The 56,226-nt window shown below is 66.0% G+C and carries 57 protein-coding genes and 1 tRNA gene (1 of these 58 only partly in view); 22 read left to right on the top strand and 36 right to left on the bottom strand.

Features of this window, described 5'->3' with window-relative positions; genetic code table 11:
• Positions 1 to 199: the 5' portion of an anti-sigma factor antagonist gene (locus tag M3N53_15040; GenBank protein MDP9069638.1), read on the bottom strand. 143 nt of this gene lie to the left of the window's left edge; only the first 199 of its 342 coding nucleotides appear in the window; it begins with the start codon at positions 197 to 199; the stop codon falls past the left edge of the window.
• Between the two features lie 178 nt (positions 200 to 377).
• Here M3N53_15040 and M3N53_15035 point away from each other — a divergent pair, with 178 nt between their 5' ends.
• On the top strand, positions 378 to 1,049 hold the full coding sequence (locus M3N53_15035) for a hypothetical protein (GenBank protein ID MDP9069637.1): 672 nt from the start codon (positions 378 to 380) through the stop codon (positions 1,047 to 1,049).
• Positions 1,046 to 1,930: an LCP family protein gene (locus M3N53_15030; GenBank protein MDP9069636.1), complete on the top strand. Its 885-nt coding sequence runs from the start codon at positions 1,046 to 1,048 to the stop codon at positions 1,928 to 1,930. The genes M3N53_15035 and M3N53_15030 overlap by 4 nt, the downstream gene beginning before the upstream one ends.
• 10 nt (positions 1,931 to 1,940) lie before the next feature.
• Here the strand turns inward: M3N53_15030 and M3N53_15025 are convergent, their stop codons facing one another.
• From M3N53_15025 to M3N53_14990, 8 genes are all read right to left on the bottom strand, one after another.
• Positions 1,941 to 3,512, bottom strand: a complete 1,572-nt coding sequence (locus tag M3N53_15025; protein MDP9069635.1) for a M2 family metallopeptidase — start codon at positions 3,510 to 3,512, stop codon at positions 1,941 to 1,943.
• A gap of 43 nt (positions 3,513 to 3,555) precedes the next feature.
• Complete coding sequence (locus M3N53_15020; protein MDP9069634.1) at positions 3,556 to 4,212, bottom strand: D-alanyl-D-alanine carboxypeptidase family protein; 657 nt, start codon at positions 4,210 to 4,212, stop codon at positions 3,556 to 3,558.
• Complete coding sequence (locus M3N53_15015) at positions 4,209 to 4,592, bottom strand: pilus assembly protein (GenBank protein MDP9069633.1); 384 nt, start codon at positions 4,590 to 4,592, stop codon at positions 4,209 to 4,211. Before M3N53_15015 ends, M3N53_15020 begins: the two co-directional genes overlap by 4 nt.
• A 4-nt stretch (positions 4,593 to 4,596) precedes the next feature.
• A complete protein-coding gene (locus M3N53_15010) occupies positions 4,597 to 4,776 on the bottom strand; it encodes a hypothetical protein (GenBank protein ID MDP9069632.1) in 180 nt (59 codons plus the stop codon).
• A gap of 107 nt (positions 4,777 to 4,883) precedes the next feature.
• Positions 4,884 to 5,396, bottom strand: a complete 513-nt coding sequence (locus tag M3N53_15005) for a DUF192 domain-containing protein (GenBank protein ID MDP9069631.1) — start codon at positions 5,394 to 5,396, stop codon at positions 4,884 to 4,886.
• A gap of 30 nt (positions 5,397 to 5,426) precedes the next feature.
• Entirely contained in the window at positions 5,427 to 6,338 is a 912-nt protein-coding gene (locus M3N53_15000) for a type II secretion system F family protein (protein MDP9069630.1), read from the bottom strand.
• On the bottom strand, positions 6,335 to 7,372 hold the full coding sequence (gene tadA, locus M3N53_14995) for a Flp pilus assembly complex ATPase component TadA (GenBank protein MDP9069629.1): 1,038 nt from the start codon (positions 7,370 to 7,372) through the stop codon (positions 6,335 to 6,337). Before tadA ends, M3N53_15000 begins: the two co-directional genes overlap by 4 nt.
• Positions 7,369 to 8,205: a hypothetical protein gene (locus tag M3N53_14990; protein MDP9069628.1), complete on the bottom strand. Its 837-nt coding sequence runs from the start codon at positions 8,203 to 8,205 to the stop codon at positions 7,369 to 7,371. Before M3N53_14990 ends, tadA begins: the two co-directional genes overlap by 4 nt.
• 72 nt (positions 8,206 to 8,277) lie before the next feature.
• On the opposite strand from M3N53_14990, the gene M3N53_14985 reads away from it, so the two are divergent.
• Both M3N53_14985 and M3N53_14980 read left to right on the top strand, forming a co-directional pair.
• Positions 8,278 to 9,078: an HAD-IB family hydrolase gene (locus tag M3N53_14985; protein ID MDP9069627.1), complete on the top strand. Its 801-nt coding sequence runs from the start codon at positions 8,278 to 8,280 to the stop codon at positions 9,076 to 9,078.
• Positions 9,065 to 10,144, top strand: coding sequence for a C40 family peptidase (locus M3N53_14980; GenBank protein ID MDP9069626.1), 1,080 nt, complete (start codon positions 9,065 to 9,067; stop codon positions 10,142 to 10,144). The genes M3N53_14985 and M3N53_14980 overlap by 14 nt, the downstream gene beginning before the upstream one ends.
• On the opposite strand, the gene M3N53_14975 is transcribed toward M3N53_14980, so the two are convergent.
• From M3N53_14975 to M3N53_14965, 3 genes are read right to left on the bottom strand one after another with little or no spacing between them, the layout of a single operon-like run.
• Positions 10,141 to 10,302, bottom strand: a complete 162-nt coding sequence (locus M3N53_14975) for a hypothetical protein (protein MDP9069625.1) — start codon at positions 10,300 to 10,302, stop codon at positions 10,141 to 10,143. The two genes, M3N53_14980 and M3N53_14975, sit on opposite strands and share 4 nt — an antisense overlap.
• A 47-nt stretch (positions 10,303 to 10,349) precedes the next feature.
• Positions 10,350 to 11,279, bottom strand: a complete 930-nt coding sequence (locus M3N53_14970; protein MDP9069624.1) for a transglycosylase SLT domain-containing protein — start codon at positions 11,277 to 11,279, stop codon at positions 10,350 to 10,352.
• 21 nt (positions 11,280 to 11,300) lie between these two features.
• Entirely contained in the window at positions 11,301 to 12,239 is a 939-nt protein-coding gene (locus M3N53_14965; GenBank protein MDP9069623.1) for an EamA family transporter, read from the bottom strand.
• 162 nt (positions 12,240 to 12,401) lie between these two features.
• Between M3N53_14965 and M3N53_14960 the strand changes: the two genes are divergently transcribed.
• On the top strand, positions 12,402 to 13,031 hold the full coding sequence (locus M3N53_14960) for a hypothetical protein (GenBank protein ID MDP9069622.1): 630 nt from the start codon (positions 12,402 to 12,404) through the stop codon (positions 13,029 to 13,031).
• Here M3N53_14960 and M3N53_14955 read toward each other — a convergent pair.
• Both M3N53_14955 and M3N53_14950 read right to left on the bottom strand, forming a co-directional pair.
• A complete protein-coding gene (locus tag M3N53_14955; protein ID MDP9069621.1) occupies positions 13,028 to 14,074 on the bottom strand; it encodes a DUF1611 domain-containing protein in 1,047 nt (348 codons plus the stop codon). The two genes, M3N53_14960 and M3N53_14955, sit on opposite strands and share 4 nt — an antisense overlap.
• The gene (locus tag M3N53_14950; protein ID MDP9069620.1) at positions 14,064 to 15,080 is read right to left on the bottom strand and encodes a dipeptide epimerase; all 1,017 of its coding nucleotides are present in this window, start codon (positions 15,078 to 15,080) and stop codon (positions 14,064 to 14,066) included. Before M3N53_14950 ends, M3N53_14955 begins: the two co-directional genes overlap by 11 nt.
• 17 nt (positions 15,081 to 15,097) lie before the next feature.
• On the opposite strand from M3N53_14950, the gene M3N53_14945 reads away from it, so the two are divergent.
• On the top strand, positions 15,098 to 15,943 hold the full coding sequence (locus M3N53_14945) for a zinc metalloprotease HtpX (GenBank protein MDP9069619.1): 846 nt from the start codon (positions 15,098 to 15,100) through the stop codon (positions 15,941 to 15,943).
• Here the strand turns inward: M3N53_14945 and M3N53_14940 are convergent.
• Positions 15,940 to 17,958, bottom strand: a complete 2,019-nt coding sequence (locus M3N53_14940) for an intein-containing Rv2578c family radical SAM protein (protein ID MDP9069618.1) — start codon at positions 17,956 to 17,958, stop codon at positions 15,940 to 15,942. The two genes, M3N53_14945 and M3N53_14940, sit on opposite strands and share 4 nt — an antisense overlap.
• Before the next feature lie 18 nt (positions 17,959 to 17,976).
• On the opposite strand from M3N53_14940, the gene M3N53_14935 reads away from it, so the two are divergent.
• Positions 17,977 to 18,678, top strand: a complete 702-nt coding sequence (locus tag M3N53_14935) for a hypothetical protein (GenBank protein MDP9069617.1) — start codon at positions 17,977 to 17,979, stop codon at positions 18,676 to 18,678.
• Here M3N53_14935 and M3N53_14930 read toward each other — a convergent pair.
• Both M3N53_14930 and M3N53_14925 read right to left on the bottom strand, forming a co-directional pair.
• Positions 18,623 to 19,516 carry a DMT family transporter gene (locus tag M3N53_14930; protein MDP9069616.1) on the bottom strand — a complete coding sequence of 298 codons (894 nt, stop codon included), beginning with the start codon at positions 19,514 to 19,516 and terminating at the stop codon, positions 18,623 to 18,625. The genes M3N53_14935 and M3N53_14930 overlap by 56 nt on opposite strands.
• Before the next feature lie 9 nt (positions 19,517 to 19,525).
• Positions 19,526 to 20,584 (bottom strand): DNA topoisomerase IB, encoded by a 1,059-nt coding sequence (locus tag M3N53_14925; protein MDP9069615.1) that lies wholly within the window; start codon positions 20,582 to 20,584, stop codon positions 19,526 to 19,528.
• A 147-nt stretch (positions 20,585 to 20,731) separates the two neighbouring features.
• On the opposite strand from M3N53_14925, the gene M3N53_14920 reads away from it, so the two are divergent.
• Entirely contained in the window at positions 20,732 to 21,193 is a 462-nt protein-coding gene (locus tag M3N53_14920; GenBank protein ID MDP9069614.1) for an SRPBCC family protein, read from the top strand.
• Between the two features lie 46 nt (positions 21,194 to 21,239).
• On the opposite strand, the gene M3N53_14915 is transcribed toward M3N53_14920, so the two are convergent.
• From M3N53_14915 to M3N53_14900, 4 genes are all read right to left on the bottom strand, one after another.
• Positions 21,240 to 21,788: a hypothetical protein gene (locus M3N53_14915; protein MDP9069613.1), complete on the bottom strand. Its 549-nt coding sequence runs from the start codon at positions 21,786 to 21,788 to the stop codon at positions 21,240 to 21,242.
• A 56-nt stretch (positions 21,789 to 21,844) separates the two neighbouring features.
• Complete coding sequence (locus tag M3N53_14910) at positions 21,845 to 22,315, bottom strand: response regulator transcription factor (GenBank protein MDP9069612.1); 471 nt, start codon at positions 22,313 to 22,315, stop codon at positions 21,845 to 21,847.
• 139 nt (positions 22,316 to 22,454) lie between these two features.
• Positions 22,455 to 23,981, bottom strand: coding sequence for an ATP-binding protein (locus M3N53_14905; GenBank protein MDP9069611.1), 1,527 nt, complete (start codon positions 23,979 to 23,981; stop codon positions 22,455 to 22,457).
• Positions 23,978 to 26,203, bottom strand: coding sequence for an ATP-binding protein (locus M3N53_14900; protein MDP9069610.1), 2,226 nt, complete (start codon positions 26,201 to 26,203; stop codon positions 23,978 to 23,980). Before M3N53_14900 ends, M3N53_14905 begins: the two co-directional genes overlap by 4 nt.
• Positions 26,204 to 26,358: 155 nt before the next feature.
• Between M3N53_14900 and M3N53_14895 the strand changes: the two genes are divergently transcribed.
• Complete coding sequence (locus tag M3N53_14895) at positions 26,359 to 27,276, top strand: cobalamin-binding protein (protein ID MDP9069609.1); 918 nt, start codon at positions 26,359 to 26,361, stop codon at positions 27,274 to 27,276.
• Here M3N53_14895 and M3N53_14890 read toward each other — a convergent pair.
• Positions 27,273 to 27,701: a DUF2243 domain-containing protein gene (locus M3N53_14890; protein MDP9069608.1), complete on the bottom strand. Its 429-nt coding sequence runs from the start codon at positions 27,699 to 27,701 to the stop codon at positions 27,273 to 27,275. The two genes, M3N53_14895 and M3N53_14890, sit on opposite strands and share 4 nt — an antisense overlap.
• Positions 27,702 to 27,866: 165 nt before the next feature.
• Here M3N53_14890 and M3N53_14885 point away from each other — a divergent pair, with 165 nt between their 5' ends.
• Both M3N53_14885 and M3N53_14880 read left to right on the top strand, forming a co-directional pair.
• Positions 27,867 to 30,275 carry a glycosyltransferase gene (locus tag M3N53_14885; protein ID MDP9069607.1) on the top strand — a complete coding sequence of 803 codons (2,409 nt, stop codon included), beginning with the start codon at positions 27,867 to 27,869 and terminating at the stop codon, positions 30,273 to 30,275.
• Between the two features lie 79 nt (positions 30,276 to 30,354).
• On the top strand, positions 30,355 to 31,386 hold the full coding sequence (locus tag M3N53_14880) for a glycoside hydrolase family 5 protein (protein ID MDP9069606.1): 1,032 nt from the start codon (positions 30,355 to 30,357) through the stop codon (positions 31,384 to 31,386).
• A gap of 30 nt (positions 31,387 to 31,416) precedes the next feature.
• On the opposite strand, the gene M3N53_14875 is transcribed toward M3N53_14880, so the two are convergent.
• The 3 genes from M3N53_14875 to M3N53_14865 all read right to left on the bottom strand — a co-directional run bounded on the left by M3N53_14875 (position 31,417) and on the right by M3N53_14865 (position 33,842).
• Positions 31,417 to 31,848, bottom strand: a complete 432-nt coding sequence (locus M3N53_14875; protein MDP9069605.1) for a transcriptional repressor — start codon at positions 31,846 to 31,848, stop codon at positions 31,417 to 31,419.
• On the bottom strand, positions 31,848 to 32,597 hold the full coding sequence (locus M3N53_14870) for a ZIP family metal transporter (protein MDP9069604.1): 750 nt from the start codon (positions 32,595 to 32,597) through the stop codon (positions 31,848 to 31,850). Before M3N53_14870 ends, M3N53_14875 begins: the two co-directional genes overlap by 1 nt.
• Before the next feature lie 120 nt (positions 32,598 to 32,717).
• The gene (locus M3N53_14865; protein ID MDP9069603.1) at positions 32,718 to 33,842 is read right to left on the bottom strand and encodes a hypothetical protein; all 1,125 of its coding nucleotides are present in this window, start codon (positions 33,840 to 33,842) and stop codon (positions 32,718 to 32,720) included.
• A gap of 155 nt (positions 33,843 to 33,997) precedes the next feature.
• Here M3N53_14865 and M3N53_14860 point away from each other — a divergent pair, with 155 nt between their 5' ends.
• On the top strand, positions 33,998 to 35,311 hold the full coding sequence (locus M3N53_14860) for a polysaccharide deacetylase family protein (protein ID MDP9069602.1): 1,314 nt from the start codon (positions 33,998 to 34,000) through the stop codon (positions 35,309 to 35,311).
• Positions 35,312 to 35,346: 35 nt separating this feature from the next.
• Complete coding sequence (locus M3N53_14855; protein MDP9069601.1) at positions 35,347 to 35,754, top strand: hypothetical protein; 408 nt, start codon at positions 35,347 to 35,349, stop codon at positions 35,752 to 35,754.
• Positions 35,755 to 36,080: 326 nt separating this feature from the next.
• Here the strand turns inward: M3N53_14855 and M3N53_14850 are convergent.
• Positions 36,081 to 36,172, bottom strand: a tRNA-Sec gene (locus M3N53_14850).
• A gap of 195 nt (positions 36,173 to 36,367) precedes the next feature.
• Between M3N53_14850 and sigH the strand changes: the two genes are divergently transcribed.
• Complete coding sequence (gene sigH, locus M3N53_14845; GenBank protein MDP9069600.1) at positions 36,368 to 37,030, top strand: RNA polymerase sporulation sigma factor SigH; 663 nt, start codon at positions 36,368 to 36,370, stop codon at positions 37,028 to 37,030.
• 41 nt (positions 37,031 to 37,071) lie between these two features.
• Positions 37,072 to 37,953, top strand: a complete 882-nt coding sequence (locus M3N53_14840; protein ID MDP9069599.1) for a PAC2 family protein — start codon at positions 37,072 to 37,074, stop codon at positions 37,951 to 37,953.
• Between the two features lie 9 nt (positions 37,954 to 37,962).
• On the opposite strand, the gene M3N53_14835 is transcribed toward M3N53_14840, so the two are convergent.
• Positions 37,963 to 38,271 carry a hypothetical protein gene (locus tag M3N53_14835; GenBank protein ID MDP9069598.1) on the bottom strand — a complete coding sequence of 103 codons (309 nt, stop codon included), beginning with the start codon at positions 38,269 to 38,271 and terminating at the stop codon, positions 37,963 to 37,965.
• A gap of 32 nt (positions 38,272 to 38,303) precedes the next feature.
• Positions 38,304 to 39,023, bottom strand: coding sequence for a phosphate signaling complex protein PhoU (gene phoU / locus M3N53_14830; GenBank protein MDP9069597.1), 720 nt, complete (start codon positions 39,021 to 39,023; stop codon positions 38,304 to 38,306).
• A 160-nt stretch (positions 39,024 to 39,183) separates the two neighbouring features.
• On the opposite strand from phoU, the gene M3N53_14825 reads away from it, so the two are divergent.
• A complete protein-coding gene (locus tag M3N53_14825) occupies positions 39,184 to 40,353 on the top strand; it encodes an ATP-binding protein (protein MDP9069596.1) in 1,170 nt (389 codons plus the stop codon).
• Between the two features lie 12 nt (positions 40,354 to 40,365).
• A complete protein-coding gene (locus M3N53_14820; GenBank protein ID MDP9069595.1) occupies positions 40,366 to 41,046 on the top strand; it encodes a response regulator transcription factor in 681 nt (226 codons plus the stop codon).
• Between the two features lie 33 nt (positions 41,047 to 41,079).
• On the opposite strand, the gene pstB is transcribed toward M3N53_14820, so the two are convergent.
• The 5 genes from pstB to M3N53_14795 form a co-directional block, all read right to left on the bottom strand.
• Entirely contained in the window at positions 41,080 to 41,958 is an 879-nt protein-coding gene (pstB, locus tag M3N53_14815; protein ID MDP9069594.1) for a phosphate ABC transporter ATP-binding protein PstB, read from the bottom strand.
• Positions 41,959 to 41,962: 4 nt separating this feature from the next.
• Complete coding sequence (gene pstA, locus M3N53_14810) at positions 41,963 to 42,898, bottom strand: phosphate ABC transporter permease PstA (GenBank protein MDP9069593.1); 936 nt, start codon at positions 42,896 to 42,898, stop codon at positions 41,963 to 41,965.
• Positions 42,898 to 43,824 (bottom strand): phosphate ABC transporter permease subunit PstC, encoded by a 927-nt coding sequence (gene pstC / locus M3N53_14805; GenBank protein ID MDP9069592.1) that lies wholly within the window; start codon positions 43,822 to 43,824, stop codon positions 42,898 to 42,900. The genes pstA and pstC overlap by 1 nt, the downstream gene beginning before the upstream one ends.
• 96 nt (positions 43,825 to 43,920) lie before the next feature.
• Positions 43,921 to 44,982, bottom strand: a complete 1,062-nt coding sequence (locus M3N53_14800) for a PstS family phosphate ABC transporter substrate-binding protein (protein ID MDP9069591.1) — start codon at positions 44,980 to 44,982, stop codon at positions 43,921 to 43,923.
• Positions 44,983 to 45,527: 545 nt separating this feature from the next.
• Complete coding sequence (locus M3N53_14795) at positions 45,528 to 46,844, bottom strand: PhoX family protein (GenBank protein ID MDP9069590.1); 1,317 nt, start codon at positions 46,842 to 46,844, stop codon at positions 45,528 to 45,530.
• 295 nt (positions 46,845 to 47,139) lie between these two features.
• On the opposite strand from M3N53_14795, the gene M3N53_14790 reads away from it, so the two are divergent.
• The gene (locus M3N53_14790) at positions 47,140 to 47,301 is read left to right on the top strand and encodes a hypothetical protein (GenBank protein MDP9069589.1); all 162 of its coding nucleotides are present in this window, start codon (positions 47,140 to 47,142) and stop codon (positions 47,299 to 47,301) included.
• Positions 47,302 to 47,344: 43 nt separating this feature from the next.
• Here M3N53_14790 and M3N53_14785 read toward each other — a convergent pair whose 3' ends face one another.
• Positions 47,345 to 48,379 carry a M28 family peptidase gene (locus tag M3N53_14785; GenBank protein ID MDP9069588.1) on the bottom strand — a complete coding sequence of 345 codons (1,035 nt, stop codon included), beginning with the start codon at positions 48,377 to 48,379 and terminating at the stop codon, positions 47,345 to 47,347.
• 164 nt (positions 48,380 to 48,543) lie between these two features.
• On the opposite strand from M3N53_14785, the gene M3N53_14780 reads away from it, so the two are divergent.
• The 3 genes from M3N53_14780 (at position 48,544) to M3N53_14770 (ending at position 53,463) form a co-directional block, all read left to right on the top strand.
• Complete coding sequence (locus tag M3N53_14780; protein MDP9069587.1) at positions 48,544 to 49,242, top strand: hypothetical protein; 699 nt, start codon at positions 48,544 to 48,546, stop codon at positions 49,240 to 49,242.
• Positions 49,243 to 49,410: 168 nt separating this feature from the next.
• A complete protein-coding gene (locus M3N53_14775) occupies positions 49,411 to 50,628 on the top strand; it encodes a hypothetical protein (protein ID MDP9069586.1) in 1,218 nt (405 codons plus the stop codon).
• Between the two features lie 198 nt (positions 50,629 to 50,826).
• A complete protein-coding gene (locus M3N53_14770; GenBank protein ID MDP9069585.1) occupies positions 50,827 to 53,463 on the top strand; it encodes a hypothetical protein in 2,637 nt (878 codons plus the stop codon).
• Between the two features lie 71 nt (positions 53,464 to 53,534).
• Here M3N53_14770 and M3N53_14765 read toward each other — a convergent pair whose 3' ends face one another.
• On the bottom strand, positions 53,535 to 53,993 hold the full coding sequence (locus tag M3N53_14765; GenBank protein MDP9069584.1) for a nitroreductase family deazaflavin-dependent oxidoreductase: 459 nt from the start codon (positions 53,991 to 53,993) through the stop codon (positions 53,535 to 53,537).
• 168 nt (positions 53,994 to 54,161) lie between these two features.
• On the opposite strand from M3N53_14765, the gene M3N53_14760 reads away from it, so the two are divergent.
• Positions 54,162 to 54,842 (top strand): HD-GYP domain-containing protein, encoded by a 681-nt coding sequence (locus M3N53_14760; GenBank protein ID MDP9069583.1) that lies wholly within the window; start codon positions 54,162 to 54,164, stop codon positions 54,840 to 54,842.
• A 13-nt stretch (positions 54,843 to 54,855) separates the two neighbouring features.
• Here M3N53_14760 and M3N53_14755 read toward each other — a convergent pair whose 3' ends face one another.
• A complete protein-coding gene (locus tag M3N53_14755; GenBank protein ID MDP9069582.1) occupies positions 54,856 to 55,908 on the bottom strand; it encodes an NAD-dependent epimerase/dehydratase family protein in 1,053 nt (350 codons plus the stop codon).
• Positions 55,909 to 56,226 lie beyond the last annotated feature (318 nt).

The following is a 56,226-nucleotide window of genomic DNA, read 5'->3' as shown; positions in this document are numbered from 1 at the left end:
GTGCCCCGACCAGCACCCCGAGGCCCGTTGAGTCGAGGAAGTCGACGCCCTCGAGGTTCACGACCACGTCGTACGAGCCTTCCGACACGAGCTCGATCAGCTTCTCGCGCAGCTTCGGGGCGGTGTAGACGTCGATCTCGCCCTTGACGTCGATCACGGAATGCGAACCGACCTTCCGAACATCCAGACCAAGCTCCATGCGGAGTCCTTCCTCTTAGATGAGATCAGGTAGTGAGGGGGCCGAATCCTAAACCGCCTCCCTCGGCCGCTGAAGAGAGATGCGGAAGGCGTCCGGCGCGATCGTGCATATCCGGTGCGACCCAAGCATCGTTGGCTAGCCTCGGAGCGTCGGTACTAGGCAAAGGAGGTGAATGTCGATGAGCGTCGTCGCGCCTGACGAGGATCGGGTCTGGGTCGTGGCCGGAGTATCGATTGCGGCCGTCTTGCTCGTCGGTCTTCTCCTCCTGGGCGGTGGCGACCGGGCAGAGCCGGTTGTCTCGCACGACGCGCCCGGCGCGCCACGTACGGAGAAGCTCGTTCCCCCGCCCCAGGCGCGGTGGAAGATCACCACGCACTCGGCGGGGGTGGTCGAGCCCGTGACCAAAGCCCAGCAGCGGGCCGTAGCACGTCAGCGACCCGCTCTCAGTGCCCTCGTCCGGAGGGTCTACGACGCTCTCTTCGTCCATCCCGGTCGCTCGCGGGCGGTGCTGAGGGACACCTTCACCCGGAGGGCAGCGGGCGCTTTCAGACGATCCGGCGCGGGTGTCGCCACGGCTGGAGTGGCGTCGACGACGCTGCGCCGCGCAGACATCGGCATCGCGCCCACGGACGGGGCCCGGCTGGCTGTCGCAACCGTCGCGGTGCGGGCCCAGGCGGACGAACCCGGCGCGACGAGGTTCCTCCACCGCTCTACGCTGTGGCTCGAGCGCTCGCAACGCCTCTGGAAGGTGATCGCCTTCAGCATCGACCAGGGCCGCCTGGCGGAACCTTCCGACGATAAGAAACAGAACCAACGCAGGCGGAGCGACGACAAGAAGCGAAAGCCGTGACGAAACGACTCGCCGTCCTCGTTGCCTTCCTTATCTCCGTTTGCGCGGTGGTACCGCTGCTGGGCACGCCTTCTCGAAGCACCGCCGCGACGCCGCTGTTCGGGCGCGTCCACGACACCTATGACCCCTCGAAAGGCAAGATCTTCGTTTTGGCGATCGGCAACGACGCCCGCTCCGGCAATCCGGACCGGTCGCTGGCCGATGCCATCCACATCATCGGGGTCAACACGAAGACGATGAAGGGCGGCGTGCTCAACCTGCCGCGCGACTCGTGGGTGAGCATCCCGGGACAAGGCTCCGCCAAGATCAACGAGGCGCTGTTCCGGGGTGGCCCGGAGCTCCTGGCGAGGACCGTCGAGAACCTCACCGGGATCCACCTGGACTACTGGGTCATGGTCGGGTTCGAAGGCTTCGAGAACATCGTGACGCAGCTGCACGGAGTGGAGATGAACATCCCCACCGCTGTGAACGACATCGGCGCTTCGGGCGCCCTCCTACGCGCCGGACGCCAGAAATTGAAGGGCTACCAGGCTCTTGCGTACGCGCGAGCGCGCAAAGCCTTCCGCGGTGGAGACATCGCGCGCACCACCCATCAGGGGGACATCCTGGTGGCGCTGCTGCGCAAGCTGCGCAAGGAAACGAGTGCCAGTCCGGCTTCGCTGCTGCGATGGGTCGCGGTGACGAGGGAGCAGGCACGCTTCGACATGACCCCTGAGGAGATGTTCCGCTTGGGGATCGTCGCGACGCAGCTGAAGGCGAAGGACGTCGGGAACGTCACCGTTCCGGCATCGCTCGGCTGGGTGGGACCTGCGAGCGTGGTTCACATCGGACCGGGCGCGCAGTCGATCTACCAGCGCTTCCGCGAGAACGGAAGCCTGTAAGACATCTGAGCTAGACGTTGACCTGATCCGAGAAGTACTTCGGCGTCAGGGGGTGCCCCGTCGCCTCCTCGATCAACTTGTCCCACCGCCAGCTGTTGCCGTGCTTGAAGAGATCTCGCCTCAACACACCACCCGCGTCCGAGTTCAACAAGCTGCCCGTCCTGTCGATCAGCGTCTCTTCCAACTGGGAGGCGACCAACTCGCCCAGAAGATAGTTCTGGTAGTACACGGGCGCGACCGCGATGTGAACCTTCGATGCCCATGCGTCCGGCAGGTCCATCTCAGGACGCCGGATGAGCTGAAATCGTTCGACCAGACCCCACCAGAGCTCATCAAGATCGGTCTCGGGATCGGCATAAAGCGCTCGCTCGAAGTGTGAGACGACCATCACCCAACGGGCGAACAGGATGCTTTGTCGGGCCGAAGCGATCTTCAGCGCGTGCGCGCGATCTGTTATCTCCTCTTCGGACACACCCGCGATCTGATTCAGCCACGCCGGGTCACGTCCCCTTCGCTCCGCCAGGATCGCGATCCCCTCGGTGACAAAGATATGCGCGGGTCGGCGCAGGAGGTACGGAAGCCGTCGGTCGAAAGAGATGTCATACGCGGCGTGTCCGCACTCGTGCAACATGATGTGGATCCACCGCTCGCCCGGAACGACGTTCGCAAGGATCCGCACGTCCGCGCCCGACCGGTCGACATCGAGGCAGAAGGCCTCTTCGGACTTTAGTGGCCGGGGCGAGAGGTCACTCCTTTCGATCACCGGCCGAAGATCGATATCCCATCGGTCGAACGTCTTCGTGGCGAGCTCCGCGGCGGAAAGCTCCTTCAGCTGCGGATCGAAGGTGACGTCGCTCGAAGGTAGGTGCTGGAAGAAGGGGTCCGAGTAATGCCACGGGAAGAGGACATCGGTCTTGAACCGCTCGCGTAGCCCCTCGTCAAGGTCGTCCTTCCAAGCCGTGTAGGTCGCGCTCGTCGCCGCGTCGAGCTCGTCGAAGAGATCGAGCAGCCACTCCTCCGATAACTCCTGAAGCTCGAGAGACATGGTGAAGTAGTCGGCGAATCCCAACTTCAAGGCAGCGGCATTACGGAGGCGAGCCAGCTCCCTCACGCGGTTGCCGATCTTCGGCCCGATCTCTTTGGCGGCTAAGTAGGTTCGGCGCCGGAGCTCGACGTCGTCGGAGGTCCTGAGGATCTGCGAGATCGCATTCTCGTCGAGTTCTTCTCCGTCCACTCGAGGTCGATGTCGGTTGAACTCGCTTTCGACCTCGCTCGACAGCCGAACCAGCTCCAGCCGTTGCGCGTCGGTCATCTGGTTGCCGGTCAGCGACAGCCGCATCACCTCTAGCTGTCGAGCTAGGACCGGCTCGTGCACCCCTTCATCCAGAGCTTCGGTGACCGCGGCCAGCAGGCTCTCGTCGCCCTTGAGACCCCTGAGCTCCAGCTCGAGGTCGGCGCGGCGCCGCTCGTTCTCGGGCGACGCGTGCACCTGGGAGTCCCAGTAGGCGCGGTGGAACTCGCTCTCCAACGGCTCCAACCTGGATTCGAACTCGTCGACGAACCGGTGGGGGGCGCGTTGCATCAGAGGTGTCCGTTCGCCATGGGCGGCATCCTACGGTTCGTTGTCAGCGCCTCAGCTCGAAGTGCCAGGGCTCGTTCGGCAGTGGGCGATGCAGTGGCAGCCCGAGCTGGGCGGCTATCTCTGCCGCCAGCTCCACGTTCCCCCCGAGGTCGACGGCGAGTCCTCTCTCGTGCATCGAGGTCCCCGGACGAGCGACCCAGTCGTCCGCGACCTCGGGGTCGCCGTAGCGCGCCAGCGCGTGCGCCCACAGAACGGACTGACGCTCGGTGCTGCGTCGGCCGCTCACGACGTGAACCGCGCCGCGAGCAGCGCGGATCAGCTCGTCCACCGCTCGCTGCAGGACCGGATGCAGGCCCTCGCCCGCGTACGCAAGGTCGACCGGCATCAAAGCCTCGGGGTCGAATATCGCGCGCGCCTCGGCAACCACGCCGTCCAGCGTGACCCGCACCTGCACCGCAGTGGCACCGGGCTCGCAGCGGCATTCCACCAGACGCGCGCCGTTGGCCGCCGCGAACCTGGCAGCCTCGCGTTCGTGCGCGCCGGCGCCATAAGGCCCGGATTCGGCAACCGCCGCGAGGGCCGCCGCGTCGGCGGCGATCTGCGCACGCGTTTTCGTAGCGGCCGCGTCGGCGATGTCGACGAAGAAACCTGTCAGCGACAGCCCGAGCACGACAGCCATGACCCCGTGCAGGAGCGTCACGGCTGCTCGATCCTCATCGTCGCTTCCGCAGCCAGGTCGATCCGCTCCAGGAGCACACCGAACAGCGGCACGCGCGCCGGCGGCCGGTAGCGCAGCGTGACCGTCAGCGGGTCCCCCTGGCGGCGGAGATACACCTCCGGCGTCACCGTTACCTCGAGCGGGCGGAGGCCCGTTCTCTCGGCGGCAGCGCGGGCGTCTGCGAGGTCGGGGTCGACGACCGCTACACGCACCGCCTCGCGCGCGGCATGCCATAGCCGGCCCTGATCCGCCACCAGCAGGCCAATCTCTACCAACGCGGCGAGCAAGAGGGCCAGGATCGGAAGTGCCAGGGCGAGCTCGACCGTCGCCTGTCCGCTCTCGGCCCTCTTGCGCGCCGGCACCGCCCTAGCCCTCCGCCCTCTCGACCAGCGAAGACACCACCGTCTGGAACATGTCGGTGAGGGCTCCGGACTTGGCGAAGGCCGCGAACACGCCGACGACGATCCCGGCGACCAGAAGCACCAGTGCGTACTCCGCCGTCGTTTGACCCGCCTGTCCGTATACCGCCGCTCGCAACCGCTGCATCCACGCCTCCTAGAAGAAGGGAGCCGTCCCGTGACGCGCTCGTTGCGCTATGACAGCGGACGACGGGTGCGGGCGCTGTGGTCTAGGTCACGCGGTGAAGCTGCGGCTCAGTGGCTGACGGTGACGCGGTCGCCGACCTCGACACCCCATCCCTCGAAGGCGCCTTGGTTCACCTCGAGCGCGCCTTCGTACGGGACACCCGGGTCATAGGTCTTGCAGGGGTCGCGTTTGCACGGCTCCATATCGAGGATCTCCACGATGATCCCCTCGCTGTCGAAGAACGCGATCGACAGCGGGATCAAGGTGTTCTTCATGTAGAAGCCGCCGGTGCGCTCCTCGAAGAAGAGAAAGACCATCCCTGCATCGGGCTCCAGCGAAGTGCGGTGCATGAGCCCCACGGCGCGTTGCTCAGGGGTCTCCGCCTTCTCCGCATTGACGATCACCGATCCATCGGCGGTGTCGATCAGAACCTTCGCGGCCCCGAAGGTGACGCTCGGACTGGGCGTCGTCGTCCCGGTTGAAGCAGATGGTGGGACCGGCTGGTCCGGCTCGTCGACCCCTGCGCATGAAGCCGCGAGCAGCACGGCCATCCCAAGCGCAGCAACGATCCGCTTACTCATGCGGAAAGCTTCGCATCCGCGGGAACGCCGCTATCCCAGACTCATGCTCCTGAGGAAGGGAACGACGCCGAGCAAGCCGTAGGCGGGAAGGATGCAGCAGGTCAGCGGCACGACCATCATCACGGGAGCTTTCTTCATCCGCTTCTCGAAGTCTCGCCGCGCCTGCATTCGCCGAGCAGACGCGACCGCCTCGAGACAACCCGCGAGGTCCGTTCCGCAGCGTTGCGCCCGCTCGAGTGCGTTCGCAGCGGAGGCGAGCGCTGGATCCACCGCCGTCAACGCGCTGCGCCACGAGGCGCCGAGACGTACCAGCGACCTAGCGTCCGACAATGCCGCCGCGAGACGGCCGGAGGTGGTGGACGCGACGAGGTCCAGCGCCTGCGACAACCCGACGCCGCCACCGAGTAACGCCGCTACCGCGCTGCAGAACCCAGCCACCGGATCCTCTTCCGGCGGGGCCGGTACAAGACGCCCGATCCACCGCAGTCCGCCAACCGCCAGCGCCACTCCTACCGCAGCCGTGGTCAGGCCCGCGGCATCCGTCAAGGGCGCCCGCGCCAGCGGTGCGAGTGGGACGAACAACAGGGGAAGACCCGCGACCATGCGGCCCGACAGCAACGCTCCCGATCCCGCCGCGCGAGCAGCAGCCGCGGCATCGTCTCGCTGCTCGATGTGATCGGCGGTCCGATCCAGCCACGCCGCTAGATCCAGCCCCGCGGTCACATGGAGCTCGAAGCCGAGCCGCAGCACCGGCTCCAAAGCGGTGCCGGCGATCGAATCGCGGAGCGGGTGCCCGAGCCGGATGCGCGCAGCTATGTCGCGCAGTTGCAGTGCGGAACTCTCAGCGACCTCGTCCGGCCACGCCACAAGCGCCTGGCGCAAGGTCAGCCCAGCCCGGAGCAACGTCACCAGCGCCCGGAGAGCGTCGGGCGTTCCGCTCATCCGGCCCCCAGAACCTCGAGCACCTTGCGTCGTCCGGCCCTCCGCCCCACCTGCACGACCACGTCGATCGATCGAGCGACGCGCGCCCTGATCGCGTCCTCGCCCGGCGCGTGGTCGGCACAGAGCGCCAGCTCCACCAGACGCTCGCGCACATCGGCGGCGCAGCGGGCATGAACGGTGACGATCGAGCCCTCGTGTCCGGTGGACATCGCCTGCAGGGCGACCAGAGCCTCGGGCCCCCGGACCTCTCCGACGACGATGCGGTCGGGTCGCATGCGCAAGGCGGCGCGCAGCAGCGCGTTCTGATCCACCTCGCCGCGGCCCTCGATGTTCGAGGGCCGCGTGAGGAGTGACACCCAGTGGGGACAGACGGGTCGTAGCTCCGGCGTCTCCTCGATCACCACCACACGCTCGTCGCCGTCGACGCACCCGAGCAAAGCATTCGCAAGAGTTGTCTTGCCGGTCCCGGTGCCTCCCCCTATCGCGATCGTCTTTCGTTCCACTACTGCATCCCGCAACAACGCCTCCTGCGCGTCGGTCAGGAAAGCTCTCTGGACGAGGTCATCCAGCGTGAAGGCCCGATCTGGGAACTTCCTGATCGACACGAGCGGCCCTACCGACGAAAGTGGAGGTAGGACCACGTGCACGCGCGCTCCATCGTGCGCGCGGGCATCCGCTATCGGACGCAGTGCGTCGACGCGCGCGCCCGCGGCTCCGAGGAGTCGCTCGATCAGATCCGCCAGCTCCTGTGCATCTTCGAACCGCGTCTCATCTTGGCGAAGGTGGCCGTGTCGTTCGACCCACACCTCGTGCGGGCCGTTCACGAGGATGTCGGTGACTGCGGCGTCCCTCATCAGCGGAGTCAGGGGGCCGTACCCGTCGATCCAGTCCGACAGCTCGCTGACCGCCGCGGCTACGTCCTCCGGCCCCAGCGCCTCGGTCGCGATCCGACGCAACGCGAGCCGGCGGTCCGCGGCATCCACCTCGGCCAGCTCCTCGTGCCCCCGCACGAGACCTAGGAGGTCGCGCTTCATGTGGTCTCGAGGGCGCGGCTCAACCGGCGGACGCCGCGCAACCAGGGTGACCATGCGGACGAAACCACCCGCCCATCTCCTTCGGCGTCTCTCACCGCACGCGAGCACGGGAGTTCGATCGTGAGCCTGCGCGCCACCAGCCGCTGGAGCTCCGCCCGCGTGGTCTCGCCTCCCGGTCCGGTCCGGTTCGCCACCAACGCCCAGCGCAGGTCCGGATACGTCTCCAGAAGCTCCGCGGCCGCTCGCGCCGACGGGACGGTCGGAGCTATCACCAGCACCCCGGCGTCGCAGTCGCCTATGACATCACCCAGCCGAGCCCGGTCGGTGTCGACAACGACTCTCTCGAAGCTCTGCGCGAGGTCGTCCAGCAGCGCCCGAGGGTTCCGCTCGCCCAGCCGCACGACACGGAAGCCGCCCGCAACGGGCACCGGAGCGTCCGCTTCTAGCGAACCTGGATCAAGGCCGAGACGAAAGGCGACGTCCCCGTGTCGGACCGCGTCTACAACGCAGCTGCCGCGGCGCGCCGCAGCGAGATGCAGCGCCAGGGTGGTAGCTCCGCAGCCCCCGGAGCTGCCGCAGACGACGATGGTCGCGGTGCGGCGGCGCGCGACGTGACGGTGCAGGTCCTCGATGACGCGGGCGGGCTCGGCGGGGTCGAACGGCACCGCGCCGGCCAGCTGGACACCAACGGCCACCACGGCGTCTGCCTCGAAAGCTGCGGAAGCAGGCTCGAAGCTCACCTCCCACTCGGGAGGAGCGAGGTCGAAAGCTCTCGCTACAGCCATGCGAGCGGAGTCGGCCGGACACACGATCGCCACCCGTACCTGGGACACGCCTTCCACTCCACGCCGAGGTGCGGGCGTTGGCTGTGGCGCCGGCCACACGCAGACGACAAACTAGGCGTTGTGGAAGCAGCCTTCTTCGACCTCGACAAGACGATCGTCGCCCGCTCTAGCCCACTCGCGCTCGGCCGGTCCTTCTTCAAAGAGGGCCTGATCAGCCGGTCGTCCCTCATGAAGTCGCTCTACGCGCAGCTCATGTTCCAGCTGATGGGCGCGGACGAGGAAAAGATGGACCGGATGCGGCTCGAGGCGGCGAAGCTGACCGCGGGGTGGGAGCAGGAGAAGGTGCGGGCAGTGGTGACCGAGGTTCTCGAAGAGGTCATGTCGCCGCTGATCTACTCGGAAGCGCTCGAGCTCATGCACGACCACCGCGCCGCGGGCCGTGTCATATGCATCGTCTCGTCGTCGCCCGAAGAGGTCGTGGAGCCGCTCGCGAAGTTGCTCTACGTCGACCGGTACATCGCAACGAGGCCGAAGATCGTCGACGGCAAGTACACGGGCGAGCTCGAGTTCTATGCGTACGGCCCGCACAAGGCGCAGGCGATGCGGGGACTGGCGGAAGAGATGGGGATAGACCTGGAAGGTTCTTTCGCCTATTCCGACTCCGTAACCGACCTCCCGATGCTCGAGGCGGTGGGTAACCCGGTCGTCGTGAACCCCGACAAGGGGCTCCGAAAGCTCGCCGTGGAACGGGAGTGGCAGATCGAGTTCTTCCGCAACCCCGTTTCGATACGAGACCGGCTCCCGCGCCTGCGAGCACCGGAGGTATCTCGAGGAAACAGCGTCGCGGCCGCGGCAGGTCTTGCCGGTGTCGCCGCGGCTGCCTGGTGGATGACTAGGCGGCGGAGCGATGCGGCAAGCTAGAGGTAAGCGCACCGGCCGGGCTAACCGCAGCGCACGCGCCGCGGCATTGCTCGTCGCCGTCGCCGTGACCGCCATCCCCGCCGGGGACCTCCGGGCCGCCCCGACCGAGGCCGATTTGAGGTCCGCAGAGGCGCGGCTCCTGGAGATCGAGCGTGAGTTCGAGCTGGTGGTCGAGGAGTACAACGCCGTCGAAGAGCGGCTGACGGGGATACATCTGGACATGGCCGAGACGGAGCTCGTCGTTCGTCACATCCAGGAACGGATGGAGGCGAAGCGGCGCTCTGCGGTTGCACTGGCGGTCGAGCTATACAAAGCCGGACCGACCGGCGCGAGCGTCGAGGCCGTCCTGTCGTCGGAGACCTTGGCCGAGCTCGAGACGCGCGCGCAGTACCTGCGGTCGTCGAGCGACGCCCAAGCCGAGGTGTTCGAACGCCTCGCCGTCGACAGACGCGAGCTCGACGGTCGCGCGATCAAGCTCGAAGAGCAGAAGGCGGAGGCTCTGGCGGCGGAGGCGGAGCTGGCGCAACTTCGCATCGAGGTCGAGTCGAAGCTGCAGAGTCAGCAACAGGAGATCGCCGAGCTGAACGCCGCTCTGGAACGCGCTCGCGCGCGGCAGGCGGCGCTCGACGCAGCCGCGGCCGCGCAAGCAGCGACAGCAGGAGCCGGAGTCGTCGCTATCGACTTCGGCGCGATCGAACCCGCTCCAGCACCGAACCCTGAAGCGCAGGCCGCGATAGACGCCGCGCTCTCACAGCTGGGGAAGCCGTATCAGTGGGGCGCAGAGGGCCCCGACTCGTTCGACTGTTCGGGCCTAACGATGTGGTCCTGGGCTCATGCTGACGTAGCTATCCCGCGGACGTCGCAAACGCAGTATGCGGGGACCACGCGGGTTCCGAAGGACGACTGGCAGCCCGGCGACCTGTTGTTCTTCGGGAACCCGATCCATCACGTCTCGATGTACATCGGCAACGGCCAGATGGTGGAGGCGCCGTACACCGGCAGCGAGGTCCGCGTCGTTAGCGCGTACCGCTCCGACTACGTGGGAGCGGGCAGACCGGGCGTCTAGTCGTCCTTGCCGTCGGTGTCCAACTGGTCGACGTTCTTCTCGACCTCGTTCCCGACCTCTTCGATGTCTTTCTCGTCCTCACGGTCACAAGCCGCGGTAGCACCTAGTCCGAGAACCAGCGTGAGGGCCAGCGCGAGCCTGGGGAGCTTCTCTCTCATCTCTCCTCCTTTGTCCGTCCTCGATGTAGTACCCGGGAATGGCGCCGTCACAACTTTCCGGTGCCGGGGCCGCTCAGTTGCACGTCGCCTTTGGTCGTGATGACGAAGACCTGCCAGAAGTAATAGGCGTAGAGGTTGCGCGGGTCCCTCTTGATGTGGCGTGCGTACGCCTGCACCGCGTCGACGTATGCGTAGCTCCGGTTGTAGGCATAGAGGGCGCTGCGCACGTCCTCGGGCGCCCCCGTCGCGGCTAGGTACCGGGCGGCCGCGGGGATCGCATCGCGCGGGTCCAGGATGTCTCCCCCGCCGCCGTAGATGTCCCAGGTCGACGGAATGAACTGCATCGGGCCCATCGCCCCGGCCGAGCTTGGTCCCATGAACCGGCCGAACTTGGACTCGACGAAGTTGAGCGCCGCAAGCACCTCCCAGTCCACGTCGAAGCGGCGCCCGGCCTGGTGGTAGAGCCGGCGCAGCAGGCGCGGGTCGTCGGGCGGCGTAACCGGAAGCGTCCCCGTTCGTTCCAGAGGCGTAACGAGAGAGCGGAGGCCGCGGCCCGCGACGACGTGGTCCTCGATCACCTGTCTCGTCCTGGGCGAAACGAGCTTCATCACCTCGGTCGCCAGTCGAGGGTTCACAACAAGGGTCCGATACAGCTTCTGCTGTCGCAGCGCTCCGAGAGAGACGGGGCGCGCGGACCGCTGCTGCAGCCGACCGCCGTCGGCCAACCAGGCGTCGATCGCCTGCTTCAGCTGCCGGTTCGTGCGAGCGAGATCGGCGGCGAACATCTTCGGTGACCGCGGCACGGGGGCGTCGGGGCCCGGAAAGGCGAAGCTCTTTCGCTGCGCGGCCTCGGTCTGCTCGGGCTCCGGCGTCGGTGTAACCGATGTATCAGGAAGAGGCGTGGCGGTGGGCGCGTCGACGCCTCCGGTGCAGGCTCCGAGGAGCAACGCTGCTACGGGGACGGCCCGCAACTTCACCAGGACACGCTACCGGCTGCTCTACGAGGAGGCGTCCGCTCCCGCTAGCCCGCGCGCCTGAGCATCCACCACCTCTTCAACCCCACGCGGCGCCGACTCTTTTCGCACGATGAAGGCGACCGACGCCACGATGATCGAGGCGCCCACGAAGATCGCCCCGGTGATCTCCTCCGACAGAACCAGCCACCCCAGGAAGATGGCTATGACCGGGTTGACGTACGCGTACGTCGCCACCTTCGACACCGGCGCATGTTGGAGGACCCAGACGTACGCGGTGAACGCCACAAGGGAGCCCATCACCACCAGATACGTCAGCGCAACGATCGAGCGCGTCGAGAACGCGGCCACGTCCAGCGAGCCCGCCTCCCCTAGGACCGCGCCGACCAGAAGCAGTGCGACCCCTCCGAGCAACATCTGGAAGGCGGTCGACACGGCGGGATCGGACGGCATGTCGATGCGGCTCGACAGGAACGACCCATTGCCCCACGACGCTGCCGCGAGCAGCAAGAGCAAGATCGCCCCGAGCGACACCCCCTCTGGCCGATCCCCCGGCAAGACGAGCACGGCGACTCCCACGAAGCCCACCGCGACGCCGAGGAGAGTCCCGCGAGACACGTTGTCCTTGGCAAGGAAGCGGTACAGCACCACCCACAGCGGCGTCGAGGCGATGATCAACGAGGCGAGGCCGGACGGGACCTCCTGCTCCGCCGTCATCACCAGACCGTTGCCGCCCAGCAATAACAGCGACCCCACGATCGCGGCGGAACGCAGCTGCGACGAGGAGATCTTCATGGCGTCCTTCCCCTTGCGGACGCGCAGGAACGCGTACATGACGATCCCGGCGAGCAGGAACCGCACGCCGGCGGCGAGGAAGGGAGGAAGCGTTTCGACGCTGACGCGGATCGCGAGATACGTCGACCCCCAAACGATGTAGACCGTCCACAGCGCGGCCCACACCATCCAAGAAGGAGCGTCTGCGCGATGGGCCATGGTCACGTGAGCGGCAACAGGGGCCGCTGACGGGCTATTCCTACGCTAGAGACATTCCGAAGAACCGAAGGTGACGCCACTTCACATGGCTCCCAGCGGGCTGCTTCACCTTCGAGACTTAGGGTCACGGCCATGGTCCTAGCCGCCCGGCGCGCGTATTCAGACCTCATCCGGTGGATGAAGGACGCTCGACCCCGTTCGCTGCGCCCGTGGCGGCTGGCGGTGAGTTTGTTCCGGTCCTTCATGCTCGGCGCGTTGATCCTCCTCGGCGTGATCGGCTTGTTGAGTCCGTCCCGTTATGGCTCGCCGACCAGCCGTGCCACGGGAAGCGCAGGTTGGTGGGTGCTCCTGCTCCTAGTGACATGTTGCCTGCTGTGGATCGCGACCAAGAGGCACGGCATCCGGCGATCTGTAGAGCGGATGGCGGAACCGTTCTCGGCTCCGTTGAGCCACGTTCCTGCTTTCGAACCCGCGTGGAGCGCGCTGGACTCCTGTCCTGCACCGCTCCGAACGAGATTCGCCGCGGGATGGGTGTGGGCGCCTGTGGCGATGTTGGTCGCGGGCGCGGTGTTCGCGGCCGCGGCGGCGTACTTCATCGTCGACACGCTACTGGCGGAGCTCGCGATCGGGCCCGAGCAGCCTCTGCTCTTCCTGATCAACGCCACGCTCGGGCTCGTCGTGTTACGGCTCGGCGCGAAACGGATCTCCACGTTGCGTCTCGCCCTCAGCGTGCACCGCGCCGTCAACGGACGGTACGTCTAGACGCCCACCTCCGCGCGCACGGCCTCCCACAACTTTGGCCCTCCGCCACGGAAGACATCCGCCGCGGGGAGGCCGAGCTCGTCCTCGACCGCCGCGATCGCCGTGGCCGCATCCTCGTCGGAGAGTCCCCTGCAGTTCACGGCGACACCGACGACGCGCGCTTCTCGCACCGTGCTCGCCGCTTCTTCGTAGGCGCGGCACATCTCGCCTAGAGGGGGCAGCGGCGTGTAGGGAGGTTCCTCGATGGCGGCCCGACCGGCTTGATGGCACAAGACGAGAGCATGCGGTGCCGACCCATGCAGCAGCCCCAACGTCACGCCTGCATAAGCGGGGTGCCAGAGACCGCCCTGTCCCTCGACCATCAAGACATCTGCCTCGGGGTCGCCTTCACACACCAGCGTCTCCGCCGCACCAGAAAGGAAGTCCGAGATGACGCGATCGACGGCGATCCCCTTGCCCGCGATCATGATGCCGGTCTGGCCCGTCGCGATGAACTCTGCGGCGATTCCATCGGCCTCCGCGGCCGCAGCGAGCTCGAGGCTCACCGTCATCTTCCCGACGGCACAGTCGCTTCCGACCGTGAGCACCGTCTTCTGGGGAACGTCGAGGCTCTTGCCGCTGAACAACGGGAGGTCGTCGGGAGGACGTCTCACGTCCCACAGTCGAGCGCCCGAGGCGGCGGCGCGCTCGACCAGCTCGGGGTCGTCGGCCAGGAAGCGGTGGAGGCCGTTCGCGACCTCCAGCCCCGCGTCTACCGCCGCCAGGACCCACGGCCGCCAGTGCTCCGGGATCCAACCACCGGGAGTGGCGACGCCGAGCAGCAGCGAGGTGCCGCCCATCTCCCGCGCCTCGTCGAGGTCGGCCACGATAGGGGCAGCCGAGCTCAGGCTCGGCATGACCTCTGACATCGTCCGACCGGCATTCTCCCGATCCAGCACGGCTACCACGCGGTCCCGCGCGTATCGCAGGACCCCATGCGCGGTCTTCGCGTTGCGCGAGGTGGTGTAGCCGTCGGTGAGGACTATCCAGGACCTATCGCTCACGGCCCCTCACACCCAGCCCCGGGCCAGGCGGTAGCGTCACCCGCCCGCGGTCGTACACGACCCCGGGCCACGGATCTTCCGCTAGCAGTAGGGGACCGTCGATGTCGCAGTGGTCGGCCAGCGTGGCGACACAGGCCTCGGCGGTGGCCGCAACGCCGGACTCCAGATCGCACCCGATCATCACGCCCATCCCCAGAGATCGCGCCGTTGCGATCGCGCGCACGGCCTCGCGGATGCCTCCGGTCTTCCGCAGCTTGAGGTTCACGCCGTCGACGACGCCCTGCAGCGCCGCTGCATCCCCCGACGTCTCTACATCCTCATCGGCGTAGATCGGGATGCTGGTCGCGGCGGTCACCTCGCGCAGAGCATCGACCTGCCCGCGCTTGATCGGCTGCTCGCAAAGCTCGATGTCGAACCGCTCCATCTCGCGCAGCGAGGCGGCGGCGCGATCCGGCTCCCACCCTTCGTTGGCATCGATGCGGATCCTGCCGCTGAAGACCTCTCGCACCCGTGCGAGAGCGTCCACGTCACCGTCGAACCCAACCTTCATCTTGATCACGGGATACTCCTCGAAGCCGCGGGCGCGCTCGACCATCCTGTCCACCTCCGTGATCGGAAGCGTCACCGACGTCGGAGGTGGCTGCCGTCGCCCGACCCCCAGCAGCTCGGCAACGGACACGCCGGCGAGCTTGGCTGCCAGGTCGTGCGCGGCGATGTCCAGCGCGCACCGTGCGGGACCCGCGGGAAGCAGCTCGGTCACGCCCTCCAGGTCGAACGGTCCTCGCAGGCCGCCGAGGTCGACGCGCTCCAACTGTGCGGTGACCGCTCCTACCGAGTCGCCGCTGCGGTCCTCGGGGCTGACCTCCCCGATCCCCTCGTGGCCGTCGTACGTCAGGCGCACGAAGACGTTGTCTGCGATGTCCCAGCTCTTGGTGGCGATCGTGAAGCGCTCGGCGAGCGGGAGCGCCCGGGGCTCCACCTTCAGCTTGATCGGTAGGTCGTACATGGCTGCATAATCGTTGCATGCACAAGAACACGCTCAAGACGTACGTACTGCTGGCCGCGCTCGGCGGCTTCCTGGTCTTCCTCGGCAGCCGTCTCCTCGGCCCCGGAGGCGCCACGATCGGCGTCATCATCGCCCTTGTCACCGTGGGTGGCTCGTACTGGTTCTCCGACAAGATCGCGATCCGCGCCTCCCGCGCGGAGCCGGTGTCCGAAGCCGAGGCGCCGGGGCTCTACCGGATGGTGCGGGAGCTTTGCCTGGCCGCCAACATGCCGATGCCTCGCCTTTACATGACGCCGGACCCGCAGCCAAACGCGTTCGCGACGGGCCGCAACGACAAGACCGCCGTGGTCGCCGTCACGCGCGGGATCACGGAGCTGCTGAGCGAAGACGAGCTGCGCGGCGTGATCGCGCACGAGCTCGCGCACATCAAGAACCGCGACATCCTGATCGGCTCGGTCGCGGCCGCGATCGCAACCGCCATCAGCTACGCGGCGCACCTCGCGTTCTTCTTCGGCGGCTCGGACGATGACGACGGCGGGAACCCGATCGCCGCGCTCGCGACCCTGATGTTGGCGCCGATCGCCGCGGGTCTCATCCAGATGGCGATCTCGCGCTCCCGCGAGTTCGAGGCAGACCGGATCGGAGCTTCGTTCATCAACAGCGGCGAGCCGCTGGCGCGGGCGCTGGAGAAGCTCCACCTGGGCGCGCAGAGCATCCCGATGAAGGTCGAGCCGGCGCAGGCTTCCAAGTACATCGTGAACCCGCTCACCGGTCGCACCGCGAGGTTCGCGAAGCTGTTCTCGACGCACCCGCCGATGGAGGAGCGGATCGGGCGCCTCCGGGCACCCATCGCCGCGCGCTAGATCAGCTTCAGCTGCTCCGTCTCTAGTCTTTCCACCTGCTTGCGCGCGTTCGGGTTCCGCCGCCGCCCCCGCGGGCGCACCGCGTTCGGGCTGCGTCCGGCGAGCACCAGGTCGACCTCCTTCGCGAAGGCCGCCTTCTCCGCGTTACTCGCGTAGGAGCGCCCGCGGTACATCTCCTCGTAGCGTGGGACGAGGTCGGGGTACGTCTCTCGGAGCCACTCCATGTAGACGTCCTTCACCACGGGACGCAGGTGGAGAAGGATCGGGTAGACGTGGGTCGCGCCGGCTTCCAGCGCCGCATCGATCACGGCCTTGATCTGATCGCGGCCGTCGCTGATCCCAGGCAGGATCGGTGCCACCAAGACGCCACACGGGATCCCGGCCTCGTTGAGACGTGCAACGGCCTCCATGCGCTTGCGCGGGTGCGGAGTCCCGGGCTCGCTCTTGCGCCACACGTCCTCGTCCAGCGTGCCGATCGAGAACGCGGTGGTGACCTCGGTCACCGCGGCCGCTTCCTCCAGAAGCTCCAGGTCGCGCAGGATGAGGGTCCCTTTGGTGAGGATCGAGAAGGGGTTCCGGTACTCCGTCAGCGTCTGGATGATCCGCGGCATGAGCTTGTAGCGTCCCTCCGCCCGCTGATAGGGATCGGTGTTCGTCCCCATCGCGATGAGCTCGCCCTTCCACCGCTTGGCGCGCAACTCCTTGCGCAACAGCTCAGGCGCATTGACCTTCACGACGATCTTCCTGTCGAAGTCCGAGCCGGCATTCATGTCGAGATACGTGTGCGTCGTACGAGCGAAGCAGTTATGGCTGATGACGCCATTCGCGATGAAGTCCCCGGTTCCTGTAGTGATGTCGTACATGGGCATCTCGATGCCCAGCGGCTCGATCGAAGTGACCTTTAGCCGAGCGCTGCTCTTGATCGCAGTGCCTTCGAATGTCCGCTTCCGAGTGATTGCGGGGTCAACCGTGAGGAAGAACCGGAGTTTCTCGCTGAGCTCACCCAGAAGGCGAACTACTTTCACCGGCTTGTTGCACCCGGCCTTCTCCTCAAGCACGTAGAAAAAACCTAGTCTGCGCAGGCCTGAAGTTATGTGACTGATGATTTCGGCGTCGGTGTTTGATATTCGCAGGATTCCCCCGGAAAACCCTCCTTCGCCATCGAAGATTCCTGCTAGGAAACCCTTCCACCAGCTCAATGAGGGCCTCCCAGGCCAGCGGATAACGTCCTCGATAGCCATCACGTTGCGCCTTGATGCAGTCCTGATCGCTTCGATCCGGCGGTACTGACCTACTGCTTCTTGGAAGACGAACTGATGAGTGTCGACCCCTCGCTGCTCCAAGAAACTCTTTGTGCGGCAAAGGCACTCCAGATCGGTCAGGGCGACACGGAAACGATGCACCATCTGAGTACGACCCTGGCCTGAGTATTCGTAGCGGGCTAAATTCCCCTCACCCCGGACAATGCCGCAGAGGTAACCCGTGCGGTAGTCGGCATCGTGTCGGGGCGGGGTCGCGAGCTTGCCGACCCCCATCAGCTTGCTGTTGAGCGTCAGGTGAGGCCGCCGTTCTCGCCCACATTCTGTCCCGATGACGTACTTCCAGCCTCGGCGCGTCAGGAAACGATGGTCGCCGCTGGCGATCAGTTCAGTCCCATCCTCCAGCGCCACGCGATAAGCAGGTTTCATCGTTTGCCAATGAGCCTCGACCTTTGTCGTTACGTAACGGCGGTAGTTCCCGTCACGCCTAGTGCCAAGGACGGCGTCTCCGACGAGCAGATCCTTTAGAAATCGCGTGCGTCCGTCGGCCATGAGGATGGGCGTGTCCCCGCTCTGGCAGTAACTACAGGCATGACTGCATCCGCGGTAGGGGTTGATCGTCCAGTTGAAGGGGAGGCTGTTGCCCTTCACGTGGTTGAGGATGGTCTTGGCTTCGGACTCGATGAACTCGATGCCGCGGAACGCGGGCGTGTCGAAGGTGCGTCTCCTGAGCTCGAACAGAGGCTCGGTCGCCATGGAGAGACTATAGAACGTATGTTCGACAAGCGAAAGAGCCGGGTCCGGCTGGAGGGCCACATCATCGGCGTCGGGTTCGCCTCCGGCGACCGCTTCGTGACCGGGCTGTGGGAGGACGGCCCGCTCGGGGCGATGGCCGATGTCATGTGGGCGCGGCCGGACGGAACGAAGGTCCTGCTCGGCTCCCGACCGGAGGTCACGTCCTTCGTCGGCGGCGTCTACGAGTTCGACGAGCACCACGCGGTCGAGATAACCGCTCGGTTGGGCGAACATCACCTGGAGGTGACGGCAGGTCCGCTGCGACTAGAGGCCGCGATCGCGAAGCCGCTGAAGGCGTTCGCGCTCCGGCCGGGCTTCCTGCGCCGCTCTCCCCTGTGGGTTCGCTTCGAGGACCTCGTGATGCGCCCGCTTGCGGGAAGGCTCCTTGGTGGAGGCGCGGGAGTGCGGTTGTACGGGCGCAGTCCCAGCGGCGTGCGCGAGTGGTACTGCATCGACTCCTACCGCCGGATCACTCACGCTTCCGCCACCCTCGATGGGCGCGATCTCGGCCCCCTTGCACCTCTAGACCCACCCACACGGTTCGGCTTCGGCGAGTTCCCACCGCGTCCTGCCGTTGTCGGATGTGCCCCAGTGCTGGAGGGCGCAGAGGAAGCGTTGCGACGAGCTACCTCTCCGGAAGCGGCTGCTCCACCCGGAGGCGCGGAACCATCTCCACCGTGACGATCGCGAACATGATCAAGGCGGCTCCTACCCACGCCCAGCCGCTCAACCTCTGGTCCTGAAGCAGGTACGCGAACACACCCGCGAACACCGGCTCGCTCGTCAGTATCAGCGCGGTGCGGGCGGGAGAGGCATGTCGCTGCGCGTACGCCTGAACGAAGAAGCCGAGCGCGCTCGCGAACAGCGACGTCACCACCAAAGCCGACCACACGGTCGCTGAACGCGGGACAACGAGATCGCCTTGCGCGACCGCGAGGACGAGGCTGAACGCGCCGGTGACCCCGAGCTGCACCGCCAGCAACGCTCCGAGGTGATGCCTCTCGAGCGCGCGATCCGTGACGAGGATGTGTAACGAGAAGGAGCACGCGCACAGGAACACGAGACCATCGCCCACAAGATGACTGCCGTCTGCGCCCGCTCCCGACAGCAGGTACAACCCGAGCGCCGAGAGCCCCGCGGCGACCCACGCCGGTGCCCCCGCCCGCTGCCGCAGGAGCAGCGCCCCGAACAGAGGCGTAAGCACGACGAACAACCCGGTGATGAAACCCGCGTTCGCCGCACTCGTTCGCTCGAGCCCGAGGGTCTGGAAGAAGTAGCCGCCGGTCAGGAACACCCCCATGACGACCCCCGCCTTCAGCCCCGCAGGTCCCAACCGCCGCAGCGACGGCCACACGACGACCGCAACGATGGCGGCCGCGGGAACGAACCGGTAAGCCAGGAAGGTGGTGACCGGGATCAGCCGAACGGCGTCCTGGACCATCACGAAGGTGAGGCCCCATATGGCAGAGATAGCGACGAGCGAGGCCTCGGCAACGGGAGAGCGGGTCTTCTCGGACACCCGCTGAAGCTAACTGGCCTGCTTCACAACCTTCTCGACCAGATCGCTCTCCCGCGGGTCTTCGATGAGCTCCAACACGGCAGTCTCGAACGCCTCCAGCAAGGCTGGCTCGGCCACGCCATCCTGGGCCATCTGCTCGATGACGGGTCCGATCGTCCAGCCGGACACGTAACGATCGATGACACGAGGGTCGACGTAGGACTTGCGGCAAACGGCGGGGGTGTTGCCGAGGTAGTGCGAGACCTCCTGGATGGCGCGCGAGATCGCCCGCTTTCGCGCCGTAGGTGAGGTCAATGCGCCCGATGACACCGCGAGCGCACGAGCAGCCAGCACGGTCGCGTGCCACGTCCGGAAGTCCTTGGCGGAGTAGTTCCCCCCAGAGATCTCCTTGAGATAGACGTTGATGTCCATCGACTTCACGTCCACCCAGCGAGAACCCACCCGGTACGCGAGAAGCTCGTCCCCGCCACCTCGCCGCCGCTTCAGCGCCTTCACGACCTCGTAAACGGCGGGATCGACGATCGATTGCAGACGTTCCTTCCCGCTCTTCGCGATGTACTCGAAGACAACCTCGCCGCCCTCGAACCTGACGTGCTCTTTGCGCATGGTCGCCAGCCCGTAGGTGTCGTTGGCCTCTGCGTAGGACTCGCCCCCGATCCGGAAGAACCCCCGGTCCAACAGCCGAACGGCGCACGCCAGCACGCGCTCGCGCGGCAGGCCCTGTTGATCCAGGTGTTGATCCGTGACGTGGCGGATCTTCCGAAGCGCGTTCGCGAACTCGATCATCTTGTCGAACTTCTCTTGATCGCGCCGCGTCCGCCAGGCCTCGTGATACAGGTACTGCTTCCGGCCCGCAGCGTCCGTTCCCACCGCCTGGAGATGGCCGTTCGGATACGGGCAGATCCACACGTCCGTCCAAGCCGGCGGTATCCCCAAATCCTTGATCCGCTGGAGGGTGGCGACGTCATGCACCCGAGCACCCGTGGCGTCGACGTATTCGAAGCCCTTACCTCGGCGGCGGCGGGTGAGCCCAGTAGCGGAACAGTCTGCTCTGCGGAGTCTCGGCATGATCTCGCTTCTCTTCTGGTGGGATCGGGGGCCTCGTAGATACCCCCGGCCACACCGGCGCACACCTCCCGGCAGTTCGGGCGTGTGGCTCCGGCCTCGGCGGGTACATACCCAGAGAAGGGACCCCGAGGCGTGGAGGTGCATCAGATGTCCAGCATCGAGCAGTCGATCGAAGTCAACGTCCCGGTGCGCACTGCTTACAACCAGTGGACGCAGTTCGAGGACTTCCCCCACTTCATGGAGGGCGTCGAGAAGGTCAACCAGCTAGACGACGTGAACCTGCACTGGGTGGCGGAGATCATGGGGCAGCATCGTGAGTGGGACGCCAAGATCACCGAGCAGATCCCCGACGAGCGGATCGCGTGGAGGAACGTTGATGGCGCCACTAACGCCGGAGTCGTGACCTTCCACAGGATCTCCGACGACACCACGAAGATCATGCTGCAGATGGAGTACGACCCGGAGGGTTTCGGCGAGAAGGCGGCCGACGCTCTGGGTCTCGTCAAAGCCCGCGTCAAGGGCGACCTCGAGAGGTTCAAGACCTTCATCGAGAGCCGCGGCCAAGAGACCGGTGCCTGGCGCGGAGAGGTCGATCAGAACAACATCTAACGGCGGCGGTCCTCGGAAAGCCCCGGGTCTTCCCCGGGGCTTTCTCTTATGGGTTCGCCTCCCGGAGCGCCGCGCGTAGCTCCGCCACCTGATGTGGCGCGAGCCATCGAGCCACCGAATCGAGGATCGCCTCAACGGTTATCTCGGCCCCCGCACTCCGGAGCGAGGCAACGGTCTTGAACACGAAGCTGCGATAGGCCGCGGGAACGACGAGCCCCTGCACCGCGCCCGTCTCGCGCCAGGACGCCTCTAACTCCTGCACGTCGGGCTGCTCCCACCAGGCGATGCCAGGTCGCGGCGCCTTCTCGACAGTGCTGACCTGAAGAGGCACCACGTTCACCGGCTTGCTGCCCTCGCGCCTCCAGGCCGGAGCCTGATGGAAGTCGGGCTCGAACGCGAGGCGCTTCAGACTCAGTTCCTCGCCATCGACGAACAGCACGAGCCGCAGCGAGCGGCCCAACTCATCCGGGATGTTGCCGGCGTTGCGGATCGCGAGCGCCTCTTCCGTGGTCAGCGCAACCGCGTTGCTGGGCCGGTGATCACCGTCAGGATCTCGCCGGCGCCGTAGCTCGATCTCCAGATCGGCCACGCTCATGAGGTACCAGCCCTCCCCGAGCTCGGGAGACGCCGAAGCGCGGTCGTGACTTCCGGTCAGGCAGCGCCCCTGCGGCACAGGTCGGTGAGGACGTCGGCTATCTCCGCAACCGCCACACCCTTCTCGAGATAGACGTCGGCCCCTCGCGACAGCGCCTCGCCCGCCATCGACTCCTGGTCGAAGCCGGACAAGACGATGATCCGAGTCGACGGCGACGCTAGCTTGATCTGTGGGATGGCCTGCAGGCCGTCCATCACCGGCATCGCGAGATCGAGCAGGATCGCGTCTACGTCGAGAGATCCGATCAACTGGACCGCCTCGGCCCCATTGGTGGCCTCACCAACGATCTCGAAGCGATCGTCCGGCTCCAGCGACCATCTCAGGAGCATCCTGATGTCCGGTGTGTCGTCTGCGATCACGATGCGGCACGGCGGCGTGAGATTCAACGTCGCCCCGCCCGCGGCCCACCAGCTCCAGAGGACGGCACGCGCCGTCGCCACGCGGCGGCGTTCGACATCGAGATCCATCGTAGGTCACTTCTGATCACGCTCCGCATCACTACACAATCGGCCTTTCCGGAAGCTCGCTCAATGGCCTAAGCACATGATTTCCGACTCGTCCCGCCAAACCGGACAAAACGAGCTCGCCGATCCAGCAGTCGTTCCCTCAGGTTCGCAGAGGCAGAGTGAAGTAGAAGCTCGACCCCTCTCCGGGCGTGGAGTGCACGTCGACGCGGCCGCCCATGGAACGGACGTACTCTCTCACGAGCGTGAGCCCGATGCCGGCACCGCGGTTCGCCGCCTTGACCGACCGCCGCGAGCGCCAGAACGGGTCAAAGACGTGGTTCGCCTCGTCGGCCGTCAGCCCGGTGCCCTCGTCGATCACCTCTACCTGAGCGACATCGTCCACAGCAGTGCCCCGAATGGTGATGGAGGAGCCCGCTTCCGATGCCTTGACCGCATTCGAGATCAGGTTGATGAATACCCTCTTCAAGAGGCCCGGGTCCGCCGTCACCTGGAGGGGAGGAACCTCGATCTTGACCTGTCGCTCCACCAGCAACGGCTGAAGGTCCTCGACCACACCCTCCACGTTTGCCTGCAGATCGATGACCTCGAGCTCCGACCGGAAGCGACCGTGTTCGACAGCCCCGAAATCGAGCAGAGCGTCGACCAATTTCCGCAGATCCGCTGCGTGATGACTGATCTTCTCCAGCGAAGACAGCACGGTGTCTTCGTCCAACCTCCCCCAGTAGCTCAACAGCGTCGTGCTGAAGCCCGAGATGCAGGCCAGCGGCGTGCGCAGCTCGTGCGACACGGAGTTGATGAAGCCTCTTCGCAACTGGAGCGTCTGTTGCAGCTCGTCGATCAGCGCTTGCTCGAGCTCCTGGCGTCGGAGCTTCCGTAGAGCAACCGCGCCAAAAGCAGCGAAGGTCTCCGCAAGCTCCACCTCCTCCGGACGGTAGGTGGTGTCGCCTTCCGACCTCACGATCAGGACCCCCACAGCCTCGTCGTCGCGTTTCGACAGAGGGACGAGCAGGTATCCGTCGAGCTGCTCGACCTCCCTCGACGTGAGCACCTGACCCATACGCGCGGTCAGGTCCGTTGCCATGTCGGACTCATCCGTCGCGGCAGCGATCGCGACCGCGCCATCCTCCTCCGGTACCGCCAGCGCGCACGAGTCCGCGCGGAGCAGTTCCCGCGCGCCGTACACGATCTCCGACAGCATGGTCTCGCGCTCCTCGGCTTCTGCCACGACCAGCGCCAGCCTCTGAAGCCGACCGGCGCGGCGGGCAAGATCGTGCTGGCGCCATCCGCGCTCGATGATCTCCGGGAGAGAGCGCAGGTACGCAGCATCCTTGACGACGTAGTCGATGGCGCCACCGCGCATCGCTTCGACCACGACGGACTCCGAGCCCATCCCGGTCACCATCACGACCGACGGGCCGCCCGCGGCCCGGATCGCACGCAATATCTCGAGGCCCGACATGTCCGGCAGGCGATAGTCCAGAAGAACCAGATCCGTTCCGTCGAGGGAGCGAAGCGCTTCTTCACCGGTTGCGGCGATCCGCAGGTGGATGTCCATCTCCTCGAGACGGTGCTCGATCAGGAACCTGAGGTCGGCATCATCCTCGACCACGAGAACGTTGATCTGCCTTCTCCCATCTCGCATGGGCAACCTGGTGTTCTCGGTCATGAAGCCACCCCGACGTCGGCTCCAACGGCCGGCGAGGCCAGTGGGAGGGTGAATCGGATGTCGAGACCTTCCTCAGAATCCGCGATCCACATCGTGCCGCCCGCGGTCTCGACGATCCTCTTGCAGATCGGCAAGCCGATGCCTGTCCCCTCGCTCGGGCCCGATTCCTGGAGCCGCTCGAATACCCCGAACACCTTCTTGCGGTGCTCCTCCGGGACGCCGGGGCCGTTGTCGCGGACCGAGATCGACACCTTGTCGCCTCTGACGCGTTCGGCCGCGACGGTTACCTCGACGTCGGAACGACCGGCGTAGCGGCACGAGTTCTGGATGAGGTTGGTGAAAAGCTGACGTGCTCGCAGGGGATTCAAACGAACGACGGGCAGTGGGTGGAGGTGAACCTTCAACTGGGGCACCGCTGCGCGTACCTCATCCGCGACCTGATCCACGACCTCTTCCAGAGCCACGTCTTCGGGCTCGGTCTGAACCCTGCCGATCCGCGAGAAGGCCAGCAGGTCTTTGATCAGCGACTGGAGGTACGACGAGCTCACCTGGATGCGCTCGATGTAGAAGCGACCCTTCTCCCCCAGCGCCTCGCCGAAGTCTCTGCTCAAGAACTCGGAGAATCCCTGGATCGCGATGATCGGGCTGTTCAGGTCGTGCGAGACCGTATAGACGAAAGACTCCATGTCTTCGTTCAGCTCTTCGAGAGAGCGCCGCGCTTCCCTCTCGCTCGCAAGAGCGGTCGCGATGCGCCTCTCGGCCTCGCGCGCAGCGGTGACGTCCTGTGCCGTTCCCACCACTCCGATCACCTCGCCCGTGGCGTCGACGTCGACGCGACCTCGTGCGTGGATGATCCGCTGGGTGCCGTCGGGCCGCAGGATGCGGTGATCGAACGAGTAGGGCCGCCGTTCCTGAACCGCGCTCTCCACCACCGACTGAACGAACTCCCGATCGTCTTCGTGGACGTAGTCGAAGTAGGAGGTGTAGGTGATCCTGGATCCGCGCGGCAGACCGTAGATCTCGTACATCTCATCGGACCACGAGACGATGTCGGTCCGGGTGTCCCAGGTGAAGCTTCCGATGTGGGCGATGCTCTGCGCCTCCGCGAGCCGGGCGCGGCTCTCCTCCAGTCCCGCGTTCGCCTCCTGCAGCTCGCGGCTCGCCCGCTCCGCGGCGGCGCGGGCTTCTCGTTCGCTCGCGTACAGGCTGCTGCGATCCAGAGCCAGACCGGTAAGGACCCCGAGCGACCGAAGGAGCTCCACCTCCTCGTAACCGAAGAACGGGGTGTATGGGCTGGCCCAGATCACCACGGTGCCGAAGTCGAAGTCGAGCCGCAACACGTCGGGTCGCAGCGCCTCAGGTTCGGCCAGGACCGGACCTCCATCGGTCTCGCCCACCGCGCCGACGACGGCTCCATCCCGATCGAGGAGGACCGCGCCGCGGGCTCCGAGGATGCTCGTGACATGTGGCAACAGGTTGGCCGTGACTTCCTCGGGCGTTGTCGCGGACACCAGTTGCTCGGTCGCGGTCGCCAGCGCCTCTTGCTCCGGGCGGCGCCACGCCATCCGGAGCAACGCCGGAGGTGTGAACCCGATGAAGAACAAGGTCACGGCGATCAGCGCCATGAGCTGGACGATCAGGTCGGACGTCACGTCGGTGTCGTCGGGCTGAGCCGCAGCCACTACAAGGGCAAGCGTGATCCCGATCGACGCGACGCTCAGCAGCCTCATCCTGCGCCTGGCCAACGTCGGCTGGCCGCGACCCGCCCGCCACAGACGAACGGCAACCGTGACTAACAACCCACCGAACTCGAGCACGACCGCGACCAGGTAGAGGGTCATCAGCGTCGTGCGGCCTTCGTCTTCGTCGGGGAAACCCTCGGAGAACAGCGTCCACAGCGCCACCGCAAGCGCGACTCCGCTCGCGACACGGTCTACCGCGGGAGAAGCCGGCTTCAACGAGGTGGTGAAGCGATAGAGGGCGTAGGGGAAGAAGACGACCCCCAGGACCGTCAGCTTCGAGATCAGCGCTGCCAGTAGCCCCGTCGCCTCGTCGGGGATGACCAGGTTCTGGAGGACGATGAAGGCGAGAGTGGCAAACGCTGCTGCCACCCAGGCGCCAGACATGCCGCGCTCGCGGCGCCAACTGCGGAACGCGGCCAGAGCCACCGCGGAATACACCGCAGCGGCCAAGTACCTGACGGCCTGTAGGAGATCTTCCACGGCTCCCCTGCACTCGTGCGCCCGGCCACGAAACGCCCTGTTGACAAGTCTGGGGTCAAATCCGACAGCGTCAATAACCAAAACGGCTAAATCAGACCCGCCCCGGGGGTCGGGCGCCGAAAATCTCGGCACGATGTAGCTGCGAGACTACGCGGGTGAGGATCGTCTCTCTCCTGCCGTCGGCGACCGAGATCGTGTACGCGCTCGGACTAGAAGGCTCTCTGGCGGCGGTGACGTCCGACTGCGACTACCCGCCCGACGCCGCGGAGAAGCCGCAGGCGTCCTTCAGCTCGCTGCCGCTCGACGACGACACGACGCCGAACGAGATCGACCGGCTGGTGAAGGAATCGGTGGAAGCGAACGAGCCGATCTACCGCCTCGACCGAGCGCTCATCCAGGAGCTCCAGCCCGACCTGATCCTGGCGCAAGACCTGTGCAGGGTCTGTGCCGTCCCGTCGGGTCACGTCACCGAAGCGCTCGACGTAATCGGCTGCGATGCAACCGTTATCTCACTCGACCCACACGGCCTGGATGACGTGATCGCCGGTATCGAAGAAGTGGGCGACGCGACCGGCACGAGCGGACGAGCAAAAGAGCTCGCGGCGCGACTGCGGGAACGGGTGCAGACGGTTCGCGCCAAAGCGCGGGGCCTGTCGCAGATCCCAACGCTCGCCTTGGAGTGGGCCGATCCTCCATTCACCGGCGGTCACTGGATCCCCGAGATGATCGAGCTCGCCGGCGGCCGCGACCTGGTCGGCGTGCAGGGAGAGCCGTCGACGGGCCTGTCGTGGCACGCGGTCGAGGCCGCTGCGCCGGAGCTGATCGTCTTCATGCCCTGCGGCTACCGCTTACCGGAAGCCGTAGTGCAGGCGCGCGACCTCTACGCGCGGGAGGAGTTCGCCGCGACCCCTGCGGCCCACGACGGCGCCGTGTTCGCGGTTGATTCATCCTCCTACTTCTCGCGGCCCGGGCCGCGGTTGATTGACGGGCTCGAGACGCTCGCGTGGATCCTGCACCCCGACGTCTTTCCGGAGCCTCCGCCAGGGCGGGTCGAGCGGGTAGGTCCCGTTTAGGCGCGCCCCCGGTACATGAAGCTCCCAGCGGCGATGAAGGCCAACCCGATGCCGAAGAAGGTCCAGTCGTAGAGCTCCGGGTTCTCCACGCCCTCACGGATGTGGTGGGCCTGCAACGCGAGATGGAAGACGAGCTGGTCGATGACGTGGAACACGCCCCAGCCGACGAGTCCGAGCGCGACCAGCGGGCGGGGCTCGATCGGAGCTCCGACCAGTAGCGCGATCCCGACGAGCAGGACAACCAGGAACGTGATGTGGAAGATGCCATCCGCCAGCGTGTTTCTCTCGAGCCCTCCGACGGTGGTCACCGGCGTCTTCAGGGACAACAGGTGGTGCCACTGCAGGAGCTGGTGGAGAACGACGCCATCCAGCAACGCGCCGGTCCCAACACCGACCATGAAGTAGCCGATCCTGTCTCTTCTCATCCCTAGGTCGCCTTTCATACGTCGTATGACACAACCGCCCGCCGCCATGGCGTCCGGAACATAGTCGGGGACCGCGGCACAAAAGCCCTGCCACGGCCGTTAAAGGCAGCAATGACACTGCCGATGCTCCAAGGGTCCGGTTTAGGCGCCTTTTAGAGGGTTTTAGTGATCACTAGTCTGCTCGCACTCGCGTGCGTTTCGTTGGCCGCGGCGTTCCTCGGCCTGTTGGCCTTAGGGGGCCGCTGGAGGATCGCGCGCCTCGACTCGGCTCTTCTTTACTCGATCATCGTAGCGATACCCGCCTACGTCCTCGGCGAGTACGTCTGGCAGCTTCCCGACATGAACCTGTGGGTCGGGATTGGCCTCATCGTCGCCAGCTGCGTCGTGACGGCCCTGATCCGCCCAGACTGGAACCCTGCCGGCCAAGCCTTCCTTGGAACCCTCGCGCTCACGTCGCTGCCGTTCCTGGCGCTTGGAGGCGGCCTCGCCTTCATCCCCGGACGGGCCTTCATCCTGCGCGTGGGCGACCTCGGGTTCGTCGCGCTGCAGGCGTTCGCCCTCGTGTTGCTGGTGATGGGAACCCACGAGACCCTCGACGCGACCAGCCGCGTGCGCTGGCGGCGACGCACGACCGGTCGCCACGTTCCGGGGTACACACCGTTCATATCGGTCCACGTCGCCACCCACAACGAACCGCCCGAGCTCGTGATCGAGACGCTGAAGTCGCTCAAGGAGCTTGACTACCCGGCGCACGAGGTGATCGTGCTCGACAACAACACGACCGATCCGGAGCTGTGGCAACCCGTAGACACCTTCTGCCGCGAGGAGGGGTTGAAGTTCGTGCACCTCGAGAACTGGCCCGGCTACAAGTCCGGCGCGCTGAACTACGGCCTCGAGATCCTCGACCCGCGCACCGAGATCATCGCGATCGTCGACGCCGACTTCATCGTCGATCGCGACTGGCTGCAGCAGACCTCCGGCTACTTCGCCGACCCGAAGACCGCGATCGTGCAGACGGCGCAGGGCTTCCGTTCCGAGATCGACACCGGCTTCTTTCATCGTCTCGGCCTCACGTACCGCACCTTCGACGCCATCGGACTTCCGAGCCGCAACGAGCGCAACGCGATCATCTTCGCAGGCACCATGGGGTTGATCCGGCGCAGCGCGCTGCTGGAGGCGGGCGGCTGGGGCGAGTGGTGCGTGACCGAAGACGCCGAGCTTTCGCTGCGGATCCTCGCGCGCGGCTACACCGCGACCTTCGTCGAGCGCATCTTCGGGTACGGCGTGATGCCGCTCACGTTCGCAGCGCTAAAGAGCCAGCGCTTCCGCTGGTGCTTCGGCGGCATCCAACTCCTGCGCAAGCACTGGCGCCTGCTGATGACCGGCCGCGGTGTCGATGACGACGGCACCGAGCTCGAGCTAACGAGGGCGCAGCGGTACGACTACCTCGCCGGCGGACTGCAGTGGTTCGGAGCGCCTTTGACCGCCGTATTCGGGGTCCTGCTGGTCGCCGGCATCGCGGCGAGGTTCCTCGGCTTCGACGCGACACTGCGCCCTCTGACCGGCTTCTTCGTCGCCGTCCCCGCCCTGCTCCTCGTCACCGGCGTCATCCGCGCGGTGTGGGCGTTGCGCCTGCGTCTCAATGCAACTGCTGGCGACGCGTTCGGAGTCTTCCTGATCTTTCTGTCGATGACGTGGGCGGTCACGCTGGCTTGCTTCAAGGGACTCATCCAGATGCAAGGTGCTTTCCTGCGCACGCCCAAATTCAAAGAGAACCAGAGCCTCGTTCAAACGCTGAAGGCGACGCGCGCCGAGACCCCCTTCGCCGTGCTGCTGACGGCCGCGGGCGCCTTGGCAGCGACGTCCGTCGGCGGAGGCGAAGGCGCGTTCCTCGCCGTCCTCGCCGGCTGGAGCGCGCTCGTCTTCTGGAGCGCTCCCGCGGCGGCGTTCGCGGCCTCCCGCACAAGGATCCGCTCGGGAGCTCTGCGCCACCGGCGCGACCTCGAGTCCGAACGTCAGCGCAAGCCCGTCTATCTGCGCCCGAGCAGCTACGCGTTGGCCGGAGCGAGCGCCCTTCTCCTGCTGTTGGTCCTCGGCGGCAGCGTCGCGGTCACGCCCGAGAGGGCACAGGGCGACATCGGGAGCATGTTCGCGCTGCCTCGCGAAAGTGCTGAAGACACTGAAGATGGGCGGGCGCCTGCGGTCGTCGACAAACCCGAGCGGCCGGGTGTTGTGACTCCGGCAGCGGGTCGTCGCGGCGACGTGAGGCGCGCGGCGGACAGCGGACGGGCGACTAGGAACGGCTCGTCGACGCGGACCGGTACCGGTGGCAACACCAACGCCAGGCCCGGCGGAGCAACCGGCCAAGCGACGCCGGCAGCACAACCGACCGCCGCGGCCCCCGTGCCACAGGCCAGTCCCGCGGCGCAACCGACGGCCCAGCCGACGTCCCAGCCGGCGCCGGCGGCCTCTCCGGCACCTCAGGCGAGTCCCGCCGCACAGCCAAGTCCCGCGCCGCGGCCGACCTCAACACCGCAGGCTCGCCCGACCGACCGGCCCGGAGGCGGCGGTTAAAGCCACCGCGGCTCTGGGCGCGGCGATCCTGCTGATTCTTGCCGCAGCACCGGCACGGGCCGACCATGCACCCCCGACCTTGGTTGAGGACCGCGCCCTAGATGAATTGCAGGACTTCACCTCCTGGCTAAGTGAGAACCGCGCCGATGGCTTCATCGGGGAGGTTGGGTGGCCCCGCGATACGGGCGACGCGGATCAGTGGAACCACCTCGCCGAGCGGTGGATGCAGCACGCGGACGCATCGGGGCTGTGGGTAACGGCGTGGGCGACCGGGGAGTGGTGGCCCCAGGACTACAGGCTCGCGATCTACACGGCCAGCGACAGCAGTGGCCTTGACACGGTTCACTCACAGGCGGTGGTACTCGAGCGGCATCTCGCTCACCCCGGGCGCGGCGTCAACGTTGCGGGTGCGGAGTTCGCGGCTCCAAGCGTCGCGCCCAAGTCTGCTTTCTCGAACAGGAACGCCGGCACGTACGGGGTGGACTATCACTACGACTCTCAAGAGACCTTCGACTTCCTGGCGCGGCGCGGCGTCGGCATGGTGCGGATCCCGTTCCGGTGGGAACGGCTGCAGCCGCGGCTGGGCCGGCCGCTCTCGAAGCTCGAGCTACAGCGACTGGCCGACGCGGTGCAGCGAGCGGGGACCGCCGGGCTCGAGGTCGTGCTCGACATGCACAACTACGGCGCCTACTACAAAGACCGGAACGGTCACGGAATCAGGCGAGCCATCGGGACGACGCGCTGCACGACAGCGGACTTCGCGGACGTCTGGCGGCGCCTCAGCAGGAGGTTCGACGACAACCGAACCGTCATCGGCTACGGCCTCATGAACGAGCCGATCGGCATCCCGCCGACCGACCGAGCAACACCTGCGCGGAGGTGGGAACGGATCTCGCAGCGGGTGCTGAACACGATCCGCGCGCGGCACGACGTCACGACGATCCTCGTGCCGGGCTACGAATGGTCCGGTGTGCAGAGCTGGAGGCAGAACCACCCCGATGGGTGGATCACCGATCCCGCCAACCAGTTCCGCTACGAAGCCCACCACTACTGGGACCGAGACCACTCCGGGACCTACGTGCTGTCCTATGACGAAGAGAACACCCCCTAACCCCGAAGCCACGCGCGCTTCGTCGCCGCCTTATTTTGAGCAGTCTCCACAAAGTCCGAACACTTCGGCGGTGTGGATCACGTCGCGGAATCCGTGCGCCGTTGCGGTCCGCTGCGCCCACTCCTCGACGGCTTCACTCTCGACCTCGACGGACACCCCACAAGCTCTGCACACCAGATGGTGGTGGTGGTCGTGCGAATTGCACAGCCGGTAGATCGTCTCGCCCGCCGGCTTCACCAGCGCGTCGATCTCGCCGGCGTCTGCGAGCTTCTGCAATTCCCTATAGACGGTGGTCAAGCCGACGGGCTGCCCACCCCTTCGCAGGTCCTCGTGTAGCTCCTGCGCAGTACGAAACCCGCCGGCTTGCCGGAGGACGTCTCTGATAGCAGCGCGTTGACGCGTTGCTCTGCGTTGCGGGAGCGGGGCGTGTGTCTTGTCAGGTTCCCGACGTGGAGTGTCCATCACTCAAGCGCCAACAGAGCCACCATCGTCCCCACGCCCGCGAGGAGCGCCAGCACCTGGATGGCGGACTTCATCGGCTCGGGCTCTTTGTGCAGCTCGGGGATCAGGTCAGTGCTGGCGATGTAGACGAACGCCCCGGCAGTGAACGGCAGCAGCGGGCGCTCGATCGAACCGAGCGACGCCAGGAACAACGTTGCTGCACCGCCCGCGATGGATGCCAGCCCCGTCGCGAAGTTGAGCATCAGCGCCTTGCGCGGACGGAGCCCGGCGTGTAGGAGGATCCCGAAGTCGCCCAGCTCCTGAGGGATCTCGTGCAGCGCGACCGCGACAGCCGTAGCGATCCCCACCGCGGGCGAGACCGCGAATGCAGCCGCGACGATGGCGCCGTCGATGAAGTTGTGGAGGACGTCTCCAACCAGGTTCATAGACGCGACTGGGTGCAGCACCTCCTCGGTTGGCAGGTGCGAGTGATGCCAGTGCAACACCTTCTCGAGGACGAAGAAGACGACCACGCCGCCCACGAGCGAGAGTGACGCCGGCAGGTCGAACCCGTTCTCGGATTCAGCGACCTCCGGGAGGATGTGGACGAAGGCGTCGCCCAGGAGCGCTCCAGCTGCGAATGCCACGAGGATGATGAGGCTCTTGCGCAACGTGGCTGGAGCGAGAACCAGCGTGACCGCGCCGACCAGAGACAGCGCGCTGATGGCGAGGAGAGTCGCGAAGGTGGCTACGACCACGGTCACATCCATGATCGCTGAAGGTAGCGTTAATGGAAATCGTTTTCAATAGCTGGGGCGCCGGCCCTCGGGCGAAGGATGCTCGCCGGGGAGGCCTTCGCTGTGGACACCGGCTGACCCTTGACGGGCGCCTCACCTATCAGGTCGGAATGCAGCACCGTCGCCCGCTAAGCCCGCGGCGGTGTCGCCGCCCCAGATCAGCATCTCCTCCCCGGTCCATGCGGCGGTATGCCCGTACCGGGCAGTGAGGGGACCCGGTGGGACCTCCCGCCACGCGTCCGCCGCGGGGTCGTACGCAGCGCCGTTCGCGGCCAGCCCGTGCGGCCCGGTTCCTCCCCACACCACCATCTCTGCACCCGTCCACACCGCGCTCGACACCACGCGGCCCGCGATGGGGGCGGGTGCGAGTGAGCGCCACGAGTTCCTCGTCGGGTCGTAAGCGGCACCGTCGTCGAGCGCTCCCTCCGGACCCGTCCCCCCCCACACAACCATCTCTGCGTCGCTCCATACCGCCACGTGGTCCGCGCGTCTCGTCAGCGGACCTTCCGCCACCGGCCTCCACGAGTCCTTGCGCGGGTCGTATGCACCTCCGTCGGCGAAGGGTCCACCCGCGTTGCTCGCCCTCCAGATCACCATCTCTTCGCCCGTCCACACAGCTGAGTGCCCGAAGCGCGGTCCGAGTCTCGCCTTCGCGATAGCGCGCCAGCGATCCCTCAAGGGGTCGTACGCGGCACCGTCCGCGAACGGACCCTCCGCGCTGGTTCCCCTCCAGATCACCATCTCTTCGCCCGTCCACACAGCGGAGTGGCCGAAGCGGCCGCCGAGGGGCGATCGCCTGATGCGTCTCCAGGTTTCGGTCGTGGGGTTGTAGGCCGCGCCGTCGGACAACAGCTTCCCCTCGCGGCCCTCTCCGCCCCAGACCAGCATCTCTTCACCCGTCCAGATCGCGGTGTGACCAAAGCGCGGGCCGATCGGTGAGCGCGGCAGCCGAACCCACTCGTCCGAGCGCGGGTCGTAGGACGCTCCGTCCGCGATCTCCTCCTGCGGCCCCACGCCTCCCCAGATCACCATCTCTTCACCCGTCCAGATCGCGGTGTGACCGAACCGTGGTCCGAGCGGTCCTTCAGCCATGGAGTGCCACGCAGGCGCGGGAGATTCGTCGGCCGCGGTGGAGGTCGGCGACTGCGCGTTGTCCGTGCATGCAGCCGACGCGAGGACGAGGAAAAGGAGGACGAGGAGGTCTCTACATCGCACCATCATGTGGCTCTTGCGTTCGCTCTCGGTCCCTCGGCTACACCCCGGTTCGTCTTCGATGAATCTCTCACGCGTGTGTGCAGACGCGCGCCACGAAAGCGCGACTTTTGCACCAAGTAGCCCAAGTGTCATGGGAGAATTGATGACGAGGAGGGTAAGTGCTGAAGAGGTCGCTGAGGCTCGCGCTGCTAGCAGCGGTCGTCCTCGTTATGTCGGTCTCGCCGCTCGCGAGCGCTCAATCGCCGCGCGAGCGCTCCCGTGCGAAGCCGCCCTCGCGTCCCCCTGCCGAATGGGTCACCGGTCCCAGCGGCCAGATGCTGCTCACGCTCGAAGGACCCACGAAGCTCGCGCACCTCTTCGACGTACTAACCATGCTCGACGCCGCGGATGCACGGGCTTCTTTCTTCCTGCCGGGACGCTGGCTCGCGCAGCACGCCAGCACCGGCATGCTGATCGTTGCGGAGGGGCACGCACTGGGAAACCGCGGCTTCGGGACCGAGAGGTTCACCAACCTCAGCGAGTCCGCAGTGCGCTCCTCGATCCGGCGGGCGGCGACGACGCTGCAGGAGCTGGGGATAGATGCAGGACCGTTCCTTCGACCACCGGGAGGCGCCCGGAACACGAAAGTCTTGCGGGTGGCGGCGGGGCTCGGTTACGGGGCGGTGCGGTGGAGCTACCAGGCCGGCAAGGGGGCCGCTACCGAGATCGAGCGGAACGTCGTCGACAAGGCCCGGCCCGGGTCGATCGTGTCGTTGCAGCTCTGGAGGCGTAGTCACAGAGAAGCTCTTCCCGGGATCCTCCAGAAGCTGAGATCGAGCGGCTCAGACCTCGCGACGATCAGCGCGCTCCGAGACGTCGAGCCGGTCCGGTGGGACGTGACGCTAAGGCCGGGTGCCAGGGTCCCGGCCGTGCGATCCCTGCAGCAGGCGCTACGCGAACGCACCTACGATCCGGGTCCACTCGACGGCGTTTTCTCGGAGTCGACGCTGCAAGCGGTGTATGCCTTCGAAAAGCTTCATGGACTACGAAGAGATGGCATCGTCACGCCACAACAGCTTGAGCAGCTGGTGGTGTCGGAGAAACCCGAGGCTCCCGACCGCGGCACCCCCAGCTTCGTCGATGTCGATCTGTCACGTCAGGTCTCGCTCGAGGTGCGCGAGGGAGAGGTCGTGCGAACGCTGTCGATCTCCAGCGGAAGCGGCGAGTACTACATGTCCGACGGCGAGCGGAGCAAAGCCGAGACTCCGACCGGTGAGTTCGAGATCCTGTGGAAGATCCCGGGATGGAGACACAGCGACCTGGGCGAGCTCTGGTACCCGTCCTATTTCCACGAGGCAGGCTACGCGTTCCACGGGAGCACCTTCGTGCCCCCCTATCCCGATAGTCATGGGTGTATCCGGCTCCCGATGTATGTCACGAAGAGCTTCTACGCGGACAACCCCGTCGGCACCAAGGTGTTCGTTCATGACTAGCGGGCGGTGACTCGCTCGTGACACAGACGATGAGCATGCGGCGTTCGATCGCGCTGGTGGTGATCGCAGTTGTGGGACTTCTCGCGCTCTCGGCGTGCGAACAGACCGGTGAAGCCGTCGACGAAGTGGCCGACGACGTGAGTCAGCCGGAGCAATTCGAAACCGCGGAGGACCTAGTCGAGGCGCTCAATGAGGGAGGCGTCGAGTGCAGGGGCCTCGAGGTCGCCCCCGTCCCGGGCGCGGAGCGGGGCGTGTGCCGCATCGACCGTGAACCCGTAAGCGTCGGGATCTACGACGACAACGATGCGATGCAGCAAGACCTCGAGGCGCGGCGTGATGAGAACGAGTCGTTCGTCGTCGGCGGGAACTGGATCCTGATAGCTCGCTCGCCCGAGACGGCAGATGCCGCCCGAGAAGCCATCGGCGGGAAGCTCGACGGCTGAGCACCGCCAAGGAGCGACTTAGCGGCCGGGCATGGCGGATCCGGAGCGAACCTTCCGAGGTCTCGCGTCGTTGATCTAAGTAACGGAGGCGGATGGGAATCGAGCCCACCCACAAGCGGCGGAGCCGCGGGTGGGTGAGATGGCTCCGGGCATGGCGGATCCGCCGGAGCGAACCTTCCGAGGCCTCGCGTCGTTGATCTAAGTAGCGGAGGCGGATGGGAATCGAGCCCACCGAGAGCCGCGCAGCGGCGGGTGGGTGAGATGGCTCCGGGCATGGCGGATCCGCCGGAGCCCAAACCATCCGGGTTCTCTTTTCGTTGTAATAAGCGGAGGCGGATGGGAATCGAACCCACCCACCGGGGTTAGCCGGCGCACCGGTTTTGAAGACCGGGAGGGACACCAGTCCCCGTTCGCCTCCAAGGCAGGGTCTTCCAGGAACTGAGTAAAAAGAGGTATCTAGTTCCTTCGGAAGAAGGAATACCACCCGTACGGGCCATTGTTGTTCCGAATACGGACAAATAGCCTGAAAACCGAAGTAAGGCATCCAGGAACGGGTGCCGATAAGAACCATAGATACACGCCGAGATCTTCTAAAGCGGGGGAGCAGAAGAACGTGGCAAGTGTGTGGACGGAAGATCAGGCTGGCACCTCCGAGCTCGAAGACCTCGATCTCGTCCAGCGGGTGCGGGCAGGCGAGGAGCGCTGCCTGGAGGTCCTCCTCTCGCGCTACCGCAACTTCGCCCGCTCGAAGGCTCGCTCCTACTTCCTCGCCGGCTCCGACAAGGAAGACGTCGTCCAGGAGGGGATGATCGGCCTCTTCAAGGCGATCCGTGACTTCGACCTCGATCAGGAGACGCCCTTCAGGGCCTTCGCCGAGCTGTGCATCTCGCGGCAGATCCTCACCGCGATCAAGACGGCCAACCGCCAGAAGCACCAGCCGCTGAACTCTTCGATCTCGCTCGACGCTCCTGCCTACGGCGACGACCAGAACGACCGCTCGCTGGGTGACCACCTTGTTGCCTCCACGACCTCGGATCCGGTCGAGCTCGTGATCTCCGCGCAGGAGATCGAGGCCATCCGCGACTCGATGACGGAGACGCTCACTGAGCTCGAGGGCGACGTGCTCCGCCTCTACATGGACGGGAAGTCCTACGAGGAGATCGCGGGGGCTCTCGGCAACCACGTGAAGTCCATCGACAACGCTCTTCAGCGCATCAAGCGCAAGCTGCAGCGCCATCTCGCGACACGCGACGCGGACGAAGTAGTAGCCGGCTAATCACCGCAAGCGCTTCCGCGACTCCCCGCTAACCTGGGTCGATGCCGGACCCGAACGAGATGCTCAACCAGCACGAAGAGATCTCCCTCAACGACCCGATCCTGGTCGCGGCCTTCCGCGGCTGGAACGACGCGGGCGACGCTGCTTCGTATGCGGCCACTCACCTAGCTCGCGTCTGGTCTTCGAGGAAGGTGGCGTCGATCGACCCCGAGGAGTTCTACGACTTCCAGGCGGTGCGGCCTCAGGTCGAGCTCCACGACGGGATCACGCGCGTGATCCGCTGGCCGGAGAATGACTTCTCCGCCGCGAAGCTTCCGGGTCTGCCTCACGACGTTCTGCTTCTCGTCGGGACCGAGCCGAACGTGCGCTGGAAGACGTTCAGCGGAGTCATAGTCGAGATGGCACGCCGTCACGACGTGCAGCTGGTGATCACTCTCGGCGCCTTGCTCGCGGACGTGCCGCACTCTCGCCCGACGCCTATCACCGGGACGGCGGCGGACCAGGAGCTGATCGAACGTCTCGGTCTTCAACGATCGCGCTACGAAGGGCCGACCGGCATCGTGGGCGTGCTTCATGAGTCCTTCGCGCGCGCCGGGATCGCTTCCGCAAGTCTGTGGGCCGCCGTCCCGCACTACCTGGCGGTCAGCCCGAACCCGAAAGCAGCTCTGGCTCTAGTTGACAAGGCCGTCGGGCTGATCGGCGCGCCGGCGGAGGTCGACGATCTGCAGCGTGCCAGCCTGGCCTACGAGGAGCGGGTCTCGGAGATGGTTGCAACGGACGAAGACGTGCAGGCGTACGTCCAACTGCTGGAGGCTCGAGCGGACGAGAGGGCCGAGGAAAGCCCGATCTCGGCCGAAGAGCTGCCGTCCGGAGAAGCGCTGGCGGCCGAGCTAGAGAAGTTCCTCCGCGAACGAGACGACTGAGTCTCCCGGCTAGAGGCCTGGCCAGTCCTTCTTTTTCTCTTCGATCACGGGCCAGTCGACGGTCTTCGGCTCGCCGCCGCCGAGGACGTCCCCCAGGTCCTTCTTCGAGCTGATGTCTCCGGCTGCCGAGATCAGGTCTTCGAGCGACCCGCGCGGCTTTCCCTCGAGGCGGATGCGCAGCGCCGCCAGCACGTCCGCTTGGGGCCCGTTCAGCCCCGGCCCCCGGTCGATCTCACCCAACACCTCCGCGGCGCGCTGGATGAGCTTCCGGTCTTCCTTCGCCTGCGCCCGAAGCGTCTCGAGCTCGTCGTCGGTCACGACGAGATACTAGGCGCCGGCGTCCGGACGGGTCAGCGCTCTGAGAACCCCTGACCGTTCGGCGAGTACGGCTGCGGATCCTCCCCGGGATGTGACGCGTCGGTGAACTCGCGGAAGACGCCCGTGACGAGGAAGGAGATCTGCTCCCCGATATCGACGGCGTGGTCCCCAAAACGCTCCAGGTAGCGAGCAACCAGGATCAGCTTCGTCGCCCACTCGAAGCTCTCTTCGTCACCCGCGTAGGTCTTGAGATCCTCCAGCATCCCGCGGTTCAGCCTGTCGAGTACCGAATCCCGATCGGGTAGGTCCGCCGCCAGCTCCTCGCTGCGCTGCGCGAAAGCGGACAGAGCGAGGTCGATCATCTCGGCCGCGCGGTCCCCCATCTCGTTCAGCCGAACCATCATCGGCGAGTCCGACGGGTAGGGGTGTTTGTTCAGGACGAACTTGGCGATGTTCACGCACAGGTCACCCATGCGCTCGATGTGAACGTTCGAGTGCAGGATCGCGCTGACAAGCCGCAGGTCGCCCGCGACGGGTGCCTGCAGGGCAAGGAGGTTCAGGACTCGGGATTGCGTCGCAAGGTATACGTCGTCGACCTGGTCGTCTTCCTCGATCACCTCTCTAGCGCAATCCTCGTTGCGCTCGCGCAGCGCCTGCATCACCCGCTCGAGCTGCTTGCGGACCATGCGCCCCTCGGCGAGCAGCCGGCCCTCCGCCGCCTCGAGCTCGTCGTGGAAGTTCAGCCTCATCATCCAAGGAGCCTACCTTTGAGCTCGTGGAGCTTGAGTGACCGCAAGGTGACGTCACCGTGAACTCTCGGGGAAATGACGCCGTCGCTGCAGGCAAGAGGCCGTCTCAGCAGCGGTCAGAAAAATAGACTCGAACGGGAAATGAGACGGATGTGAACGTGTCGTGACAGAGGCTCTCTTCCTCGCCGCAGGCGCGGTCGTCGGCGTCCTCGTGACCCTCTTCGTCGTCCGCTCGTCTCGCACGGCGCCGACCGAAACCCGTTCCGATCCGCCCCCGGCCGAACAAGCAGGTCCGGCCTCGCGGCTGCATGGCTCCACCTGGGAGGTCCTGGACGAGATCGCGGAAGGTGTCCTCCTCCTCGACGACAGGCTGCGGCCGGTGATGGCGAACGCCGCGGCCGGAAAGATCCTCGGGATCCAGGGCAACGACCTCCCGGCGCGGCTGCCCTCCGAGGAGGTCGTGGTCGTGGCGCGGCGGGCTCTGGCCGAGGGGAGCGAGATCGAGGAGCTGCTTACCCTCTGGTTCCCCAGGAGATCGTGGATCAAAGCGCGAGCCGTCCCGATCGGCGAGGGCGCCGATGTCCTACTGATCCTCCAGGACGTCACCGAAGAGTCGTTGTCGCAGCGGGTCAGACGGGAATTCGTCGCGCACGCGTCACACGAGCTGAAGAGCCCGGTGGCGAGCCTGCAAACGCTGGCAGAGGCCGTCGAACAAGCCGCCGGGAACGATCAGCAGGCCGTAGCGCGGTTCTCACACAAGATGGTCGGCGAGGCCGCGCGTCTGGCAAGCCTCATCAACGACCTCTTGGATCTGTCTCGACTCGAAGACCCCGCGGCGATCCCGTCCGACCCCGTGGACCTCTCGCAACTCGCGGCGAGGGAACTGGGTCGCGCGAGAGCGTCGGCCGAGGCGAAGAGCATGGACCTGCGGGCGGACATCCAGCCGGGTGTGTGGGTAAAGGGCGACGACCAGCAGCTGGGCGTGATGATCCGCAACCTCCTCGAGAACGCGATCCGCTACACGCCGGCGCTCGGCACGGTGACCGTAGAGGTGAAGACGACAGGGGGCGACGCCTTCCTCAGCGTGAGCGACACCGGAATCGGCATCCCGCTCGAGGCGCAGGCGCGGGTCTTCGAGCGCTTCTACCGCGTCGACCGAGCTCGTTCTCGCGCCCGCGGCGGGACCGGGCTCGGCCTGGCGATCGTGAAGCATGTCGCAGAGCTGCATGGAGGCGAGGTCACCTTGAGCAGCGAGCTGGGCGAGGGTTCGACCTTCCAAACGAGGCTGCCGGCGCTCCCACCCGGGCCGAGCGTCACATCCCTCGCGGGCTGACAAGGAGAAGACGTGTCGAAGCTGCTGCTGATCGAAGACGAAGAGAGCTTCGGAGAGGCGCTGCAATACCAGCTCCAGCGAGAGGGCTACCAGGTCGAACGCGTGACGGACGGAGCGACCGGGTTGGAGCGCTTCAACGCCAACGGTGCCGACCTGATCCTTCTCGATCTGATGCTGCCCGGGTTGGGCGGTGAGGAGGTCTGCAAGGCGATTCGCCGCTCGTCGAGCGTTCCGATCATCATGCTGACCGCCAAGGACGCGGAGTTCGACAAGGTGCTCGGCTTGGAGCTGGGCGCCGACGACTACGTGACGAAGCCGTTCAGCGCGCGGGAGCTGATCGCCCGCGTCAAGGCGGTGTTGCGGCGGAGCACGACGGGGGCCGCCTCTTCAGACGGCGTTCTGGAGGGTGGTGGGATCAGGCTCGACCCCGATCGATTCGAGGTCAGCGTCAGAGGGGAACCCGTGCACCTGCCGCGCAAAGAGTTCGAACTCCTGGAGCTGCTGATGGAGAACGCGGGTCGCGTGCTCAGCCGGGAGACCCTGATCGATCGCATCTGGGGCTCCGACTACTTCGGTGACTCCAGGACGCTGGACGTCCACATCAAGCGACTGCGCGCCAAGTGCGAGGAGTCGCCGCACTCGCCGAACCACCTCATCACGATCAGGGGCCTGGGCTACAAGTTCGTCCCCTAACGCGGCGAACGCGCAACCACACGAGCCCGGGGTCTAGCCGAAGCGTCCCGTGACGTAGTTCTCGGTCCTCTGGTCACTCGGGTTGGTGAAGATCTGCTCGGTCCTGTCGTACTCCACGAGGAGGCCCGTCCGCCGGTCCTGATCCTCTTGGACCTCGGCGGTGAAGAACGCGGTCATCTCGCTGACGCGCGCGGCCTGCTGCATGTTGTGGGTGACGATGACGATCGAGTAGTCGCTCTTCAGGTCCTGCATCAGGTCCTCGACGCGGCCGGTGGCGATCGGGTCCAGCGCGGAGCAGGGCTCGTCCATGAGGATCACGTCCGGTTGCACCGCGATGCAGCGGGCGATGCACAGACGCTGTTGCTGGCCACCCGACAACGACCATGCCGATTCCTTCAGCCGGTCCTTGACCTCGTCCCACAGCGCGGCGCGCTGGAGCGACCGCTCGACCAACTCGGCCATGTCGCCCTTGAAGCCCGCGATCTTCGGACCGAAGGCGATGTTGTCGTAGATCGACTTCGGGAAGGGGTTCGGCTTCTGGAAGACCATCCCGATGCGGCGACGAACCTCTACGGCGTCGACTCTTTTGTCGTAGAGGTCGACACCGTGGTAGAGGACCTGTCCATCTATACGAGCGTTCTCGATGAGATCGTTCATCCGGTTGAGGCAGCGGATCATCGTCGTCTTCCCACAGCCCGAGGGACCGATCAACGCCGTGATCTGGTTCTTGAAGATGTCGAGGGATACGTCCCGCACGGCTTTGAAGCCGCCGTAGTAGACCGACAGCCCGCGGATCGAGAAGACGACGTCGCGCGATGGCCACTGTCGCTGCGACTGCTGTTGAACGTCTAGCTCGATGTGAGGTCTCCCATGCAATGCCTCTCGGTGGTCTGTGAGGGTACCGGCGTCCATCGCGTTACCACTTCCTCTCGTAACGATTCCTAAGGATTATCGCCACCGCGTTCGCGGTCAAGGTGAGTGCAAGGAGCACGATGATCGCCGCAGACGTCAGGGCTCTGAAGTCTTGGCTGGGGAGACTCGCCCACCGAAAGATCACGACCGGGAGGGCCGTGTACCCGCCGTAGATCTGCTCGTACAGGCTCGCACCTCCGGTCGCGAGGAACCCGGTCACTGCGCCGACGAGAAGCAGCGGAGCGGTCTCGCCGATCGCGCGGGATAGCGAGAGCACCGTGCCCGTAAGGATGCCCGGCGCCGCCGAAGGCAGAACGTGGCTGCGGATGACCTCCCACCGCGTCGCTCCCACGCCGTAGCCCGCCTCGCGGATGCTGTGTGGTACAGCCCGCAGCGCCTCCGCCGACGTGATGATCACGATCGGCAGGACGAGCACCGCCAGCGTGAGACCTCCGGCCAAGACGGTTCTCCCGCCGGTGAACTCGACCAGGAGCTTGACGAAGATCGCGAGGCCCAGCAGGCCGTAGACGATCGACGGGACACCGGCGAGGTTGCGGATGTTGACGTTGATGAAACGGTTGAAGCGCGTGTCCTCTGCGAACTCTTCGAGGTAGATCGCGGCTCCGATCCCCAGCGGGAACGCGACGATGATCACGATCACGGTCAGCATCACGGAACCCAAGATGCCCTGCCCCACGCCGGCGGTGGCTGCGGTCACGATCGACAACCGCCCGCGCAGGAACTCGCCGCCGCGCTCGGAGAACACCGAGATGCCGCCGCTGACGACGTCGTACAGAAGCACGACGAGAACGAGCAACGACACGAACAGCGCGAACAGCAAGAGACCCTCGAATAGCAGGCCCCCCACGTCGCGTTTACGTCCCCGCAAGCTCGCGGCAACGAGGTCACTAGGCGTGAGCGGCTGAGCGCGAGAAGCCATCAGTACCTCTGCCTGACGCGGCGAACGAAGCGCTCGCTGAGGATGTTCAGAGTCAGTGTGATGAAGAACAGCAGCAAGCCGACGAAAAACAAGCTCTGGAAGGTCCCGTCGGTGCCCCGCACCTGGTCGCTACCTACCGCCAGAGCCGTCATGGCCGCCGTCATGGTCTGACCGGGGCCGGTCGGATCTACGGTGAACGCTGAGCCGCCCGTTCCACCCGCCGCGATCGCGACGACCATCGTCTCGCCGATCGCCCGCGACATCCCGATGATGAACGCGGCGACGATCCCTGATACGGCGGCCGGAAGCACGATCTGCAGTGTCGTTGTCCGCTTACGCGCACCCATCCCGACCGCGCCCTCCCGCAGCGTCTGCGGCACCGAGCGCAACGCGTCCTCGGCGATCGAAGCTACGAGCGGGGTGACGAGGATCCCCACGCCCAGACCCGCTGCGGCCATGTTGAAGGCGCTCGCGTCGCTGAACATCCGTTGGATCACCTCTGGACTGATCCAGGTCAGCGCGAAGAAGCCGATCACGACGCTGGGTATCCCGGCGAGGATCTCCAAGATGGGCTTGACCCGGCGGCGTAGCCGCGGTTTCGCGTACTCCGACAGATAGATGGCAGCGGCCAGACCCAAAGGCGCGGCGACCAACATGCCCACGACCGTGACCACCATGGTGCCCGCGACGATGGTCGCGATGCCGAACTGCCCCCGCCGCGGGTACCAACCGCCCGCCAGCAACTGAGACAGGTCGGCCTTGCTGAGGAAGACGATGGCTTCGCCCAGGAGCGAGAAGACGATCCCCGCGCTGATCAAGATGGACACGGCCGCGGCTAGCTGAAAGCCGCGGAAGATCAGCGACTCTCGCCGACGGCGTTGGGGGCTCCCCTGAAGGGCAGCGATATCGATGGGTGTGGTGGTCATCTGCTCCCGAACCTAGGTCGAACGTCCGACAAAGTCATCCCCGAACGACAAACAGGGAGGGGCGAAGGCCCCTCCCCTGTCTGTTGAACGGGCTGCTTAAGAAGCTGCTTCCGTGATCACCTCTTGAGACTCCCACGTTGTCCGCGTCGCCTCCAACTCGGACTCCTCGAGCGGGATGTAGCCGACCTCCTCGGCCGACGCTATCCCCTCATCCGAAAGATAGAAATCGACGAAAGCCTGCGTCGCGGGGTTCTCCTCGAGCTTCTGCTTGTTTACGTAGATGAACAGCGGCCGGCTGATCGGGTACTCGAAGCTGGCGATGGCCTGCGGGGTCGGAGCCACGCACCCGTTGCCGCCATCCACCTCCAGAGCCTTCAGCTTGTCCTCGTTCGCCTTGTAGAAGGCATAACCGACCCAGCCGAGCGACGACGGCGTACCCGATACGCCTTCGACGATCACGTTGTCGTTCGCCGAAGCCTGGTAATCCGGTCGGGGAGCGACCTCCTCCTCGTATTCCTTCAAACCCTGCTCCTCGACGAACGGCTCGAAGACGAGCTCGATGAACGAGCCGTAGGTCCCCGACTCCTCACCCGGAGCGGTGACCCTGAGCGGTTGGTCGGGGAACGGGGCGGCCTGAGAGTCGTACTGCGCCGCCAGCTCGTTGGCGTCCGACCATTGCTCGAAGCCCTCCGCTTCTGGACCAAGCAAGGCCCAGAGGTCACCGAAGCTGAGACACTGCGCGAAGTCGTTCTCGGTCGAGGTGACGACGGACAGGCCGTCGATGGCAACCCTGAGCTCGACGGCCTCGATCCCGTTCTTCTTGCACGCATCGATCTCTTCTTGGCTGATGGCACGCGAGGCATCGGAGATATCCGTTTCCCCGTTGCAGAAGAGCTCGAATCCGTCGGAGGTACCCGGGCCCTGGACGGACACCTCTACGTTCGGGTTCTCCGCGTTGAACTTCTCGGCAACTGCCACGCTGATCGGCTCCACGGTGGACGATCCGGAGATCGCGATCGATCCCGCAAGCGCTTCACCACCGGTGTCGCCTGTGGCCGTCGTGCCGGTGGCCTGGTCGGGAGCACAAGCCGCTCCCAGCAGCGCCATCGTGCAGGCGAGCAGCGCGAGCCTCCAGGGCTTAGATGACGGTCGGATCATGCTGTAGCTCCTCCTTCTCCGGGCTCTCTCAGAGCACCTAGACCTCCCCGCGGAGGCCTTTCGAGGCGACGCTAGCAACGGGATATTGACGAGCCGTATCGGCTTCATGAACTCCGCGTGAACATCGTCCAGAGCGGGGGAGGGCCGGGCGAGCCTCAGAAGATTCATCGCCACATCCCGCTTCGTTCACTGCCGGTTAGCACTGGATGCCTAGGTTCCGACTCGCATCCCCTGTCACCGAGGACTCCCCCCGGTCCTTGGTAGAAGCCGAGGAGAGAGGGTCTCTACATCCCCGAGAGATCCTCTCTCCTGCGGCCTCTTTCTCCGCAACGAGATCTCCACATGTGTGGAGATAGATGTTCGAGTTCAGCCGCGCGTCATCCGGCGTTCATGTTGCAGACGGCGGCAGCGCGAGCCGCGGGGTCGTTCGTGAAGCGCCCTTAGAGGACGAGACCTCCCGGAGCCGTTACTGCAGGCCCAGCCACACGAGTAGCGCGGTGCCGATGAAGAGTGCGCAGCTCATGTCCCCAGGTTCGTCCACGTCGTCAGCCGGTCCAGGGGCCCCGGATCGCGTAGGTGCGTGCCGCGGTGCCGCCGAAACCGCCCCGGCGACCGCCGTGCTGGTTCACGAAGAGGGTTCTTCCGTCAGGCGAGAAACAGGCGCCGGCAAACTCGCTGTCTAGGTCGTTCGCCTTGGCAAAATCGTAGATCCGGCCGTCCTTCGTCAGACCCCGCACGAATTGCGGCGCGCCGGTGTCCTCGCAGAGGAAGAGGTCCCCGGTCAGAGGGGAGAGGGTGAGGTTGTCGGGGTTCTTAAGCTCTTCTTCGCTCTTGGACTCGAAGATCAGCGTGAGCGTCATCGCGCGAGGGTCGTACTCCCAGATCTGGCCGAGGCCCGCGTCACCACCCGAGGTGCAGTCGAAGTAGATCCTCCGGTTGCCTACCCAGATCCCCTCTTCGCGGGCGAAGATCGCCGCGCCCTTGCCTTGGGCCTCCTCGCGGATCGAGTCGCTCGACGGATCCGGCTCTTCGATGTCGACCCACGTCACCGCGAAGGCTTTCCCAAGCGGCCACCCCTTGCGCGTGTCGGCCGTCGGCTGATCCTTGATCGCCAACGCCTGCAGGCGTCCTGCGCTCTTGGCGAGGTCTCCCGCTTGCGTCGGCTTCGTCTCTGGGGTGTAGCGATAGAACGAGGAGTCACCCTGATCCTCGGTCTCGTAAAGGGCTCCGTCAGTCCAGGCGACCGCCTCGTGCACGAAACGCCCTGCGGCCCGGATCGGCTCGGGCGTCGTTGCGCCCTTCTTGCCGGCGGGGATCTCGAAGTTGTATCCGTGGGGCTCTTCGCCGGTGACGAACTGCTCCTCGGACGTGATCCAACTGCCCCACGGCATCTTGCCGCCGGCGCAGTTGGTGATGGTTCCCCCGAGCACCGCGAAGCTCCTGACGACCTCCAGCCGCTCGTTCACCACCAGCTTCGTGCAACCTGCGTTCGCCAAGGGCAGCACGTCGTAGCGCTTGTCGAGCGGAACCACCACCGGGATCTCGCTCGGCAGCGCGCGGTTCTCGTGATTGCGGATCAGGATCGTGTTGCCGTTGCGGCCCTTGAACGCAGCCATCCCATCGAATGCGCTCGGCGTCGGGTTGCCGTCGCTCATCGGGTCACCCTCGCGGGAGATGATCTTCACGCGGAAGCCCTTGGGGAGCGACAGCGGTCCTTTGTCGACGAGCGGCCCGTAACCGAGCGCCTCGACCACTGCTCCGGTCGCCAGCCGCTGCCCCAGCGCGGCCAGCGGCCCGGCGATCGCGAGTCCTCCCGCCGTAGCCGCGCTCTTAACGAGGAAGTCTCTTCTGCTAACGGACATGGCTCCACCTTTGCCTCGGGAGATGAATGGTTCGACACGAGACTAGGAAGCACCTGGTGAACAGACGCTTAGCGGGGCGCGAACAAATGGTGAAGCTTGGGGCCTCACGGATCCTGCGGCGTGGCACTCGGAGCGGCAGGCTTTGCGAACAACCTGGAGCCGTGTTGCCGCAAGTGCTCGGAGCAGCAGACGCCAGGATCAAGCGCGCCTGGAGCCGGCGGCTCGCCCGATGGCTTGTCGCCCGGGGGGCGGGGTAGGAACTCCCAACGACGCTTCCGATCGAAAGGGATGACCGATGCCGAAGTTCGACGAGCTAGCTGCTGACGACCCGAAAGACAGCGCAGACGACATGGAGAGCATCAACAAGGGCTCCGAGGACCACTCGCAGTCCATCCCCTCCGACGACGACGCTGGCGGCGGCCCCTCCGTGGCTGACGCCTTCCGCTCCGGCTCCTAGCGCCGCTTTACCGGCCCCCAGGAGGCTGTTGCCTCCGTTGGGTCTAGAGGTTGTCCAGGACGAAGGTCGTGTACCAGGCCGAGTTGAAGGTGTTCTCCGTGCCCTGCTCGAGGTTCTTGCGACCTCCGGCGACGGCCTCCATGAACGGGACCGTGTCCCACGGCTGGTGGTAGCCCGGATAGTCCGCGGCCGTTCGCATGCCCGTCCAGCGCATCGTGAACCAGCCCTTTTCCGCGAAGTTCGACTCGTCGGAGTTCCGGATGTTCGGCCCGCAACTGCAGACGTGGCCATCCGTCCCGAGCGGCCACCGCTGCGTGAGTGCGCGGCCCCCGTCACCTTCGGGGAACTTCAGGTAGTCGAAGTTCACGTGGTTGATGATCGGAACGGCGAGCGCCGCGTCCTCCGGCATCGGCCCGTGATAGATGCAGATGCAGTAGCGAGCGGGGTAACCGATGCCCACCATGTCGAAGCCGAGGCCCGCGTGGATCTTCTGACCCTTCTTCTCTAGGTAGTCGGCGTATGCCTGCGACGCGAGCAGCCCGTTCTCTTCGGCATCGAACCAGAGCAGTGCGATGGAACGGTTGGTCTTGATCTTCGACAGCTCCCTCCCGAAGTAGCGGAGCATGTTCGTGCCGCTTCCGTCGTCGTAGGCACCCTGGATGGTGAACCCGCCACCGGCAACGACGTCGTAGTGCGCGATGAAAGCGATCCACTCGTTGGGCTTCTTCGTCCCGCGCTTGACCGACTCGACGACGCGCACGGTGCGGGAAGGTGTGCCGACCTCGAACTTGCGGATCGTCGTCTTGAACCCGTAGCCCTTGGCCTCCTTGGCCAGGAACTCGGCCGCCTTCACGTTGTTCGGCAGCCCGTTGTGACGCATCGGGAACTTGTCGACGTACTCCTCGAGGCCCTCGATCATCTCCTTGCCGCTGACGTTGGGCTTCGGAGCCTTGTCGAGATCGAACAGCTTCGGCGCCGCCTTGCCTACGGCGGTGCCCGCTCCGCCCGCGATGAAGGCCGGTCCCACGACCGCTCCTGCAACCATCACGGCGAGAAGCCGCTTGACGCTCGAATTCATGAGAGAGCCCCCTGGGAGTTTGTTTTGTGTCCGCTCCGTCCTATTTCTCCACACCGCCGTCGTCCCCTTCTGGCCGCGGGGGCCTTTCTGGGCCGGCAGGAACACACCTCGAACCGTCGAACCTCACCGAATAGGCGGACTCACCAAGCTCACAAGGAGAAGTAATGAAGCGCAAGGCGATCCTCTCGATGCTCCTAAGCGGGCTTCTGGTTGGCGCGCTGATCGGAACCTCCACCCCGGCCTCAGCAGGCAAGAAGAAAGCAGCGGGACCGGTCGTCGTGGGGAAAGACGCGCCGAACGACTGGGGCTCGAACGTCGACGCAAACCTGGCACCGGTCGGGAACGCGCTCGGCCAGGAGCTGGTGGAGGCCTCGATGGGCATGGCGGACGCCAAGACCGTCAACTTCATCATCAAGGTCGCGAGCCTTCCCGCGCCCGGCGGTATGCCCGAGTTCACCCGCTACAACTGGGACTTCATGGTGGACGGCAAGGGCCTCGAGCTCGACGGCAAGTTCACCAACTACAGCCGAGGCGCATGTGACCCCACCTCCGGGCAGTGCCCGCCGCCGCGCGACCCCGGGTCTGCCCCGTTCTTCGTCCGCGGCAACTGCTCGACGGTCGGCACCACCGTGGTGTGCGAAGAGGTCGGGTTGGTGCACGCGACCTTCGATGCGCCCAGCGGAACGATCACGATCCCCGTCCCGATGGACATGATCGGGGCGAAGAAAGGCTCCAAGATCACGGGTGGAGCCAGCGACTTCGGCGGCACCGTCGCGGCGGCGGCCTCCGCTTTCGTGTCCCCGTTTGCCGCTCCCAACGACAACCTGACGGTGACCGGCACGTTCACGATCCCCAAGAAGTAACTCCGGAGAGGCGGCTCTTAGAAGGGGAGGCTCCGGCCTCCCCTTCTTCGCGTCCACGTCCATCGGCGGGTCGGAAATGTCCGCCGTGACCAGGCAGGACACGCCGATGGTGCGGCGAATCAAGCCCCCACAGACAAGAAAAGTCAGCTTGAACAGGGAGAGAAATCGATGAAAGCGTTGATCGGCAAAAAGGCGCTTGTAGCCACGACCGCGATGGCCGGGATGATCCTCGGCTCGCTCGGTTCGGCTGCCGGCGCGCGTCAAGACTCCGCCTCGCTGCAGGGCGAGGGCAAGGGACTGAAGCTGATCGCGAACATCCCTTACGCCAGCGGCTCCGACATGGAGTTCACCACCATCAAGGGCCGCGACTACGCGTTCACCGGCTCCTTCGCCTCCGTCGAGGACGGCGGCGGCCTCCACGTGATCGACATCACGAACCCGGAGAAGCCGAAAGAGGTCGCGTGGCTGAAGTGCCCGGTCTACCAGAACGACATCCAGATCAGCCACGACAACAAGACCGTCATCATGGCGGCCGACTCCGCCGGTGGCCCCGAGTCTTGCCTCGCCGTTGGCAAGAAGGGCTTCATGACGGTCGACATCACGAACCCCAAGAAGCCCAAGCCGATCGGGTTCGCCGAGATCGCCCGTGGCTCGCACAACACCACGGCGCACCCGACGCAGCCGATCGTCTACAACTCGGACTCCGATCTCACCAACCGCGGCGTGATCGAGATCTGGTCGATCAAGAACCCCGCGAAGCCCGAGAAGGTCAACGAGATGATCGTGCCGGGGCTCAGCCCCCACGACATCTCCTTCAACAAGAAGGGGACGATGGCGGTCACGGCCGGTATCGACACGATCGAGCTGATCGACACCTCGGATCCGACGAAGCCGACCCTGAAGTTCGTCTTCCAGTGCCCCGGTTGCTCGATCACGCACGACGCCAAGTTCACGCCGGACGGCAAGGGTCTCATCGTCGGTGACGAGGGTGGCGGCGGCGGTGGCTACCCGTGCCCGGGTGGCGCGCTGTACTTCTACTCGCTGCAGGGCGACACCGTTCCGGTCCTGACGGGCATCTACGAGCCCGGCGAGGTCCTGTTCGCTCGTGACGACCAGGGCGGCCTCGGTGGCTGCACGGCGCACGTCTTCGACATCTCCGACGACGGCAAGAAGGTCGCCATCTCCTGGTACACCGCCGGCACCCGGTACCTCGACGTGTCGTCGCCGGTGGGACCGACCTTCGGCGAGCGCGGCACCGGGGTCAAGGAGCTCGGCTGGTTCCAGCCCGAGGGCGGCAACACCTGGAGCTCGAAGTTCTACAAGGGCCCGTACATCTTCTCCAACGACATCAACCGAGGCTTCGACGTCTTCAAGATCGGCAAGTAAGCCTCCGCTACAAGAGAACAAAGAAGGCCCCGGGGCAACCCCGGGGCCTTCTCTTTTTGCGTCGCACGCTCTGTTTGCACACAGCGGGCGACCAAACCCGCACGCTCTGTGGCGGCCTCTTGCGCTCTGTTGCGCTGGTATCGGCCACGCCTGAAGGCAAGGACTGGGAGGGGCCGTGGAGAACCTAGGCTCCAGATGATGAAAGCCACTCGGGCGGCCGTGGCCGTCCTTTCTGCGTTGCTGCTTCTGGGCCCCCTGGCCCTCTCGGCGCGGACGGCGGAGATCATCTGCCCGAACGTGGTCGACCGCGGGAAATCGTGGAGCTCGATAGCGGCGCCTGCATTCACGAGCGGCGGCCGCGAGCTCACCGCATACGCGGTCCATCCGCTGGTGCCGACGATCATCCTGGCCTCGAACGGCGAGCAGATCTGGCAGTCACAGAACTCCGGGTGTGACTGGAAGCCGTTCTTCTCGATCGACCTGCTCCCGCGCCTCGACGCGCCCGTTTCGACCGCCAACTCGCGCATCGTCTCGATCGACATCCCGGAGGCCCCGGCCGCGGCGCACAAGATCTACATCCTGGTGGCCGAGCAGGTGGGGCCTGCCGTGCGACCTCACGTGATCATCACCGGCGGCCAAGACGGCCGCTTCCGGACCACGATCGACGGGTTGCCGCCGCTGACCGGCGGCCTGTACGGACTGCACGTGGCACCGAGCGATCCCGACGTCGTCTACCTCCAGGTACGGGAGACGCCCGCCACGTTCAAGGACGACATCTACGCGAGCTTCGACGGTGGAGACACGTGGGAGAAGAGGAGTCGCAACGACTCCGGAGCAGCGAGCCAGGGCATGGCGGTGGACCCTCTCGCTCCCGACGAGCTGTGGACGTTCGGAGCGAATGGCTTGTGGCGCTCTCTCGATGCCGGAGCGTCCCGCACCAGCATCGATCAGGTCGGGGTGCCGACGCCGGTCGTCGACGTCTTCCACAAGCCCGGTTCACCCGCGCGGGTGATGGCCTACGAGGCGGAGACGTTCACCTTCAGCGTCACCCGCGACGGGGGCGCCACCTGGAGTCGCATCAACGGACCGGGCGGACCCGCGATCTCGATCGCGCACGGAGCCGACGCAGACGACGTCGTCGTGTCGCAGAACAAACGCGTGGACCGTTTCAAGCCCCCGGAGTTTTGGACGACCATCACGCCGGACTATCCCCAGCCGAACCTCATGCAGCTAAGCTCTGACCGTACCGCCGACCCGTCGGTGTTCGGGCTCACGCCGCTGACGATCGAGCGCTACACCGGCCTGAACGACGAGATCGAGATCCCCGGTTTCAACGACCTGACCCCACCGGAAGTGCTCGGCGACACGAGCCTGCAGCCCGCGCAGACGACGTTGAAGCTGAAGGCGGGAAAGTCAGAGCAGGTGGACTACCGCTTCGCTCTGCCCGCGAACCCGACGCCGCTCGACGTGTTCTTCCTGGTCGACACCAGCGCCAGCATGGACCCGAGCATTGCTGGGCTTCGCAACGGCATGCAGAAGATCGTCGACTCGCTGGCGGCCTCGAAGATCGATGTGCAGTTCGGAGTCGGCGAGGTCAAGGACTATCCGATCCCGGGATTCGGAGACCCGGTCCAAGGTGACTTCCCCTACCGGCTCAACCGGGCGATCGGACCGGCGGATACGTCGCTCAGTGAGGCTTTGGCGAAGCTCGAGTCCTCGGGTGGCGGGCGCGGCGATTACGAGGAGTCTCAGCTAACCGGCCTCTACCAGGCCGCTACCGGCGAGGGCGAGCCCGGCTGTGTGGCGTCGCCGCGCGAGGAAGCACCGCCCTGCGTACCACCGGGCCAGGGGGCGCAGTTCAGGGCGGACGCGCTGCCCGTGATCGTGCACGTCACCGACTACGGCTTCCACGACCAGGCCGCCCACCCGTCGCCTCCCTTCGCTCAGGTTGCCAGCACGCTGCGGGCAAAGGGGATCAGGCAGGTAGGGCTCGCAGCGGAGGGGACGCAGGGGAACAGCGCTGCGATCGTGGACCTCACGGACATGGCGGAGCAGACCGAAGCCATCGCGCCCGCGGGCGGTGTCGACTGCGATGGCAACGGCTCGATCGACATCCGCGCCGGAGCCGCGCTCGTGTGTGCGATCAGCGACACGGAGAGCGACGGCGTCCTGAACCTGGCCCCCGCCATCATCGCGACCGTCAGGGCGATCGCGGAAGACGTCAGTGTCGAGCTCGTCACCAGCGACAAGAAAGGCGTCGTAGACGTCGCCCCGGCGTTGTATCCGACAGTCGACATCACCGAGCGCAACAGCCTCGGCTTCGACGTCGCGTTCACGTGCCCGCGCAGTCTCGCGGGGACGACCCACAACCTGACGCTCGCGGCGAAGGTCTCGGGAACGCCGGTGGCATCGGCGACCGCGAAGGTCGTCTGTCAGAAGCTGCCCGCGGCGGCGTTGCTGAAGCAGAAGCCGAAGCAAGAGCCACCTCCTCCGCCACTGCCGGTCGTCCCCGTGTTCCCGCCGGCCCCCGTGATCGTTCCGGCGATCGCGCCGGCCGGGCCGCCTCCGGTGCCGGAGACCATCACCTCGACGCAGTCGGCCGCTCAGGCTCAGGGAGCGGTAGCCAAGCAGGAGCAGCAGCAGGTCCAGTTCGCAGTGGCCTACGCGCAGTTCCGCAACGACGAGGCATACGCGCTGTCGAGTTACAGCGAAGATCGCCGCGCGGCGTCGCCGGTGCCGCTGTATCTCAGCGCCGTCGTGATGACGCTGGCCGCGGGCTTCTTCGCTCTCAGCCGCTCCGGAGCCAGAGCCGCGGCTGCGTATCGCAGACGCTGAGCCCCTTCGAAGCAGAGGTTTCCGTAAAACAGACGATGTGATGCGCAGCGTGCGCGTATCCCACTCTCTTCCTAGTCAAGATCGACTCGGACGCTTACCAGATCCGATGTGGCCATTCGTATGAACGATCCGTTGATCGGATTCACTTGCAGCGCACGTCGTCGTGGATCATCGTCGAGATCGAGCGCTGCTGTGCCCTCGCGCCAGCGCCCCCCGACCCGCACCCGCACGCGCGGGTTCGCCTTGATGTTGTGAACGTAGTCCGCGCGCGCCGCGTGACCAGCCACTATCCAGACAACACTCCCGTCGAGGCGGCCAGCGACCGGTACCTCATGGTTGTTGCCGGTACGCCGGCCCGTCGTCTCCAAGAGCACGAGACCGGGCACCCTCCCGGCGAGGAGTCGAAAGAGCGGGTTGACGAACCTCCAGTAATAGGCCCGCACAAGCTGATGTGGTGCCACCCGTTGGAATAACGCGATCCCAACAAACAGAATGGCGGCGGCTGCAACCGCTATGAGGACAGCTTCCACTGCGTCTTTATTACACCCCTACGAAGGCCAAGTCTGCGCCGCTCCTCCTATGTGGCAACTGATCGCTTGAACGGCATGCGCCGTGGGCTAGTCATTCAAGGAAGCCGGAGCGTCTGCCGATAGTCAGAAAGAACTAGTCGCACTACTTCGGGCGAAGGCAGGTGCAGTGTGAGCGGCTCCAAAGGTTTCCCTCGCCGGCTTGCGGAGACGCTTCAGGCAAAGGACCAGCGTGAGCTCGCATGGGAGACGTTGGACGCGCTGGTCGCGGCGGTGAACGACCACGACTCCTACACGGTAGGACACTCCGGCCGCGTCGCGCGCATCTCGGCGGACCTCGCTCGCCTCCTGGGATCGGCCCCCGAACAGATCGCTTTCGTCCAACAGGCGGCACTCGTCCACGACGTCGGCAAGGTCAGCATCCCGCAGGCGCTCCTGAAGAAGAGAACCCCGCTCACCGACGAAGAGCTGCATCTCGTCCGGTTGCACCCGATCATGGGGGCGAGCATCCTGTCGCGGATGCCGGGGATGGACAGGTTCGTGACGGTCGTGCTGCATCACCACGAGCATTGGGACGGGAGCGGGTATCCGAGCGGCCTCAAGGAGATCGAGATTCCCCTGGAGTCGCGCATCATCGCGATCGCGGACGCATTCGACGCGATGACGTCGAACGGGGCGGGCGGCTCCGAGCTTCGGACCGAAGACGCTCTAGCGGAGTTGCGGCGATCCTCGGGTCACCAGTTCGACCCGCTCTTGGTCGACGCGATGCATACCGCCTACCGCAGTGGGTTGCTCGACAACACCCCGCGCTCGATCGTGTTGCCGCAATCAGGCTGGAGCCTGAAGCTCTAGCTCTGGGCGCGGTTCAGTAGGGGTTGCGGCGGCCCACCCCGCTTACGACCTCGCGCACTCGCATCCCTAGGTCGTCCTCAACCAGCGGCGGCGTGTCGCTGCCGGCACCGCCGTGCATCCCACGAACGAGCTCCAACAGAGCCTCCTCGGAGCTATGTCGCGGCTCCCACCCCAGCACCGTTCTCGCTCTCGTGGTGTCCATCACCGGGGTCTGGAAGGCGAGGTCCAGCCAACCCGGAGGTGTCGGGTGGAGGCGGAGCTTGTACGTCGCGCTCCACAGCGCGTACAGCGCGCGCGGCTTCATCTGGACCAGCTTCGCCCCGAACAGCTCCGCCAGCCTCGGAGGATCGAGGATCGGATCCGCCGCGACGTTGAAGGGGCCGCGCACGTCTGAGGTCACCGCCAGACGGTAGGCCTCGCCGATGTCGTGCGAGTGCACGCACTGGAACCTCAATCGAGCGATGTCCGGGATCACCGGAACGAGCTCGCGACGCACCAGCGGGCTGGGGACGAACGGGCCCGCGAACAGGCGGCGCTGTTCGGTCGCCGAAGTTCTCTTGAAGATGAGGCCCGGGCGCAGCCGAACGACCCGGAGCTGAGGGTGTTCGGCCTCCAGCGCGTCGAGCATCCTCTCCGTTGCCGCCTTGTGGCGCGAATAGAACGACGTCGATACTCCTTGCGTCGGCCAGCTCTCGTCGACGGGATGGTCCTTCGGCCCCAGCGAGTACGCGCCCACCGACGATGCGTACACGAGCGATGGGACCTTCTCGGCAACTACAGCTTCGAAGACGCGGCGACTGCCAGTGACGTTGGTCGCGTGCAGCGTCGCCAGGTCGCGCGACGGCTGGATCAACCAGGCGAGATGAACTACGCAATCGGCTCCGCGCACGAGGGGGCCGAGGTCGTCCTTCGTGATGTCGGCAGAGACCCAGCGCGTCTTCGGCAGTGGCGTCGTGGGGAGCCGGCGCGCGACTCCTGTGATGGAGGTGATGGTGGGGTCGGTCGCGGCGGCGCGGATCAGGCTCGTGCCCGCGTTGCCGCTCGCTCCGAAGATGACGACGTCCATACCGCCTGTGTACCCGAAGAGCCGCCCTACACGCAGGGCGCCGGCCCTTTCAGCCGGTCACGTATACCGGGAGCGCGACACGGTGGCATCCGGCGGTGCGCGCGCGGGCGGTGCGGCCAGAGGCGCACGAGGCGTGCTGCACGCGGCCCGATACGGTGCCGTCGTGGCAGACGCGCTGATGGTGACCTCGAGCTTCCTGCCCGGCCGCGGCGGCATCGAGAGCTACCTCGCCGAGCTCTGCGCCGAGCTGGCAGCAGCAGGGACACCTGTGGCGGTGCTGGCGCCTCGAGAGCGGGATGGCGCCGCGCTACCGAGCGA

The sequence above is a fragment of the Actinomycetota bacterium genome, from assembly GCA_030776625.1.
GTDB lineage: Bacteria > Actinomycetota > CADDZG01 > CADDZG01 > WHSQ01 > MB1-2.
The sequence above is the reverse complement of the archived record's forward strand: the minus strand, read 5'-3'. Positions and strand labels throughout refer to the sequence as shown.

Coding starts and splice junctions, on each gene's coding strand:
- M3N53_15035 (MDP9069637.1), top strand. CDS start 378: ATGAGCGTCGTCGCGCCTGACGAGGATCGGGTCTGGGTCGTGGCCGGA.
- M3N53_15025 (MDP9069635.1), bottom strand. CDS start 3,512: ATGCAACGCGCCCCCCACCGGTTCGTCGACGAGTTCGAATCCAGGTTG.
- M3N53_15010 (MDP9069632.1), bottom strand. CDS start 4,776: ATGCAGCGGTTGCGAGCGGCGGTATACGGACAGGCGGGTCAAACGACG.
- M3N53_15005 (MDP9069631.1), bottom strand. CDS start 5,396: ATGAGTAAGCGGATCGTTGCTGCGCTTGGGATGGCCGTGCTGCTCGCG.
- M3N53_15000 (MDP9069630.1), bottom strand. CDS start 6,338: ATGAGCGGAACGCCCGACGCTCTCCGGGCGCTGGTGACGTTGCTCCGG.
- tadA (MDP9069629.1), bottom strand. CDS start 7,372: ATGAAGCGCGACCTCCTAGGTCTCGTGCGGGGGCACGAGGAGCTGGCC.
- M3N53_14980 (MDP9069626.1), top strand. CDS start 9,065: ATGCGGCAAGCTAGAGGTAAGCGCACCGGCCGGGCTAACCGCAGCGCA.
- M3N53_14975 (MDP9069625.1), bottom strand. CDS start 10,302: ATGAGAGAGAAGCTCCCCAGGCTCGCGCTGGCCCTCACGCTGGTTCTC.
- M3N53_14965 (MDP9069623.1), bottom strand. CDS start 12,239: ATGGTGTGGGCCGCGCTGTGGACGGTCTACATCGTTTGGGGGTCGACG.
- M3N53_14960 (MDP9069622.1), top strand. CDS start 12,402: ATGGTCCTAGCCGCCCGGCGCGCGTATTCAGACCTCATCCGGTGGATG.
- M3N53_14950 (MDP9069620.1), bottom strand. CDS start 15,080: ATGTACGACCTACCGATCAAGCTGAAGGTGGAGCCCCGGGCGCTCCCG.
- M3N53_14945 (MDP9069619.1), top strand. CDS start 15,098: ATGCACAAGAACACGCTCAAGACGTACGTACTGCTGGCCGCGCTCGGC.
- M3N53_14940 (MDP9069618.1), bottom strand. CDS start 17,958: ATGGCGACCGAGCCTCTGTTCGAGCTCAGGAGACGCACCTTCGACACG.
- M3N53_14935 (MDP9069617.1), top strand. CDS start 17,977: ATGTTCGACAAGCGAAAGAGCCGGGTCCGGCTGGAGGGCCACATCATC.
- M3N53_14925 (MDP9069615.1), bottom strand. CDS start 20,584: ATGCCGAGACTCCGCAGAGCAGACTGTTCCGCTACTGGGCTCACCCGC.
- M3N53_14920 (MDP9069614.1), top strand. CDS start 20,732: ATGTCCAGCATCGAGCAGTCGATCGAAGTCAACGTCCCGGTGCGCACT.
- M3N53_14915 (MDP9069613.1), bottom strand. CDS start 21,788: ATGAGCGTGGCCGATCTGGAGATCGAGCTACGGCGCCGGCGAGATCCT.
- M3N53_14910 (MDP9069612.1), bottom strand. CDS start 22,315: ATGGATCTCGATGTCGAACGCCGCCGCGTGGCGACGGCGCGTGCCGTC.
- M3N53_14905 (MDP9069611.1), bottom strand. CDS start 23,981: ATGACCGAGAACACCAGGTTGCCCATGCGAGATGGGAGAAGGCAGATC.
- M3N53_14890 (MDP9069608.1), bottom strand. CDS start 27,701: ATGAGAAGAGACAGGATCGGCTACTTCATGGTCGGTGTTGGGACCGGC.
- M3N53_14875 (MDP9069605.1), bottom strand. CDS start 31,848: ATGGACACTCCACGTCGGGAACCTGACAAGACACACGCCCCGCTCCCG.
- M3N53_14870 (MDP9069604.1), bottom strand. CDS start 32,597: ATGGATGTGACCGTGGTCGTAGCCACCTTCGCGACTCTCCTCGCCATC.
- M3N53_14865 (MDP9069603.1), bottom strand. CDS start 33,842: ATGGTGCGATGTAGAGACCTCCTCGTCCTCCTTTTCCTCGTCCTCGCG.
- M3N53_14855 (MDP9069601.1), top strand. CDS start 35,347: ATGCGGCGTTCGATCGCGCTGGTGGTGATCGCAGTTGTGGGACTTCTC.
- M3N53_14840 (MDP9069599.1), top strand. CDS start 37,072: ATGCCGGACCCGAACGAGATGCTCAACCAGCACGAAGAGATCTCCCTC.
- phoU (MDP9069597.1), bottom strand. CDS start 39,023: ATGATGAGGCTGAACTTCCACGACGAGCTCGAGGCGGCGGAGGGCCGG.
- pstB (MDP9069594.1), bottom strand. CDS start 41,958: ATGGACGCCGGTACCCTCACAGACCACCGAGAGGCATTGCATGGGAGA.
- pstA (MDP9069593.1), bottom strand. CDS start 42,898: ATGGCTTCTCGCGCTCAGCCGCTCACGCCTAGTGACCTCGTTGCCGCG.
- pstC (MDP9069592.1), bottom strand. CDS start 43,824: ATGACCACCACACCCATCGATATCGCTGCCCTTCAGGGGAGCCCCCAA.
- M3N53_14800 (MDP9069591.1), bottom strand. CDS start 44,982: ATGATCCGACCGTCATCTAAGCCCTGGAGGCTCGCGCTGCTCGCCTGC.
- M3N53_14795 (MDP9069590.1), bottom strand. CDS start 46,844: ATGTCCGTTAGCAGAAGAGACTTCCTCGTTAAGAGCGCGGCTACGGCG.
- M3N53_14790 (MDP9069589.1), top strand. CDS start 47,140: ATGCCGAAGTTCGACGAGCTAGCTGCTGACGACCCGAAAGACAGCGCA.
- M3N53_14785 (MDP9069588.1), bottom strand. CDS start 48,379: ATGAATTCGAGCGTCAAGCGGCTTCTCGCCGTGATGGTTGCAGGAGCG.
- M3N53_14780 (MDP9069587.1), top strand. CDS start 48,544: ATGAAGCGCAAGGCGATCCTCTCGATGCTCCTAAGCGGGCTTCTGGTT.
- M3N53_14775 (MDP9069586.1), top strand. CDS start 49,411: ATGAAAGCGTTGATCGGCAAAAAGGCGCTTGTAGCCACGACCGCGATG.
- M3N53_14770 (MDP9069585.1), top strand. CDS start 50,827: ATGAAAGCCACTCGGGCGGCCGTGGCCGTCCTTTCTGCGTTGCTGCTT.
- M3N53_14755 (MDP9069582.1), bottom strand. CDS start 55,908: ATGGACGTCGTCATCTTCGGAGCGAGCGGCAACGCGGGCACGAGCCTG.